55 protein-coding genes and 1 other RNA gene (1 of these 56 running past the window's edge) are annotated in these 57671 nt (G+C 45.8%); 38 read left to right on the top strand and 18 right to left on the bottom strand.

Going from position 1 to position 57671, the window contains the following annotated elements:
- Together AC2VDX_RS03995 and AC2VDX_RS03990 are read left to right on the top strand one after the other, a co-directional pair.
- On the top strand, positions 1-563 hold the 3' portion of the coding sequence (locus AC2VDX_RS03995) for a VOC family protein (protein ID WP_378176065.1). 112 nt of this gene lie to the left of the window's left edge; the window shows 563 of its 675 coding nt (coding positions 113-675); its start codon lies beyond the left edge, outside the window; the stop codon is at positions 561-563.
- Between the two features lie 265 nt (positions 564-828).
- Positions 829-1548, top strand: coding sequence for a Uma2 family endonuclease (locus tag AC2VDX_RS03990; protein WP_378176062.1), 720 nt, complete (start codon positions 829-831; stop codon positions 1546-1548).
- A 64-nt stretch (positions 1549-1612) separates the two neighbouring features.
- Here AC2VDX_RS03990 and AC2VDX_RS03985 read toward each other — a convergent pair whose 3' ends face one another.
- The 3 genes from AC2VDX_RS03985 to ahcY form a co-directional block, all read right to left on the bottom strand.
- Positions 1613-2866 (bottom strand): Hpt domain-containing protein, encoded by a 1254-nt coding sequence (locus AC2VDX_RS03985; RefSeq protein WP_378176059.1) that lies wholly within the window; start codon positions 2864-2866, stop codon positions 1613-1615.
- 739 nt (positions 2867-3605) lie between these two features.
- Entirely contained in the window at positions 3606-4229 is a 624-nt protein-coding gene (locus AC2VDX_RS03980) for a DedA family protein (RefSeq protein WP_378176056.1), read from the bottom strand.
- 476 nt (positions 4230-4705) lie between these two features.
- A complete protein-coding gene (gene ahcY, locus AC2VDX_RS03975; RefSeq protein ID WP_378176053.1) occupies positions 4706-5983 on the bottom strand; it encodes an adenosylhomocysteinase in 1278 nt (425 codons plus the stop codon).
- Positions 5984-6400: 417 nt separating this feature from the next.
- Between ahcY and AC2VDX_RS03970 the strand changes: the two genes are divergently transcribed.
- The 3 genes from AC2VDX_RS03970 (at position 6401) to AC2VDX_RS03960 (ending at position 7846) form a co-directional block, all read left to right on the top strand.
- A complete protein-coding gene (locus AC2VDX_RS03970) occupies positions 6401-6658 on the top strand; it encodes a hypothetical protein (RefSeq protein WP_378176351.1) in 258 nt (85 codons plus the stop codon).
- 269 nt (positions 6659-6927) lie between these two features.
- The gene (locus tag AC2VDX_RS03965; RefSeq protein WP_190814945.1) at positions 6928-7296 is read left to right on the top strand and encodes a hypothetical protein; all 369 of its coding nucleotides are present in this window, start codon (positions 6928-6930) and stop codon (positions 7294-7296) included.
- A 172-nt stretch (positions 7297-7468) separates the two neighbouring features.
- On the top strand, positions 7469-7846 hold the full coding sequence (locus AC2VDX_RS03960; RefSeq protein ID WP_378176050.1) for a hypothetical protein: 378 nt from the start codon (positions 7469-7471) through the stop codon (positions 7844-7846).
- A gap of 121 nt (positions 7847-7967) precedes the next feature.
- On the opposite strand, the gene panB is transcribed toward AC2VDX_RS03960, so the two are convergent.
- The 4 genes from panB to AC2VDX_RS03940 form a co-directional block, all read right to left on the bottom strand.
- Positions 7968-8756: a 3-methyl-2-oxobutanoate hydroxymethyltransferase gene (panB, locus tag AC2VDX_RS03955; protein ID WP_378176047.1), complete on the bottom strand. Its 789-nt coding sequence runs from the start codon at positions 8754-8756 to the stop codon at positions 7968-7970.
- Positions 8757-8840: 84 nt separating this feature from the next.
- The gene (locus AC2VDX_RS03950) at positions 8841-9374 is read right to left on the bottom strand and encodes a hypothetical protein (protein WP_378176045.1); all 534 of its coding nucleotides are present in this window, start codon (positions 9372-9374) and stop codon (positions 8841-8843) included.
- 92 nt (positions 9375-9466) lie between these two features.
- Entirely contained in the window at positions 9467-10579 is a 1113-nt protein-coding gene (locus tag AC2VDX_RS03945; RefSeq protein ID WP_378176042.1) for a ligand-binding sensor domain-containing protein, read from the bottom strand.
- Between the two features lie 163 nt (positions 10580-10742).
- The gene (locus AC2VDX_RS03940; RefSeq protein ID WP_378176039.1) at positions 10743-11468 is read right to left on the bottom strand and encodes a hypothetical protein; all 726 of its coding nucleotides are present in this window, start codon (positions 11466-11468) and stop codon (positions 10743-10745) included.
- A gap of 271 nt (positions 11469-11739) precedes the next feature.
- Between AC2VDX_RS03940 and AC2VDX_RS03935 the strand changes: the two genes are divergently transcribed.
- The 20 genes from AC2VDX_RS03935 to AC2VDX_RS03840 all read left to right on the top strand — a co-directional run bounded on the left by AC2VDX_RS03935 (position 11740) and on the right by AC2VDX_RS03840 (position 35022).
- Positions 11740-13170, top strand: coding sequence for a form I ribulose bisphosphate carboxylase large subunit (locus AC2VDX_RS03935; protein ID WP_378176036.1), 1431 nt, complete (start codon positions 11740-11742; stop codon positions 13168-13170).
- Between the two features lie 99 nt (positions 13171-13269).
- The gene (rcbX, locus tag AC2VDX_RS03930) at positions 13270-13668 is read left to right on the top strand and encodes a RuBisCO chaperone RbcX (protein WP_378176033.1); all 399 of its coding nucleotides are present in this window, start codon (positions 13270-13272) and stop codon (positions 13666-13668) included.
- A gap of 96 nt (positions 13669-13764) precedes the next feature.
- On the top strand, positions 13765-14100 hold the full coding sequence (locus AC2VDX_RS03925) for a ribulose bisphosphate carboxylase small subunit (protein WP_378176030.1): 336 nt from the start codon (positions 13765-13767) through the stop codon (positions 14098-14100).
- A gap of 133 nt (positions 14101-14233) precedes the next feature.
- Complete coding sequence (locus AC2VDX_RS03920; RefSeq protein WP_378176027.1) at positions 14234-15541, top strand: RuBisCO small subunit-like domain-containing protein; 1308 nt, start codon at positions 14234-14236, stop codon at positions 15539-15541.
- Between the two features lie 13 nt (positions 15542-15554).
- Positions 15555-15713: a hypothetical protein gene (locus tag AC2VDX_RS03915; RefSeq protein ID WP_378176024.1), complete on the top strand. Its 159-nt coding sequence runs from the start codon at positions 15555-15557 to the stop codon at positions 15711-15713.
- A gap of 753 nt (positions 15714-16466) precedes the next feature.
- Complete coding sequence (locus tag AC2VDX_RS03910) at positions 16467-17933, top strand: GumC family protein (protein ID WP_378176348.1); 1467 nt, start codon at positions 16467-16469, stop codon at positions 17931-17933.
- Positions 17934-18020: 87 nt separating this feature from the next.
- On the top strand, positions 18021-19328 hold the full coding sequence (locus AC2VDX_RS03905; protein WP_378176021.1) for an O-antigen ligase family protein: 1308 nt from the start codon (positions 18021-18023) through the stop codon (positions 19326-19328).
- A gap of 71 nt (positions 19329-19399) precedes the next feature.
- A complete protein-coding gene (locus AC2VDX_RS03900; protein ID WP_378176019.1) occupies positions 19400-20401 on the top strand; it encodes a glycosyltransferase family 2 protein in 1002 nt (333 codons plus the stop codon).
- A gap of 20 nt (positions 20402-20421) precedes the next feature.
- Positions 20422-20631: a hypothetical protein gene (locus AC2VDX_RS03895; RefSeq protein WP_378176016.1), complete on the top strand. Its 210-nt coding sequence runs from the start codon at positions 20422-20424 to the stop codon at positions 20629-20631.
- 195 nt (positions 20632-20826) lie between these two features.
- Complete coding sequence (locus tag AC2VDX_RS03890; RefSeq protein ID WP_378176013.1) at positions 20827-22041, top strand: glycosyltransferase; 1215 nt, start codon at positions 20827-20829, stop codon at positions 22039-22041.
- A 399-nt stretch (positions 22042-22440) separates the two neighbouring features.
- Positions 22441-24315 (top strand): ABC transporter ATP-binding protein, encoded by a 1875-nt coding sequence (locus tag AC2VDX_RS03885; protein ID WP_378176010.1) that lies wholly within the window; start codon positions 22441-22443, stop codon positions 24313-24315.
- 141 nt (positions 24316-24456) lie between these two features.
- A complete protein-coding gene (locus tag AC2VDX_RS03880) occupies positions 24457-25506 on the top strand; it encodes a glycosyltransferase family 2 protein (RefSeq protein WP_378176007.1) in 1050 nt (349 codons plus the stop codon).
- Positions 25507-25542: 36 nt separating this feature from the next.
- Positions 25543-25758: a hypothetical protein gene (locus tag AC2VDX_RS03875; protein WP_378176004.1), complete on the top strand. Its 216-nt coding sequence runs from the start codon at positions 25543-25545 to the stop codon at positions 25756-25758.
- A 98-nt stretch (positions 25759-25856) separates the two neighbouring features.
- On the top strand, positions 25857-26681 hold the full coding sequence (locus AC2VDX_RS03870; RefSeq protein WP_378176001.1) for a DUF6817 domain-containing protein: 825 nt from the start codon (positions 25857-25859) through the stop codon (positions 26679-26681).
- A gap of 78 nt (positions 26682-26759) precedes the next feature.
- On the top strand, positions 26760-27791 hold the full coding sequence (locus tag AC2VDX_RS03865) for a glycosyltransferase family 2 protein (protein ID WP_378175998.1): 1032 nt from the start codon (positions 26760-26762) through the stop codon (positions 27789-27791).
- 49 nt (positions 27792-27840) lie between these two features.
- Entirely contained in the window at positions 27841-28779 is a 939-nt protein-coding gene (locus AC2VDX_RS03860; protein ID WP_378175995.1) for a beta-1,6-N-acetylglucosaminyltransferase, read from the top strand.
- 16 nt (positions 28780-28795) lie between these two features.
- Entirely contained in the window at positions 28796-29827 is a 1032-nt protein-coding gene (locus AC2VDX_RS03855; protein WP_378175992.1) for a glycosyltransferase family 2 protein, read from the top strand.
- A 112-nt stretch (positions 29828-29939) separates the two neighbouring features.
- The gene (locus tag AC2VDX_RS03850) at positions 29940-30737 is read left to right on the top strand and encodes an FkbM family methyltransferase (protein WP_378175989.1); all 798 of its coding nucleotides are present in this window, start codon (positions 29940-29942) and stop codon (positions 30735-30737) included.
- 918 nt (positions 30738-31655) lie between these two features.
- Positions 31656-32621, top strand: coding sequence for a beta-1,6-N-acetylglucosaminyltransferase (locus AC2VDX_RS03845; protein ID WP_378175987.1), 966 nt, complete (start codon positions 31656-31658; stop codon positions 32619-32621).
- Between the two features lie 79 nt (positions 32622-32700).
- The gene (locus tag AC2VDX_RS03840) at positions 32701-35022 is read left to right on the top strand and encodes a VPS10 domain-containing protein (RefSeq protein WP_378175984.1); all 2322 of its coding nucleotides are present in this window, start codon (positions 32701-32703) and stop codon (positions 35020-35022) included.
- A gap of 469 nt (positions 35023-35491) precedes the next feature.
- On the opposite strand, the gene AC2VDX_RS03835 is transcribed toward AC2VDX_RS03840, so the two are convergent.
- Both AC2VDX_RS03835 and AC2VDX_RS03830 read right to left on the bottom strand, forming a co-directional pair.
- Complete coding sequence (locus AC2VDX_RS03835; RefSeq protein ID WP_378175981.1) at positions 35492-36289, bottom strand: WecB/TagA/CpsF family glycosyltransferase; 798 nt, start codon at positions 36287-36289, stop codon at positions 35492-35494.
- A 258-nt stretch (positions 36290-36547) separates the two neighbouring features.
- Complete coding sequence (locus tag AC2VDX_RS03830) at positions 36548-37111, bottom strand: 2'-5' RNA ligase family protein (protein ID WP_378175978.1); 564 nt, start codon at positions 37109-37111, stop codon at positions 36548-36550.
- A gap of 59 nt (positions 37112-37170) precedes the next feature.
- Here AC2VDX_RS03830 and AC2VDX_RS03825 point away from each other — a divergent pair, with 59 nt between their 5' ends.
- The 6 genes from AC2VDX_RS03825 to AC2VDX_RS03800 all read left to right on the top strand — a co-directional run bounded on the left by AC2VDX_RS03825 (position 37171) and on the right by AC2VDX_RS03800 (position 41166).
- Positions 37171-37437, top strand: a complete 267-nt coding sequence (locus AC2VDX_RS03825) for a YciI family protein (protein ID WP_378175976.1) — start codon at positions 37171-37173, stop codon at positions 37435-37437.
- A 61-nt stretch (positions 37438-37498) separates the two neighbouring features.
- An RNA gene (gene ffs / locus AC2VDX_RS03820) (signal recognition particle sRNA small type) lies at positions 37499-37595 on the top strand.
- Between the two features lie 110 nt (positions 37596-37705).
- A complete protein-coding gene (locus AC2VDX_RS03815; protein ID WP_378176345.1) occupies positions 37706-38080 on the top strand; it encodes a phasin family protein in 375 nt (124 codons plus the stop codon).
- A 232-nt stretch (positions 38081-38312) separates the two neighbouring features.
- Positions 38313-38726 carry a hypothetical protein gene (locus AC2VDX_RS03810; protein WP_378175973.1) on the top strand — a complete coding sequence of 138 codons (414 nt, stop codon included), beginning with the start codon at positions 38313-38315 and terminating at the stop codon, positions 38724-38726.
- A 121-nt stretch (positions 38727-38847) separates the two neighbouring features.
- The gene (queF, locus tag AC2VDX_RS03805) at positions 38848-39279 is read left to right on the top strand and encodes a preQ(1) synthase (protein ID WP_378175970.1); all 432 of its coding nucleotides are present in this window, start codon (positions 38848-38850) and stop codon (positions 39277-39279) included.
- Positions 39280-39504: 225 nt separating this feature from the next.
- Positions 39505-41166, top strand: a complete 1662-nt coding sequence (locus AC2VDX_RS03800) for a glycosyltransferase family 39 protein (RefSeq protein WP_378175967.1) — start codon at positions 39505-39507, stop codon at positions 41164-41166.
- A 77-nt stretch (positions 41167-41243) separates the two neighbouring features.
- On the opposite strand, the gene AC2VDX_RS03795 is transcribed toward AC2VDX_RS03800, so the two are convergent.
- Complete coding sequence (locus AC2VDX_RS03795) at positions 41244-42668, bottom strand: cytochrome c biogenesis protein (protein WP_378175964.1); 1425 nt, start codon at positions 42666-42668, stop codon at positions 41244-41246.
- 46 nt (positions 42669-42714) lie between these two features.
- Positions 42715-43449 carry a cytochrome c biogenesis protein CcdA gene (locus tag AC2VDX_RS03790; protein WP_378175961.1) on the bottom strand — a complete coding sequence of 245 codons (735 nt, stop codon included), beginning with the start codon at positions 43447-43449 and terminating at the stop codon, positions 42715-42717.
- A gap of 671 nt (positions 43450-44120) precedes the next feature.
- On the opposite strand from AC2VDX_RS03790, the gene AC2VDX_RS03785 reads away from it, so the two are divergent.
- Both AC2VDX_RS03785 and AC2VDX_RS03780 read left to right on the top strand, forming a co-directional pair.
- Positions 44121-44312: a hypothetical protein gene (locus tag AC2VDX_RS03785; RefSeq protein WP_378175958.1), complete on the top strand. Its 192-nt coding sequence runs from the start codon at positions 44121-44123 to the stop codon at positions 44310-44312.
- Positions 44313-44323: 11 nt separating this feature from the next.
- Entirely contained in the window at positions 44324-45847 is a 1524-nt protein-coding gene (locus AC2VDX_RS03780; protein ID WP_378175955.1) for a hybrid sensor histidine kinase/response regulator, read from the top strand.
- Between the two features lie 113 nt (positions 45848-45960).
- On the opposite strand, the gene AC2VDX_RS03775 is transcribed toward AC2VDX_RS03780, so the two are convergent.
- Complete coding sequence (locus tag AC2VDX_RS03775) at positions 45961-47172, bottom strand: FtsW/RodA/SpoVE family cell cycle protein (RefSeq protein WP_378175952.1); 1212 nt, start codon at positions 47170-47172, stop codon at positions 45961-45963.
- A gap of 480 nt (positions 47173-47652) precedes the next feature.
- Between AC2VDX_RS03775 and AC2VDX_RS03770 the strand changes: the two genes are divergently transcribed.
- Entirely contained in the window at positions 47653-47889 is a 237-nt protein-coding gene (locus tag AC2VDX_RS03770; protein WP_378175949.1) for a hypothetical protein, read from the top strand.
- A 406-nt stretch (positions 47890-48295) separates the two neighbouring features.
- Here the strand turns inward: AC2VDX_RS03770 and AC2VDX_RS03765 are convergent, their stop codons facing one another.
- The 3 genes from AC2VDX_RS03765 to apcA form a co-directional block, all read right to left on the bottom strand.
- Positions 48296-48499 carry a phycobilisome linker polypeptide gene (locus tag AC2VDX_RS03765; RefSeq protein WP_190411193.1) on the bottom strand — a complete coding sequence of 68 codons (204 nt, stop codon included), beginning with the start codon at positions 48497-48499 and terminating at the stop codon, positions 48296-48298.
- A gap of 232 nt (positions 48500-48731) precedes the next feature.
- On the bottom strand, positions 48732-49217 hold the full coding sequence (gene apcB, locus AC2VDX_RS03760) for an allophycocyanin subunit beta (RefSeq protein ID WP_378175946.1): 486 nt from the start codon (positions 49215-49217) through the stop codon (positions 48732-48734).
- Positions 49218-49279: 62 nt separating this feature from the next.
- Positions 49280-49765, bottom strand: a complete 486-nt coding sequence (gene apcA, locus AC2VDX_RS03755) for an allophycocyanin subunit alpha (protein ID WP_378175943.1) — start codon at positions 49763-49765, stop codon at positions 49280-49282.
- 258 nt (positions 49766-50023) lie between these two features.
- Here apcA and AC2VDX_RS03750 point away from each other — a divergent pair, with 258 nt between their 5' ends.
- The gene (locus AC2VDX_RS03750; RefSeq protein WP_378176342.1) at positions 50024-50221 is read left to right on the top strand and encodes a WG repeat-containing protein; all 198 of its coding nucleotides are present in this window, start codon (positions 50024-50026) and stop codon (positions 50219-50221) included.
- Between the two features lie 210 nt (positions 50222-50431).
- Here the strand turns inward: AC2VDX_RS03750 and AC2VDX_RS03745 are convergent, their stop codons facing one another.
- Positions 50432-53833: a phycobilisome rod-core linker polypeptide gene (locus AC2VDX_RS03745; protein ID WP_378175939.1), complete on the bottom strand. Its 3402-nt coding sequence runs from the start codon at positions 53831-53833 to the stop codon at positions 50432-50434.
- A gap of 442 nt (positions 53834-54275) precedes the next feature.
- Here AC2VDX_RS03745 and AC2VDX_RS03740 point away from each other — a divergent pair, with 442 nt between their 5' ends.
- On the top strand, positions 54276-55472 hold the full coding sequence (locus AC2VDX_RS03740; protein WP_378175936.1) for a class I SAM-dependent methyltransferase: 1197 nt from the start codon (positions 54276-54278) through the stop codon (positions 55470-55472).
- A 113-nt stretch (positions 55473-55585) separates the two neighbouring features.
- On the opposite strand, the gene AC2VDX_RS03735 is transcribed toward AC2VDX_RS03740, so the two are convergent.
- Positions 55586-55984, bottom strand: a complete 399-nt coding sequence (locus tag AC2VDX_RS03735) for a hypothetical protein (RefSeq protein ID WP_378175933.1) — start codon at positions 55982-55984, stop codon at positions 55586-55588.
- 362 nt (positions 55985-56346) lie between these two features.
- On the bottom strand, positions 56347-56676 hold the full coding sequence (locus AC2VDX_RS03730) for a hypothetical protein (protein WP_378175930.1): 330 nt from the start codon (positions 56674-56676) through the stop codon (positions 56347-56349).
- Between the two features lie 356 nt (positions 56677-57032).
- Between AC2VDX_RS03730 and AC2VDX_RS03725 the strand changes: the two genes are divergently transcribed.
- Together AC2VDX_RS03725 and AC2VDX_RS03720 are read left to right on the top strand one after the other, a co-directional pair.
- Positions 57033-57191, top strand: a complete 159-nt coding sequence (locus AC2VDX_RS03725) for a hypothetical protein (RefSeq protein ID WP_378175927.1) — start codon at positions 57033-57035, stop codon at positions 57189-57191.
- Between the two features lie 63 nt (positions 57192-57254).
- Positions 57255-57671: tetratricopeptide repeat protein (locus AC2VDX_RS03720; protein ID WP_486928101.1), on the top strand; the 417-nt coding region annotated here is incomplete at its 3' end.

The following is a 57671-nucleotide window of genomic DNA, read 5'->3' as shown; positions in this document are numbered from 1 at the left end:
CTCCTGAGTTTTTTAAACGCTGGTCATTTGTTACAAATGTGTATGGTGAACGAGTGCAAGTGGATCACTGTGTCCTGACCCTTCCTGATTTTCCACGTCTCGAAAATTATGCTGAAGCTTTGTGTCAATTGGGCGGTCGGATTGTGGAAGGACCAGGACTCTTTCCTCTCGAATTTTGTCCCAAAACCTATGTGCTTACCAACGATTTATGGTTGCATTTGTTGACAATATTGATGCCATCGGGTGGGTTGGTGGTTCTGGCTGCGCCCCACGCACCAGACGATCAACTTGACCGCTTCCTACATGAGCGGGGAAACGCTGGCGTCCACCATGTTGCGATTCGCGTTGACGATGTGCATAGTGCTGGTTTAGTTTGGCAGAAAAAAGGGTTTCATCCATTGTCTAGCGAACCGCTGAAGGGTGATTCCCTATGCCAATGGTTTTGGCAAAACTCGGCAGGACAAATTATCGAGCTGATTGGTCGTAGCCCTGAAAATAACGCAACTTTTTACTGCCAGAATATAGGGGGTCTTCGCCTCTCGGAGGTGACAGGGGTTCACTGAAAATGACTGTGTTTCAATAGACAGAGGAGCCGCTCTTAGAGTATGTTTGAAAAGTAGGGGATTTCGCATTCGGTAAACAAGCTATTGCACAAAATAGAAAATGTCGCCCGTAGGCGTAAGCCTTGCCGAAGGCTATGCTTCGCTCGTAAATAGCGATGGTGTCATAACCGACTTTTCTTCTCAAACATCTTCTTAGCGGCTCTCTTTCTACCTCCCCAAAAGCGATACATTAAGTTTAAATAGTCCCTCACGCTTGATAAGAGTTATGTATCAGGTACAATCTCCTGCTCAGCCAGAGGTCATCTACCCGGACAGCGACGGCAAACCTATGTCAGACAATACCAAGCAGTTTCGCTGGATTGTCGTCATCCAGCAGAATTTAGAATGGCTTTTTGCCAAGGAGCCAAATGTGTTTGTGGCTGGAGACTTACTTTGGTATCCAGTTGAAGGAAATAATAAGATTCGGAATGCTCCTGATGTTATGGTTGCTTTTGGTAGACCTAAAGAAGATCGGGGTTCTTACCAGCAATGGAAAGAGGAAAATATTGCGCCGCAGGTTGTATTTGAAATTCTTTCTCCTGGCAACACTCTGACCGAAATGAACAAAAAACAGGTCTTTTACGACCGCTACGGCGTAGAAGAATATTACCTGTACGACCCCGATAAAAACGATCTAAGTGGCTGGTTACGTTCTGGCGGTAGCGAAACAGTAGCGCCTTGGGCGCATCGCTTGGATGTGATTGACTCAATCGATAATTGGACGAGTCCCAGGCTAGGAATCCGCTTTGATGTGTCTGGAGAAGAGTTGCAGATTTATCGTCCTGATGGAGAGCGATTTGCTACTTATGTAGAGATTTCTCAACGGCTAGAGCAAGAACGGCAAAGGGCAGAACAAGCTGAACAACGTGCGGAACAAGCTGAGCAACGTGCAGCAAGGCTTGCAGAACGGCTAAGAGCGGCGGGGATCGATCCAGAGGCGTTTTAGAATTGATGATGGTGCGATCGCTATCTATATCTGGGAATCTGGGATGAAATCGGAGAAAAGCGACCTAAGCCCATAATTCCCCTATCCAATCATCCCCCGCTTCCCAATCCCGACAAGGTTCTTCTTTGGGGCCAGAAGGATGAACAGCGCAGATAATTTCGCACTGTCCGTAATAGAAACGGCATCTCCGACAGGTTTGGAGAGCTTCTATATGGACGGTTTCAATGACTCCACCCACCGAGGGGATCGTGTCTCGAAGTTCTTGCTGACAGGAAAGGGTTGGTAGCCACACGCCAATCGAGAGTTGGTCGTTGATTCCCTCCGGTTCCCCAAAAAAATTGTCGTTGATAGCACCCGGTACGCATTGGCAAGCCGTGATTCTACCTCCGACTCGACTGATAGCCTGACGAATGACCTTAAGAGTACACTTAGCTTCAACCGTAAAGTAACCGCAGATATCAATACGTTGCGTTCCCGCCGTGGCTACGAGAGTCAGACTGGTGCGAATAAATCCTGCTTGAATAACCAGCAATCTCAAGTGATGGTCGAGTTCTTGAAAAACCGGCTCAACCTCCGACATAATTTTGCTAGTTATTTCCTCAGTTAGACCAAGCGCTCTTTGTAACTGCTGCCAAAGTGCCTGTAGCGTCTTCAAAAGCCGTAATAATAGGGACTCTAGCTTTTGGTCAACCTGAATTGGATACTCTTTTATTACCTGGAATCCATTTTCTAAATGGTGGGCGGTTTCTTGAATAGTTGTTAGTCCCAACATCGCTGCTCCGCTTTTGATGGAATGAGCGGCGAAAAAGAGCTGATTAATTTCTTCTGGGTCTTTGATAGTGCTTGTTCCAGACAGCAAACCTTGCTCAATTGTCTGGATATATTCTTTCGTTCCCTCAATAAACAAGTGATTGAGGTGATTGTTGAGTTCCTCAAAAACTGGCTCAACTTTCGACATAATCTTGTGAGTCAGCTCATCATTCAGCCCAGAAGACCAAGAAAGCTGCTGCATCAGAGCTTTTAGGGTATCAAAAACCTGTTGTAAGAGTGACTCTAGCTTTTGATCGACCCTAATAGGACAAGCGTTGAAGACTTGGAAACATTTTTCTATGCGGTAAGCGGTTTTCTGAATGCTGAGGAATCCCAGCATTGCTGCACCGCCTTTGATACAATGAGCAGCCCGAAAAACCTCATTAATCTTTTCTGGGTCTTCAATGGTGCTTTGTAGATCCAGGAGACCTTGCTCAAGTGTATTGAGGTGGTCAATTGCCTCTTCAATAAAGTAGCCAATGATTCGCTGATGTTGTCCCGACATCATTCTCTTTTCTCCTTGTTTTCGCGTAGGGTATGTTCTACCGCAACGCGCTAGGCTTCGCTCAAGAGTAAACTCCGCACGGGTCGCGTAGCGTATGCGCTCTCTTCGCTGCTCTCCCCGGTTTTAGCACAGCTTGAGGCTGATTGAGGTTTTTTCAAGAATTGTTGCCAGCGATTCCCCGATCAATGTTTCTAAAGTTTCAATAATGCCGACTCCAGTTGTAAGCCACAAGCGATCGCCATTGCATAGCACCGATACGGCAATCTCGGCGCAAAAGTGCGAAAACTTCGTGAAAAATGAGCCAGCACAACTCCTTTATTGCTTATACCATTTCACTTTATGTCTGCAACAGATCGGTCTGCTGCCCCCTTGTTAAAAGGGTTGGGGGGATCGGATGTGTAGCATCAAAAAAGTGAATTGGTATTAGGGGGTTTTTAACATTTTCAGGACTTACGCAAAGCTTATACATATAGCGTTTTTTCGGGTTCAATCCCCCTGTGGTTGCCCTCAGATGTCGCGCAAGTTGCGTAAGTCCTAATTTTTATAAAAAAATGCTGCGTGCAACGAAACCCGCTGAGCAAGTAAAAATGTCCGACGACTCGCATTCGCGGCTAAACAAACAAAGCCTGCTCTCGTCAGGCTTCGTTCTTCTAGCCCCAGGCTTCTAGCCTGTGGGCGTATATTTGCTGGCATCGGGATGCTCCCATCAATCATTCTTTGTAAATAATCAAGCTCTTCCTGTTCACGCTTGCTTGTTGCCTTTGTTTTTTTGCCTTTTTCTGACTAACCAGAAAACAAAGGCGACAATAAGAGCAACAAACACAATTTTAGAAACAGGCCCAAGATACTCATCTACAAGCTCATAGTTTTCGCCCAGTGCGTATCCGGCATAAGTCAGCAAACCCACCCATAAAATAGTGCCAAGGGTTGAGTAGACTAAAAAAGGCACCAAGTGCATACCGCTGATGCCTGCCGGAAGCGAAATTAAAGTGCGAACTCCAGGCACCAAACGGCAGAAAAACACTGCTTTAGGGCCGTGTTTATCAAACCAATTATCTGCTTTTTCGATATCCTTGCCTGATAGCCCAATCCACATACCATACTTGTTAGCTAATCGCTTTAAGTTTTCCTCGCCTACGAGTTTACCCACGTAGTACCACGGCAATGCACCCAGCATCGTGCCGATCACCCCCGCCGCGATCGCTGGAAAAAATTGTATCTTGCTATTTGGTAGCGTTGATGCATACCCTGCCAAGGGCATAATCAGTTCGGAAGGGATGGGGGGAAACAGGTTTTCTAAAAACATCAGCAGTCCAATTCCCAAGTGACCGAGGGAATTCATGGTGTTCGTTATCCATTCCTGCATAAGTTAGTGTTGGGTATTAAGGGGTCAGTTATTTTAATTCAAAATTCCAATACTTCTAGCGATCGCGCTGTCTTAACATCACAATTAAACTGTTAAGTTTAGTTAACGACCTAAGTTTGCTTAACTTTATCAGGTTTTCGAGATTCTGAGAATTGATTTATCTGAATCTTCATCGTAAATTTGCAAATGTCCAATTTTTGCCGTAAAAATTTTATTGGCAATTTGAAGTAGCAATCCTCATTTTTACTTGCCCATTTTCACCAGAGATAGGTTTCAGTTTTCGGCAAGCTCAGTTTGACTGCATTAGGAATATTGTCAGGTATAAAAACTGTTAGGTAAACCTGCCGCTTCTCCTGGTCAATTCCCACAAATTAGGCTTTATTTGCAGAATTTTCGGTAACACAAACAAACCGGATAAGCGGCAATAGTTGTTACCGCATGATGACGAAGGGTGGGCAATGCCCACCCTTGCCGATTTAGGTTCCAGAAGTCCAAGAATTGATGTACTCAATTTGGTCGGGTGTCAAGCTATCAATTTGAACGCCCATTGCTTGCAACTTCAGCCGTGCAATTTCTTTGTCAACCTCGACTGGAATGGAGTGCAAACCGGGTTCCAGCTTGCCTTTGTTCTTAACAAGGTGTTCGCAAGCTAAAGCTTGGTTGGCAAAGCTCATATCCATCACTGCGCTGGGATGTCCTTCCGCAGCCGCCAGGTTAATTAAACGTCCTTCGCCCAGCACAATAACAGATTTACCATTCTGGAGGCGGTATTCTTGGGTGAAGTTCCGCGCTTGCTTAACTTCAGTCGCTTTGGCACCCAATGACTTTAGGTCAATTTCAATATCAAAGTGACCGGAGTTGCAAACCATTGCCCCGTCTTTCATCACATCGAAATGTTCGGCGCGAATGACGTGCTTGTTGCCGGTGACAGTAATAAACAAATCGCCTACAGGGGCGGCTTCTGACATTGGCAGCACTCGGAAGCCATCCATCACCGCTTCAATCGCTTTGGTGGGGTCAATTTCGGTGACAATCACGTTGGCACCCATTCCCCGCGCCCGGAGTGCCGTGCCTTTGCCGCACCAGCCATAACCGGCAACGACAATCGTTTTACCAGCTAGCAAGACGTTGGTGGCGCGAATAATGCCATCCAGGGTTGATTGCCCGGTGCCGTAGCGGTTATCAAAGAAGTGCTTGGTGTCGGCGTCGTTGACATTGATGGCGGGGAAAGTCAAAACACCATCTCTGAACATGGCGCGGAGGCGGACAATGCCCGTTGTGGTTTCTTCGGTGGTGCCAATCAAATCGGCAATCTGGTGTTGACGTTCCTGAATCAGGGTAGCGACCACATCGCTACCATCGTCGATGATGATGTTGGGTTTGTGGTCGAGGGCGATTCGCACGTGGCGGCTGTAAGTCTCGGCGTCTTCACCTTTGATGGCAAATACGGGGATGCCATGATCGGCGACGAGGCTGGCAGCCACGTCATCTTGAGTGGAGAGGGGGTTGCTGGCAATGAGGAGGGCGTCGGCACCCGCAGCTTTGAGGGCGATCGCCAAGTGCGCGGTTTCTGTCGTTACGTGGCAGCAGGCGATTAACCGGATACCGGCGAGGGGTTTTTCTTGGGCAAAGCGATCGCGAATTTGCCGCAACACGGGCATTTCTCGACCAGCCCATTCAATCCGTTGTCTACCTTGGGACGCGAGGGACAGGTCTTTAACTTCGTGTTTGGGCGGTGTAAAAGTTGCAGTCATGAGATTGCTTTCTCAACAAATATTAACTTGCAGGTTTTTACTAGGTTACTCGACCAGACCGCTAAAACGGTAGCCTCATTTTTTAGCCCCACGCCACCAGCTAGACAAAAGTTTGAGGCTGGGAGAAATCCGGAATCGAGTCAGAACCCTTACCCTGCCAAGTTGCTGCTTAACTTCTAGCTTTGGCGTGAAGTTAGTTGAGAAAGGGGTTGTTAGGCTGGGTGCGGGTTATTTGGACAAGCAAATGTACTTTACTCCAGCCGGAGATTTGGTTTAACCGTTCTCTCCCTGCAAAATCTCATCTGGATGGACACGAATCCAACTCGCCAATTCAGTACAAATGTACTATAATAAAAGGGTAGGCAAATTCAGTCCTTGCATTCGCTCTAACCCCAGATGGAGTCAAGTATTCAAGCCATGACCAAGCACTACATTCTCAGCCTGAATCCGACCGCTCAGCATGACTGGGATCGCTGCACTCTCAGAAACCCCATCACTGCTGAACGCCCAGACTTGGCGAGTTTGATTGCCGAAGCTGTGGGAGCGGATGCCGGTTCTTACCTGGTGGCTGTCCATGTTGAAGTCCAAGTTTTGGAAAAAGCACCAAATCTGCAACCAGAGCGCCACCTGGATGTGCCAGTGACGCCGAAACAGCTAAAGGAATTAGTCGCGTAGGGGCGGAATACCGAATTAATTTGGCATCCCAGCCATCGTTGTTGTAAACCCGCCCTCCGGTTTGAAGTTGGTATCCGGTGAGGCTGGGGCTACAAGAACGCCGCCTCCTTTGATCAAGGCTAGTACAGATTTTTCTACAGCTTCTCATCTCCGGACGACTGTAGGGACAAGGCAGCGCCGTGCCCTTACCGACGACAGGAACGAAGTCCGCTTTTGGCGGGCTAGTACAGATTTTTCTACAACGAGTATTCTTCAAGAAGAAGATGCAAATGAAACTGAGTCAATATCCATCTGCGATCGCTCAAGCTGCCCATACTGTAAATGAAGTGGATGCTCAGCTTGCCGCCGCTCATCTGGTGATTAACCGCATGGAAGGCAATGCTGATAAAACGGTGGCATTTGAGCAAGATTTGAAAAATGACAATCAACGCAAGGCGCGTCGCTTTGAATTACTGATGGTGAATTTGGAGTATCAGCAGGCGCTGAATACTATGATGCGCTTAAGTGCTGAAAAAGCGAATGCGGTGGCTCACCTGGAGTATCTCCGCAACCAGTTTAGCGTTGCCAAGCTGGAAACACGTCTGGCGATCGCTCGACAGCTTGCCGGTTCCGAAGCCTTAGAACTGGTGGGTGTCTAAGCGATAAAAGCTTCACCGATTACCAGAAGATGGGATAAATCGGTGTTTCTACAAACAAGCCGGGGTGGGCAATGCCCGCCCTTTTTTTGTCGCTCCACAATGGCAATGCTTTGGCACAATAGTTGTAATTGTCTATCAGAATTCCAAATAGGCTACCTTTAACAACAATCTCATGACTATCGTTACATCGGCAGAAATTGAAAATTTTCGCTCCGAATTGGCAGATTATCCAGACGCGCTGGCAGCTTTGGATGTAATCGAGGATTGTGAAGGAGATTTAGAAGATGCGGCGATGGTGCTGGCAATTCGAGTGGGGCAGCAACCAGAGATAGCTAACGCCGAATGGTTGCCTATTTTAACTAAAAAATGCCGCGCTGTTATCTGCCAAGAAGAATTTCGCGACGAGCTAGTCAAGGGAAAATTTGCCCACATGATGGGACATTTGGCAGCAACAAAACTTTGCCCAAGTCTTCTAGTAACGCCCGTTTTGATGTATGTGGCGCAGCAGGGTGTGGACAATTTTTGCGAACCTTTCGATCCGCTAACTTAGCCACACAAGTCTGTTTTTCAACGCCAAGAACGCCAAGGTACGCACAAGAAGGATTCCCTTAGCGTACCTTGGCGCTATCCTTAGCGTTCTTGGCGTTTAAATAAGAATCTAGCAATGCTGTTTAGGCTTGTGGGGAATCAGGAAATTGACGCGATCGCACTTCGCTACTATAATCCTGCACTGCCTGGGTAATCGTTTCTCGCAGATTGGCGTAAGATTTGGCAAAGGGCGGCTGTTGTTCGGATAGTCCTAGCAAATCGGCAGTGACGAGTACCTGTCCATCGCAATGCACCCCAGCACCAATTCCTATCGTAGGAATCGATAATTTTTGGGTAATCTGCAATCCTAAATCGGACGGGATATGCTCCAAAAGCACGGCAAAAGCACCTGCTTGTTCTAGCGCGATCGCTTCAAGTAAAATTTTCTGTGCCGCTTCTGGTGTTTTTCCCTGCTGTCGGTAGCCTAACTGATGTACCGATTGGGGAGTCAGACCAACATGACCCATCACCGGAATGCCTGCTTGCACGACTCTGGCAATCGTTTCCACCATTGCCGGATATCCTCCCTCCATTTTCACCGCCTGAGCGCCGGTTTCTTTTAATACTCTCCCGGCTGAGTGCATCGCTTGCTGGGGACTTTCTTGATAACTCAAGAATGGTAAATCGCACACGACTAACGCCTGTTTGACACCGCGACGCACCGATGAGGCATGGTGTAGGATTTCATCTAGCGTCACTGGCAGGGTTGTCTGATAACCGAGTGCTACCATCCCCAGAGAATCCCCCACCAGAATCACATCCACACCGGCGGCGTCTAAAAGTTGCGCGATCGCATAATCCCAAGCCGTCAACACTACAATGGGACGCCCCTGTTGTTTCCACTGGATTAATTGCTGGGTGGTGACTGCCATTTTTAGATGCGATGATAGAGAAGGTTGTTAGCGATTGGTAGGGATAGGCAGCGCCCACCCTACTTGTAAAAATTAACAACTATTTCAGCGCTCCGGTTTAATCGTTTGCACAAATCTTAGAAAATCGTCAGTTTCCCAGCCATCTTCAATATCTAGGGTCTGCACGTTAAAAACCCCTACAGAATTGTCAGTAAGTTCCACTTCCATTGGCACTGTTCTACCAAGACCATAGGCGCTCACTACCTGTTCTACCAGAGTACAAGGCATATTAAACGTACCCATATCGATTCTGCCGTTGTTAGCTCGGTAATCCCAAACGACTACCTTTTCAATTCCAGCAGAATAGGGTTGCTGACAGTAAAATCGATGACTCAAGGCAATCATCCGCGCCATGTGGACATCGTAGCGGCGCATCTCACCCCCGAAAGCAGAAACAGTTGTGTTTCGATCGGGTACTTCAAAGTAACCCAGTCGCACTTTAGCACTGGCATCGAGGGTATTTTCTAGGCGGATGGTATTGATCGGAATGTCTGCTGGACTAGCAGCTTGAGCGATCGCACACAAAGCAGTAGCAGCGATCGCTGTACTCGCAACGGTTTTGGCAATTTTTTTCAGCATGGAAGCGTCAATCTGTTAATGACTCAAACAACCTGTAACAGACTTCAACTTCCGGCTGACTTATTCCGTCAAACTAGAGCTTGACAAATTGTTCACTCTTCTGCCCGAACGAAAGCTAAGTGCGGTGTCACGCGCCCCGTGGTCAAGCTGATCCAAGCGAGTCCTTCACTGGTTCCCACCCACAACTTATCGGCGACATCCGTGGATAAAGAGAGAATCCGACTGGAAGGGAGGTCAGCAACTCGATCCAGCACCGCACCCGTCTGCGGATTCAATCTCAATAAACCATTCTCCGTCCCCACCCAAACGCTCCGATCTTGTGCAAAGCGCACAGCGGTAACATTGCGCCCCCGGAGTGGCGTCACCGACCGCAGCACGTCCCCGGTTTTAGGGTCAATCACTAGCAAACTGCTGGGCGTTCCCGCCCAAATCCTCCCCTGTGGATCTAGGGTCAGGGCTTGCACTGTGGTGCCGGGGACATTCTTCAGCCGCTTCATCACAAAGGCATTGGTGGTATTAATTCGCACTAACCCTTCTAGCGTTCCCACCCATAGCTGACCTTCTCGGTCGAGGGTGAGGGCATTCGCTGAGACTCCGGGAAGCTTTTGCACCGTTGTCATCAATAATCCCTGGTCGGGGCTGATCATGGCAAGACCGCGATCGCTCCCTACCCACAGATAACCCCGCTCGTCAATCAATAGCGACAACACCCGGTTAGACGGTAAGGTAAAGTTTTGCGCCGTCACTTCATTACTGCGGGGATCTACTCGCAGCAATCCTTCGTAGGTTCCCACCCAAACTCGTCCCACCCGGTCTTGCGCTAACGCGCCGATGGTGTAGTTGGGTAGAGCAATCCGAGCTAAAACGTTGCCTGTCTTCGGGTTGATCCGCGCTAAACTCTGCCAGGAACCGACCCAGAGACTGCCGGTATAACCCGGTTGCAAGGCGGTGACGCGATAATCTGCGGGTAGGGGGATGGCTTCTTGCCGTCGGCGTTCGGGGGGCAAGGGACGACCTCCAGGCGGCGGCGACGAGGGTGGATAGGTGCGGAGGTCATCTCCTCGGTCTATCTCCGTGGATTGTTGAGCCAGTACGCCACTACCACTGGTCTGCGGAGCTGATTGGATGATTCCCCAGACTGGTACGCTTAAAGAAAGCAGGGTAGCACTAATAAACAAACCGATACGCGCACTCAAGAATGCCATCGCTAATCTCCTTAGAAGAGGCTTTGCTAACGCGCCTCTGTTCATTTAGCTGAAATATAAGATTTTCCTACTACATTTAAGCCTGTGTTAGCGACAGATTGAAAAAGTAGAACTGAAGTAGCGATCGCGGATTCGCCTAACTTGAGTATATGTACTTAAAAAATTAATCACAAACGCCAAATGTTTTCAGTTTGCCATCGACAAAGTAGAAGGCATTGGAACAGTATGCAAGGGTGCCGATTTCTAAATATTGAGGCACACCCGCTGAATCAGTTGGCAGTGCTTTCCATAGTTCAATTGCTGCTTTTGCTTTAAAGATTTGCTGTTCAGATGTTCCATATTTCAAAGGAGAATATTCACGGGCGGCTGATCCTAGCTCTCCGGATGGTTTGAAGCTGATAGCTGTGTAAATAATGCCTTCTGAGGACTCCGGGAGATGGATGAAATCCTTGACCACGGCTGGGTCGAACTGTCCGCTAGTCTGGTTAATGGCGATCAAAAATCGGAAATTATTATTTTTAGGGTTGACTAACAACAGAGCGTAATCTTTCTGCCTGTCTTCGTTGAAGTCAGCGCTGAAAATGCTACAGGTGGTTCGCTGTCCGGGATTTTCCCGCTCGTAGGCACGAATTGAAGCCACAAAGTCAGATGCTTTCGCCAACCGATACTCACCCAAGCTGGCTTTGAGCGCTGCGGGTATTTCTCCTTGGCACTGAGGTTCTGGTAGCGCTGCCACGGGTGAGAAGGTTTTAGTACCGCTGGAAGCGGAGTTAGGGCGAGAGGGCGTCAAATCGGTCAACGTACTCACCGGCAGATGGTTGGATACAGCAATCGTACTACAAGCTGCCAGGATCAAGGATGCGGCTAGGAGAGAAACTCTTTTAAGCATTGCCAAGGAAAAACAACGACCCTATAACATTCGGCGGGCGATCGCTATTTTCAGGGTATTTTTATCCACTTACTAATTGCTTACAAAAGTCAAGTCTTCCTTTGTAACAAAATATTTAGATTTATATGCAATAAGTAAAGCTTATGTTTACAAATAGAAGATTGTAATTTCAACTTATTGGCTTGCTGGTATAGTTAAAAATTAATAAAGAAAAAAGTACGGGATCGCTTAAACCCGGAACAACATTCAGGATTTCCTCAGGAAGGAAGAAATGTCTTACTCTCAAACCAAAACTCAGACAAAATCTGGCTATCAAGCCGGAGTTAAAGATTACAAACTGACCTACTACACCCCGGATTACACCCCCAAAGATACCGATATTTTGGCGGCTTTCCGGGTCACGCCTCAGCCTGGAGTTCCTCCTGAAGAAGCGGGTGCTGCTGTAGCTGCGGAATCTTCCACAGGTACCTGGACAACCGTGTGGACAGACCTATTGACCGACCTAGACCGTTACAAGGGTCGTTGCTACAACATCGAGCCAGTCGCCGGAGAAGACAACCAGTATATTTGCTATGTTGCCTATCCCATAGATTTGTTTGAAGAAGGCTCTGTCACCAATATGCTCACCTCCATCGTGGGGAACGTGTTTGGTTTCAAAGCTTTGCGTGCCCTGCGTCTGGAAGACTTGCGGGTTCCGGTTGCTTACCTGAAGACTTTCCAAGGTCCTCCCCACGGAATTACCGTTGAGCGCGACAAACTCAACAAGTACGGTCGTCCTCTATTGGGTTGCACGATTAAGCCCAAGCTGGGTTTGTCTGCTAAGAACTACGGTCGTGCCGTTTACGAGTGTCTGCGCGGCGGTCTAGACTTCACCAAAGACGACGAAAACATCAACTCCCAGCCATTCATGCGCTGGCGCGATCGCTTCCTGTTCGTTCAAGAAGCTATCGAGAAAGCTCAAGCTGAAACAGGTGAAATCAAGGGACACTACCTCAACGTCACCGCCCCCACCTGCGAAGAAATGATGGAACGTGCTGAGTTCGCAAAGGAACTGGGTACACCCATCGTCATGCACGACTACCTGACTGGTGGCTTCACCGCTAACACCACCCTCGCTAAATGGTGCCGTCGCAACGGTTTGCTGCTGCACATCCACCGCGCTATGCACGCCGTGATTGACCGTCAAAAGAACCACGGTATTCACTTCCGCGTTCTCGCCAAGTGTCTGCGGATGTCTGGTGGCGATCACCTGCACTCCGGTACCGTCGTTGGTAAACTGGAAGGCGAAAAAGGCATCACGATGGGCTTTGTTGACCTGATGCGCGAAGACCACATTGAAGAAGACCGCTCTCGCGGTATCTTCTTCACCCAAGACTGGGCTTCTATGCCTGGTGTGATGCCCGTGGCTTCCGGTGGTATCCATATTTGGCACATGCCAGCTCTGGTGGAAATCTTTGGTGATGACTCCTGCTTGCAGTTCGGTGGTGGAACCCTCGGTCACCCCTGGGGTAACGCACCTGGTGCAACCGCCAACCGTGTCGCCCTTGAAGCTTGTGTCCAAGCTCGTAACGAAGGTCGCAACCTGATGCGCGAAGGCGGCGACGTGATCCGCGAAGCTTGTAAGTGGAGTCCTGAGTTGGCTGTTGCCTGCGAACTTTGGAAGGAAATCAAGTTTGAGTTTGAGGCGATGGATACTCTGTAATTAGATTGCGGAGTAGTGAATGTTGAGTGCTGAGTTAAACTTAAACAAACTCAACACTCAACACTCAAAATTCAGAACTCTTTAGGTCTGGGGTCAAAAATGGATCTCAAGCAAATTGCCAAAGACACTGCTAAGACACTGATCAGCTACCTGACTTATCAGGCAGTGAAAAATATCGTGGCTCAGTTGAGCGAGACAAATCCTCCTTTGGCAATTTGGCTGAGTAACTTTTCCAAAACGGGCATCATCCAAGATGGAGAAGCTTACGTCAAGGAATTACTCAAAGAAAATCCAGAGTTAGCGCTTCGGATTATGACTGTGCGCCAGCATCTTGCAGACGAAGTAGCAGACTTTTTACCTGAGATGACTCGCACTGGCATTGAGCAAGCCAATATCACATATCGGCGTCAACATCTGGAGCGAATTACGCAACTTACTTTACCTGACCCCAGCCTCCAGCCGGAACAACAAACTGAATCACCAGGCGAGTCTGGATAACCTCGACCGTCACCTGACAGAACTCTTCAACTTTGGACGTTAGACCGCATCAAGCGTCCGCTTAGCAGACATACTTACAAGGAAGACCACACAACTATGAAAACTCTACCTAAAGAGATTCGTTTCGAGACCCTATCCTATTTGCCACCGCTCACCGACGCGCAAATAAACAAGCAAATCCAATACATCCTCGACCAAGGCTATATTGCAGGGGTTGAATTCAGCGAGAGTTCTGCACCGGAACAGCACTACTGGACACTGTGGAAACTGCCTCTGTTCAATGCTACGACAACGCAAGAAGTTCTCAATGAAATCAAAGCTTGCCGTTCTGAGAACCCCAGCGCCTATGTCCGAGTCATGGGCTTTGATAACATCAAGCAGTGCCAAGTTCTCAGCTTCATCGTTGGGAAGCCAAACCAAAGAGGTTACTAAACCTTAATCAGTTAGGTGGGCACTGCCTAACCGACTCATCGATAACTCGTGCAAAATTGGAGAGGCAGAGCAATCTACCTCTCCAATTTGTTTGTTTGATGCCTAGCAATCGGAGCATTCACTTTAACAGACTATGACCTACTACATTTCTCCCCGTTTTTTAGACAAGCTGGCGGTTCATATCACCAAAAATTTTCTTGACCTCCCTGGAGTACGAGTTCCTCTGATTCTGGGAATTCACGGACGGAAGGGAGAGGGAAAATCTTTTCAATGTGAATTAGTATTTGAGCGGATGGGCATTGAACCCATCCATATGTCGGCAGGGGAACTGGAAAGTCCAGATGCAGGAGATCCAGGGCGTTTGATCCGCTTGCGCTATCGGGAAGCCGCAGACTTGATCAAGGTGCGCGGCAAGATGTGTGTGCTGATGATCAATGATTTGGATGCTGGGGCAGGGCGCTTCGATCAAGGCACCCAATACACGGTGAATACTCAGCTGGTGAATGGGACGCTGATGAATATTGCCGATAAACCAACAGATGTGCAACTTCCTGGCAGTTATGATTCAACGCCCCTACCCAGAGTGCCGATTATTGTCACTGGAAATGACTTCGCCACGCTGTATGCGCCGTTGATTCGGGATGGTCGGATGGAGAAGTTCCACTGGCAACCCGATAGAGATGACAAGATTGGCATCGTCGAAGGCATTTTTGAGACAGATGGACTGTCTCGCAGCCAGATTGAACAGTTAGTCGATTGCTTTCCCGATCAAGCGATTGATTTCTTTGGTGCAGTGCGATCGCGCATTTATGATGAACAAATCCGCTTTTTCATCCACGAAATCGGGATTAACCGAGTTTCTACTAGGGTGGTCAACAGTGTTGAAGGACCACCAGTGTTTAAAAAGCCTGATTTCACCTTTTCTCGCTTGATCGAGTTTGGCAACCTGATGGTCCAAGAACAGCAGCGAGTTCAGAATTCACGGTTGGTACAAGAGTACAATACAGGGCGACGCTCCGTGACTCAAGAAGCTGGGGACGTGGCTCGGATGCCATCTATGCCCAAGGAAAATCGGAAGACAGTTGTCCGAAATGAGCTGGCGAATGAGCCATCCCACTCTGATGAGTCTCTTCAAGGCAATGGTCACAGCAGCAACGCTCAGGTAAATAGTGCCCGAATTAGTCCAGAGGTGCAGCAACAGATCCGCGATCTCCTCGCCAAAGGATATCGCATTGGTATGGAACACGCAAATGCACGTCGGTTCCGTAGCCAATCCTGGCAAAGCGGCGATCCCATTCAGACAACAGATGCATCGGAAGCGATCGCTGCTTTGGAAGCCTGCTTGAGCGAGCATAATGGGGAGTACGTGCGCCTAATTGGCATTGACCCCAAAGCCAAGCGGCGCGTTGCAGAAACGATTATCCAACGACCGAATAGTTAAGCGCTAATCGTAGATGATTGACTGCAAGCGATCGCCCCAAAAGAGCGATCGCTTTTTGTTTATCCTGGCGAATCGACGATTCAATAAGAGCGAAATGGGAACAAAAGTCTGTTTATTTCGTCGCTCTTGGCGGCTATGGATTTACAACAACGAAGTGAGCGATCGCGATTAAAATATAGAGGCTCATCTAAATCACAAAATCAATCCAATTTCTGTAAAGTTTAGGTAAAGTTGCACAATTTTTGGGCAATTTTTTTATGAAGTTTTCATGGCTGAGATAGCGATCGCTTTATTACTTTAGTTGTTACCGTTGGTTAGCGATCGCTATCTCATAATCAATCGCTCAAACAAGCTGCCTGTGCATCTTTCGACACGTCTTTGGTTCGCTATATTTGCACTTTGGATAAAAAAATCATGCAGTCCATAATCATCCTCTGGACTGATGTGTAGCTATGTGAAGCCTCTTACGATGAGATGACACTAAAAGTCTATTTACCGATACCTTGAACCGAATAATTTTATCGAAATCAGGCTGTTCTTCAATACGAGCAACTAAGCTTTTTCAGGGTGTTTCTAATTGCAAAGAGCGAATGGGTGGCGAAAAACAAATTTTTGATTGAACAGAAAAACCTGCTATGTTGCGATCGCTATTGCCAACTAAAGAGCTTTTTAGAAAGCTCAAACCAGCTCTTAAAATTGCATTGTGTTTGTTGTATAGAAACTGAAAACGTCAAAGCGTTTAATCCCGATTCCTTCACGAGAGGGATGATAACCAACTCCTGAAAAGTAGCGAAGTGAAGGCTGTGTATGCTCTACTAAGCGAAGGTTATACAAAATTTAGTCAAGATTGCCGTTTAGTCCTTGAGGCAGCTATTCAAAAAGACTACGATCGCAATAACCCTAGTGTAAGCCTAATTCTTTGACTATGAAACGCCCGATTACCTCTCCTAATGAAGATTTGGCTATTACTGATGCAAGCATTTCTAAATCTTCCTCAAAGTCAGCACGGTCTCAAGGAAATTGGATGCGTTACTTAGTCCTAGGACTATTAACTAATGCAGCTATTTGGGGAGCCGCTTTATATTATATAAAAGTTACAAAACCGAATTACAGCAGCGAGTTGGCTCTTACTTTACCCTCAACAGGTTCAGCCAGTAACATTAACCTGCCAGGAATTGGACAAGCCTCCTCTAAAAGCGACTCTCCGTACATGAGTACGAATCAAGATCCCAGAGAAAACTATAAATTTCTGGCTCTCAGTAAGCCAGTATTGGAAACTGCTGCTAATAAGCTCAATATGCCCTTGCAAGATTTTGGTAAACCCAGGGCTAAAGTATTAGACAACACCACGCTAATGACCTTTGAGTTTGAAGGAACGACTCCCGAAGAAGCTTATAAAAAATCTTTAGCTCTCTACGAAGCATTGCAAGCAAAAATCAATGAACTGAGAATTAAAGAAACCGCTCAGCAGGATAAAACGCTACAATCCACGCTTGGGGAATCCCAAAAAAAATTGAAAGCAGCGCAAACACGGCTGTCTGAGTACAAAGCCCGTTCGGGTTTAACTTCTACGGATCAACTTACTAACCTTTCACAAAATATTGAACAGCTACGCCGACAGCGGGCTGAAGTATTAGCTAAACAGCAAGATGCGAATGCCCGTTTTCAAGGGCTATCTAGTAACTTAGATTTATCGCCTAAACAAGCTTCAGATGCTTTTGTTCTTCAAGCTGACTCGCTATTTCAACAATACTTACAAGACTACAGTGAAGCGAATAGCCTCTTCGTTGCTTTGCAGTCCAAGTTTTTACCGGATCATCCTGCTTTAATTCAGCAGCAGGCCAAACTAGATGCCGCTCAAGCTGCTTTACTGAGGCAGGGTCAATCTCTTTTAAAGCGACCCGTGACGATAGCAAGCCTAGAGGAACTCAACCTGAGCAAAAGTGGTGGATCTGGAACCTCGCGGGATGCTCTTTTCTTAGAGTTAGTGACAGTGCAGACAGAAGCACAAGGACTCCAAGCAGAAGCGCGATCGCTAAACCAACAACTCGATCTACTTGAGGGTAGGCTGAAGTCACTGGCACAGCAAGAGGTTTCGTTAGCAGACCTGATGCGGGATGTGCAAATTGCCGAAGCAGTTTTTTCTTCTACTTTAGCTAGATTGGATTTGAGCAAGTCAAATGTATCTTCCTCTTATCCTCAAATTCAAATCTTCACAGAGCCTACGATTCCGACTGCTGCTAGTGCCCCAAATAAGAAATTGGTTCTGCTAGGTGCAGCCTTAGGTTCCTTGTTTTGTACCAATGGACTGCTGTTACTGTGGCTACGCGATCGCAAAATTTCCAGGTCTTCTGCCCTAGTTAAACATACTTACTTGGAAACCAGCCCGTAATTGGCAGAAATCGATTCAGTTTTCCGGAGATAAACCGCAGCAACAATATTGTTTTGATTAGACCCAAGATGCATGAGCCAGATATCAATGAAACCTCAAAATCTTGAAGAAAAGTTGATTTGGTATTACATGATCTGGATTTATGTAATTCATATTCTTGGGCTACAAATGACCTTAGTGCCTGCACTGGCTTGGTTTTTCTTATGGCGTGTAGGGAAGAAACTTTGGAACCAAACGGAGAATACGCCAGCAGAGGAGAAAATAACCATTCCCACAACAATCTGGGTGTGGATTGTTTGTATTTTAGTCATGGAGGTGGCTTTAATTGCTGCTCACATGAACTTTAATCTAGGATTAGGTAAAATTCTTAACTCATCAATCAATTGGGTTGTAAGATATGCTCCCTTAGCGTTGTTTCCTCTTGCAGGTTGTTTAAAAATTAGACCTCAGATAATTTATAGAGCAGCTTGCATACTTTGTCTGCAAAGCTTATTTGCTGTCATCATTTGCTATACAGCGGCTAGATTAAACCTACCTTCTCATATCTATACTTCCCCTTTGCGAATCATAGAACGTAGCGGTCTCGCTTACTACAGTATTAACCTCTACGGTCTCGATCCTGAAGGAGGTGGAGTTCGTCTTGAATTGTTTACGCCTTGGGCACCCGCCTTGGGGATGGTAGGAAACATCTATTTCTTTCTGGCAGCGCAAGAATCAAACAAAAAATGGCGATTCATGGGCATGATTGGTGCGGTTGCTATGATTTTGGGTTCGGTTTCGCGCCTAGGTATCATCTGTCTTCCTTTTATCATATTTTCTACTTGGGCTTTATCAAATTTTACGAAACCTTATATACAGCTAATAGCAGGAATTGCAAGTTTTATTATGGGAGTGTTTTCTTCCTGGCTAATTAATTCATTTAGAGCTTTTTCAGATATGTTTTACCAGGCTAGAGCAGGCTCTTCCAGAGTTAGAGATATATTAGCTCGTCTAGCAGTAGAGCGTTGGCAAGAAGCTCCTATTTGGGGACATGGACTTGGTGAATTTAAAGGGCCTGCCGTTGCAACATTCAAACCAATCGGCTCTCACCACACTTGGTTTGGTCTTCTGGTAACAAAAGGAGTCGTAGGTTGTATTGCACTTGCCATTCCCTTGGCTTGGAGCTTCATAGATTTAGTAATTAAGTCGCAAAGTAGTCGAACTGCGCGAGTAGGATTGAGTATACTTTTAGTCATGTTTATGTTTACATTTGGGGAAAACATAGAAGCTCTTGCCTATGTTTATTGGCCTGGATTAGTCATGCTAGGAATTGGAATCAAAGAAAAATTTCCCGAATTTGTATTAGCTGAAACAAATATTTCTGAAAACGGGTATAAAGCCAGAACAGAAGTTTAAAACTATACTGACGATCGAGCGGAGTTCAGGTCATATTTGTTGGGATTAAATTCACGCGAAGGTTAAACTAAATGCCAGTAATATCAGTAATAATTCCGGTTTACAATGCTGAACAAACAATTCTGGAAACTATTAAATCTGTTCAGCAACAAACATTTTCAGATTGGGAAATAATTTTAATTGATGACGGATCGAGCGACAAAAGCTTAGAACTTATTAAAGAAATTGTAGGTGAGCGGATAAAAGTATTTTCCTATGAAAATGCCGGAGCCGCAGTCGCTCGCAATCGCGGTTTGATTCACGCTAAGGGTGAATTTATTGCCTTTATTGATGCAGATGATTTATGGACACCAGACAAACTAGAACTACAACTTACAGCATTGCAAAAGCATCCAGAAGCAGGGGTAGCTTATAGCTGGACTTCTTTCATAGATGAAAAAGGAAAACTTTTATATGTACAGCAACCCGTGTATTTTGAAGGAAATGTCTATCCGCAATTATTAGTAAGTAATTTTCTAGTTTGTGGTTCGATTCCGCTGATTCGTAGGCAAGCAATTGAGTCAGTTGGGGAACTCGACCCGGAACTGAAATCTACTCATGATTGGGATTACTGGCTAAGGTTAGCAGCTAAGTGGTCTTACGTTCTGGTTCCTAAACATCAGATTTTTTATCGTCAAGTACCCGGCTCAATTTCTTCCAAAATAGAGGTTAGGGAAAAATATAATCTGATGGCACTTGAGAAGGCTTTTCAGACAGCGCCAGCAGAGTTGCAATCTCTCAAGAATCAGAGTTTAGCAAATGTTTATCAGCACCTTGCAGATTTGTATTTAACTCGTAAGGCAGATCCTGATGCAGTAAAGCAAGCAGGTTATAAACTAAAAATGGCAGTTCGCTTGTATCCAAAAATGTTACTAAATAGCAGCGGTCAGCGCTTGCTGCTGAAATGGCTGGTGATGCGATCGCTTTCCCCTAAATTTGCTAACTATTTTCGGCAGATATCTACTAAGTTTCGGGATTTTCGATATCAACGGTGGAGTAAAAATTTGGCAAATATGGGCAAGGAGACACCATAAATATCGATTTATTAGTAGCCATGAAGCATCCTTTCCTGGCATCTCTAATCGCAGGAGCGATCGCACCAACTTTAACAGTTTGGGCTACAGTAATTGTCAGTTTCACGGCAATGGCTTTGACCTATTTGATCTTGATGTTCTATGTATTCAATACCAAGGAGCTTTACCTATCCCTACTAAAACAGTTCAAACGACCCCAAAGGCTCTTGATGCTTAACCGTGCAGCATGATGACAGCAGAGTATCGGATGTTAGGTGAAAGTTACGATGAGAATCGCCTTTATTGTTGGTAAACTTCCTATTCTATCAGAGACGTTCATTTTAAAACAGCTAAACGACCGTTTAGTTGAAATATACGAGAAACTGCTAATTACCTGATAGGGTATGCAGTAAATATAGAAGTCAATTTACAGGGGTAAAGTTGCTGTGAAAGTTGCAATGATTGTTGGTCGATTTCCGGTTTTGTCAGAAACATTTATCTTAAATCAAATCGCTGGTTTAATCGATCGGGGTCACGAAGTGGATATCTATTCTGACCAACCAGGAGATACTTCCAAGGTGCATCCAGCAGTAAATAAATACCAACTGCTGAATCGCACCTACTACATCAAAATGCCATCTAATATCGCCATTCGCGGGCTGAAAGGCTTGGGGTTGCTATTCGCGAACAGCTACAAAAACCCAGCGCTCTTACTGCGATCGCTCAATGTTTTTAAGTATGGCAAAGAAGCTGCTTCATTGAGGTTGCTATATGCAGCAGTCTCATTATTGGGCAAAAAAGAATACGACATCATCCATTGCCAATTTGGTCCCTTAGGATTCATTGGGATGTCCTTTCGGCTGATTGGTGCCCCCCACGGAAAATTAATTACCTCATTTCGCGGTTTCGATATTAGCCAGCATATTCAGGAATTCGGTGAAGACGTTTATAATCCCCTATTCGCCACAGGAGACCTCTTTCTTTCCAACTGCGACTATTTCAAACGCCGCCTGATCAAGCTAGGTTGCGATGAGAAGAAAATCATCGTCCTCCGTTCGGGGATCGATTGTAGCAAGTTTGTATTTACCACACGTCATCTGCCCGCTGATGGTCGCATTGGGATTGTCACCACAGGTCGCCTTGTCGAAAAAAAAGGGATTGAGTATGGAATTCGTGCCATTGCCAAGTTGGCTAAGGCATACCCAAACATTGAGTACAACATCGTTGGCGATGGGCCATTAAAGGAAGACTTGCAACAACTCATTGATGAGCTAGACGTTAGTGACAAAGTAAAATTGCTCGGTCACAAACAGCAGCAGGAACTCATTGAAATTCTCGACAACTCCCATATCTTTATCGCCCCCTGCGTGACAGCTAAGAACGGCGATCAAGATGCCCCCGTGAACGTATTAAAAGAAGCAATGGCAATGGGTTTACCAGTCATAGGGACTCAACACGGCGGCATTCCAGAACTGATTGAAGATGGGATTTCGGGCTTTTTGGTTCCAGAACGGGATGCCGATACCCTGGCTGAAAAGTTGGGTTATTTATTTGAGCATCCGGAGGTTTGGCCTGAAATGGGTCGATCCGGTCGCGCCTACGTAGAAGCGCATTACGACATTAACAAGTTGAACGAGCGGTTGGTAGAAATCTACCATTAGATAGAGATTGTTCATTAAAATCGCGTTTGGCAGGTGAAAATCTGCCATTAGAAGTATCTTAATCAAAAAATATTATGATATAAAATGTATAATTTTCTAATTGAATAATTCCAAAAATCAAGATTTAAAGCAGGGCTTTTCTAATAATTACAACTTCACCAAAACTTCACATTAAAAACAGGGGAAATCGTGTTTTTTTGGTGCTTGTATAGCAAAAATTCTGGTAACATTTACTAGAGAAAGCGAACAAAGCTAACACTGTGTTGCCTGCTATCAAAATAATTTCAAAGCAAGCGTCGGCACAGTGAAATATCATGAAAAAGCGCTCCGGCAAAAAAGTTTAGCCCGGAATAAGCAATCAACGATTGGCTGTTCAAAGGTTCAGTAGCGGTAGACACTATGAGTCGAAGTCAGACATTCGGACGGGAAACAAGGTTGCGTGGGGCTAAGGCAAAGTTAAAATTGATCTTGATGAAGCGAATCGGGAAATTCGATAAACTGACATCTCTGATTTTGGAGGTGCAGAAGAAAACTCTCTATCTAGGTTTAGTGACAATGATTTTGTCTTCTATTCTAGATAGTGTAGGAATCGGGTTGATGATCCCTTTTCTTAAAGTAATTTTGAATGAAGGAGGGGGAACTCTTCTTCCTCAAATGGCTTTAACGGAAGGGTTGAACAATTGGCTAGCGCAGCAAGGTAAAGGAACTCTCATTAGCTTGTTTGCCCTAGTTCTCATGGGATCTTTAATTCTAAAAGGGTATTTTTACTACATTTCACAAGTATTAACTTCCATTTATCGGGAAGCAGTCATCAAACGCTTGAGGAAACGACTTTATCAAACCTATTTATATTCGCCAATTGAATTTTTTGATAACGTGCAGATGGGTAAAGTAACCAGCACCTTACATACAGAGGTGATGGAAACGAACAAGCTGTTGACTAACTTCTTTTATGGCTTGACCAACCTGCTGATTTTAATCGCGTATCTGGGAACGCTGGTGATCGTGTCCTGGAAAATGACGGTTCTGACGACCTTTTTGATTACAGGCGTTGCCTTATGGCTAAGTTATTTCTTGAAAAAGATCAAAACATCGGGGGGTTTGGTTGTATCTGCTAAACGCACTCTGAACGCGATGGCTTTAGATACGTTAGGCGGTGTTCGGATCGTTAAATCTTATGGTGCGGAAGATTTTGAACTCAACCGCTTCAATAAGATCAGTAACAATTATATGGAGGCAAACATCGGGCTAGCTAAGAAGCTAAACATCATCGACCCGCTGACAGAGTTAGCGACTTTGGCTGCGGCGATGGTGGTTCTTGTCGGTAGCTACACTTTGTTTATCTCCAAGGGTCTGCTGACGACCGCAGAGCTGCTAATATTCATGCTGGTTCTGATTAGAATTGTTCCGGTACTGAAAAAGGTGAATGCGGCGAGGGGTTCTGTCCAAGAGTCTCTGCCAGCGTTAACGAAAGTCACCGAGGCGCTTTCGTTACCAGAGAGATATCCGCTTCCCGGTGGAAACCAGCGATTTACAGGGTTGCGCGATCGCATGGTTTTCCAGAATGTAAAATTTGCCTACAGCGGAAGGTCTTACGTCCTCAACGGTTTGGATCTAGAAATTCCTCGTGGCAAAACTGTGGCGCTGGTTGGCGCTTCTGGAGCCGGGAAATCCACTGTGGCAGCTCTCGTTACCCGTTTCTACGAAGTGACCGAGGGTGTTATCGAGATCGATGGTCAAGATATCCGGAACTACGATGTTGTCTCGCTACGCCAGCACATCGGAGTCGTTAGCCAGGATACCTACATCTTTAACGCCTCACTTCTGGATAACATTGCCTACGGTTTAGAGGGAATGGACAGAGAAAAGGTGATTGAGGCAGCTCGCCTTGCCAATGCCCACGAATTTATCTGTCAGTTGCCCAACCAATACGACACAGTGGTCGGAGATAGAGGCGTTAGGCTTTCCGGAGGTCAACGACAACGCATCTCAATTGCTAGGGCAATGCTGCGCGACCCGGAAATCATGATTCTCGATGAGGCCACCAGTGCCTTAGATTCGCAGTCAGAACAGTTAGTGCAAGAAGCACTGGAACGTCTGCGAACCAACCGGACTGTAATTGTGATTGCCCACCGTTTGGCTACCGTCCGGAATGCCGACAAAATTGTGGTGATGGAGAAAGGTCGAATTATCGAGCAGGGAGGGCATGACGAGTTGCTTGCCCAGCGGGGAGCTTACTGGTCTTACCACAATCTCCAGTCTTTGCCTGTGTAAAACCAGAGCTGCCCAAGCCACACAGGGCAACTACACAGTACAGACTTTAAACACAAACAAGTTTCTTTCCTGTCTAGCTGAGTTGACGCAGAGCAAACAAAACAGTCGATAAACCGTTTAGTCTTTAGCGAGGAGTTTCTGATGTTAGATCCCCAAGTTACGATTGTTGTCTCACCGCGCGAACGTTTCAGCTGCGCCCGCGAGTCGCTGGAAAGCATCTACGAACATACATCAGTACCATTCAAGTTGGTTTATGTAGACGGGGGTTCGCCCGCTCACATTCAGCGTTATTTGCAACAGCAAGCGAGTGAAAAAGGATTTCAAATCATTCGCACCAATCACTACCTCACTCCAAATCGTGCCAGAAACCTTGGTGTGAGTCAGGTTACAACCAAGTATCTCGTCTTTATCGATAACGATGTGATTGTCAGCCCAGGCTGGTTGGAAAGCTTGGTTCAGTGCGCTGAAGAGACAAACGCCACCGTTGTTGGCCCCCTGACCTGCCAAGGTACTCCAGTACACGAAATCGTCCACTTTGCAGGTGGAGAAGCCCACATTTGGCTGGAAAAAGTTGGCGAAAACCCCAGACGGCGTCTCCGCGAGAAAATGTACAAGCAAGGTCAGCGAGTAGCGGATGTGCGACCCAAGCTCGAACGTCAAGAAACCGAACTGGCAGAATTCCATTGCGTGCTGGTTCGCACTGAAATCTTTGAGAAAGTCGGCTTGCTCGATGAACAAATGTTCAATACTAAAGAACACCTCGATTTCTGCATGACAGTCGTGGAGGCGGGTGGTAGCGTTTATTTTGAGCCTGCGTGTCTCGTCACTTATGTTCCAGGCCCGCCACTGAAGTTGTCAGATATGCTCTTCTATATGCTGCGTTGGAGCGACGCTTGGGAACTCAATAGCTTGCACCGCTTGCGCGATAAGTGGAATCTGGACGAGGACGGGTACTTCAAATATCGCTACAAGCGCTTGGGATGGCGGCGATATGTGACAATCCTTAACCCGATTGCTAGGCGTCTGACTCTAGGTCTTGCAGGGGGCAGGTTGGCAAATCGCCTGGTTCCTCTAGATAAGGCGTTTAACCGTTATCTCACGGATCGTCAGGCTCGCCTGCAAGCTCAGGGGATACAGCCTCAGATGCCCGCAATACCGGAGAAGTCGGCAGTAACAGCATCCTCCCGTTAGGTTGGCGGGGTTTGCGTGTAGAACAAAGAAACGAAAGTGCGAAACGAAGGTGCGAAACGAAAGTGCGATCGCTTCGACGAAAAATCCCCTTACACAGCCTTAACCCACTCTCCATCCAGAGAGCAAGCGGGGAACTGGACAGCAAGCCGCCTTCATTATCGAGCAATTCCCCGCTTTTTCACTAAGGCTTGTGTGGAAATTGAAGATGTTGTTTTTGGCTTTTTATTCCTCAAGCGGCAAATGAACGCTTGATGTCAGAAAGCAAATTGCACTCTTTTGCAGCCAAAATCAATAAAATTCGCCTAATTCGAGTGCAACAAAAATGAAGCATCCCAATCAAAAGCAACACTATGCACTCTTTTGCCCAAACCAACATCCAACTCTTCAACCAGCTACGCGCAGAAGGCTACTCAAGCAACGATCTTAGCCGCATCCGCGATGCTTATCAGCTGACAATGCATCTGTTCGCAGGTGCCTTTCGAGCCTCTGGTAAGACCTTTATCGCCCATCTAGTCAGCACTGCTAGTATCCTGGCTTCTCTTGGTGTACCTGCGGAGGTAGTAGCGACAGGTCTGCTTCATGCTACCTATACTCATGGCGACTTTGGAGACGGGAAAAAAGGCATTTCTGATGCCAAACGCGAACAGGTAAAACGTGCTGTTGGCAAAGAGATCGAGGAGTATCTTGCTAGATATGCAACGCTATCCTGGAACAAAAAGACAATTCCTGCTATTTTTCACCGCTTTGATACGCTCAATCCGCTTGACCGCGACATTCTTTTGGTGCGTTTGGCAAATGAGCTAGAGGAATACTTAGATTTTGGTATCGTTTATTGCGGAGATTTCAAACATCAACAATACATTAATTATGACGGTCATTTCATCGTAGAAATGGCAGAAAAGCTAGGTTTTCCTAATTTAGCTATTCAACTAGCAGCAGCGTTTAAAGAAAGCGCATCCGCTGAAATCTCTAGCGAACTCTGCAACACAAATGACCAGGATGTTTCGTTTCGTCTTGCACCAAAGTCCTACCAAAAGAGCCTGTCACTTACCTTTCGGAATTGGTTGATTTATAAACCTCGCCGTTTAGTTTCTGCCATCGTCCGTAAGTTTAGTGGTTTGCGTCCCACCACCTCCCTGAAAAAGAAGGTTCCTGCTGAGAGCCAGTCGGGGTAAGGCAGAGATTCGTACAGACTCAATATCTAGTTATAAAATGCTGGCTGTAGCAGATATAAAATCAAACCAATTTTTAAAATGAAAAAGGTTTCTGTCATCATTCCATTGTATGGAGTCGAAAAATATATAGCTGCTACAGTGCAATCGGTTCTAGAGCAAACCTATAAAGATTTTGAACTTCTGATTGTCGATGATGGTTCTCCTGACCGAAGTGTAGAAATTTGTCAGCAATTCCCAGATCCTCGAATTAAAATAATTCGCCAGCAAAATTCTGGCGTCTGCGCCGCTCGGAATACAGGGATTCGCCATGCCATAGGAAAATATCTGGCTTTTTTAGATGGAGACGATCTGTGGTTGCCAGAAAAGCTAGAAAAACATATTGATCATCTAGAAAATTCGCCAACTGTAGGGCTTAGTTTTAGCCGCTCTGCTTTTATTGACGAAGCGGGACAACCCTTGGGTATCTATCAAATGCCTAAACTCAAGGAGATTGCCCCACCCTTGATCCTCTGCCGTAACCCCATTGGAAATGGCTCAGTTCCGGTAATTCGACGAGAAGTTTTTGAAGCCATTAAATTTCAAGATGCTCCTCAGGGTACTGCAAAAGATTGTTATTTCGATGAACGATTGCGACATTTTGAGGATGTCGAATGCTGGCTTCGCATTTCCTTGAAGACTGATTGGCAAATCGAAGGCATTCCTGAAGCTTTGACGCTGTACCGAGTGAATTCTGGGGGCGCTTCAGCCAACCTACTCAAGCAGTTAGAGGACTTGGAAAAAGTGCTGGAAAAAACTCGCTCCTACGCTCCAGATTTGATTGCTCAGTATGGAAACCCAGCCAAAGCCTACGAGTTGCGGAAATTAGCCCGGTGGGCAGTCCGGCTGAAAGCAGCCCCAACCGCTGTAGACATGGCTCACCGAGCCTTATCTACCCACTGGCGCATGATTCTTGACGAACCCAGGCGGACACTTTTGACTTTGGGAGCTGCCTATTCGCTCTGGTTACTGCCACGTCCTCTCTACCGCCAGATAGAAAGTTTTGCCTTAAAAATGACAGGAGCTGCCCAAAAACGGCGCATTCTTCGAGATCGATCCCGACAGATGGCATAATTAGTTACAAATTCAATTTTTTTATAAACAGCGGAATAGGTTGTAAATTATGAGGGTTGTCTACCTGATCCAAACCCATACTAATCTAGAACAAATTTATCGACTGGTTAAAGTTATTAAAAAGTCAAGTTGTGACGCTTATATAGTGATAAGTCATAACTTCAATGCTAGTCAATTAGATGTAGAACTCTTCGAGAGTTTACCTAATGTTAAGGTGCTGAGGGCTAAGAAAGTTGGAAGAGGCGACTTTTCCATTACCAAAGCTTATTTAGATGTTGTTGACTGGATTTTAAACCATAATATTCAATTTGATTGGCTAACTAATCTCACAGGTCAAGATTATCCTACTCAACCGCTCTCAAAACTTGAAAATTTTCTGGCTGCAACTGAGTACGATGGATTTTTTGATTATTTTAATGTGCTTTCTGACAAGTGTACTTGGGGAGCTAAGGATGGGCGCGATCGCTACTTCTATCAATACTGGTGGTCAGGTATAGAATTAGCCAAATGGCAACGAGGCTTATTCAAACCTTTCCGAGTGTTTATTAATAATGTTCAGCCCTTTGTTCGGATTGATTCTTCCTATGGACTCATCATCGGACAGCAGGCCACTTCAGCTCCATTTAATGAAAAATTTGTTTGCTACGGAGGCTCTTACTTTAAAACAATTTCTAGAAAGTGCGTTCAATACCTTCATGATTTTTGTTCTGCCAATCCTGATTTGGTGAACTACTACAAGAAAGTTCGCCTTCCCGATGAATCTTTTATGCAAACAATCTTAGTGAATAGTGGATTATTTAATTTCCATCCCCGCAATATGCGCTATATTGATTGGGAGAACAGCCGCCACGGTCATCCCCGCATCCTTACATCTGAAGATTTTCCAAATCTAATTAAAGACAAATATTACTTTGCTAGAAAATTTGACATAAACCGGGACAGCAAAATCTTAGATATGCTTGATGAAAGAATTTTCCAAGCGGCTTAAAAAAATGGTATTATCCATGAAAAAGTTTTCGGTTATTATTCCAGCCTACCGAGTAGAAAAGTATATAGTTGCTGCACTTGAATCAGTTCTAGCTCAAACATACAAAAATTTTGAAATTATTGTGGTTGATGACGGCTCCCCCGATGGAACCGTAGAAATTTGCCAGCAGTTTATAGACCCTAGAATTAAAATTGTTAGCCAGAAGAACAGAGGACTTGCTGGAGCAAGAAACACCGGAATCCGCCATGCTCGTGGCGACTATTTAGCTTTTTTAGATGGCGATGACCTTTGGCTACCGGAAAAATTAGAAAAACATCTCGAACATCTAGAAAATTTCTCTAACGTAGGGATTAGTTTTAGTCGCTCTGCTTTTATCGATGAAACGGGAAATTCCTTGGGTACATATCTGATGCCCAAGTTTAAGGACATTACACCGCCCGATTTACTTCGTGACAATCCAGTCGGAAATGGTTCGGCTGCCGTAGTTCGGCGAGAGGTGTTTGAAGCGATTAAATTTCAAGATAATCTTTACGGGACTGTTGAAGATTTTTATTTTGATGATAACTTTCGTCAGGCAGAGGATATAGAATGCTGGCTTCGCATCCTCCTTCAAACCAACTGGCAAATTGAGGGCATTCCTGAAGCGCTGACACTGTATCGGGTAAACGCAGGAGGTCTTTCAGCTAGTTTGCTGAAACAATTAGAAGCCCTCGAAAAGGTAATTGAAAAAACACGCTCCTACGCTCCAGAATTAATCGCTGAGTGGGAAAATCCCACTAAAGCATATCAACTGCGATATTTAGCCAGAAGTGCAATACGTTTAAAAACAGGCTCAATGGCTGTGCAGCTAATGCACCGAGCCTTGGCTGCTCACTGGCGCATCCTTTTGGAGCAGCCCCGCCGCACGCTGATGACCTTAGCAGCTGCCTACTTGCTCTATTTCTTACCCCATCCTGTTTATTACCAAATAGAGGCTCTTGCTGCCAAATTAACCGGGCTTATTCAAAGACGCCGCATTCTTCAAGACCAGTCTAGCCAATCTTTATAATCAACGACTGTTTTTACTTCTATAAAATTAATCTAACTGCTCAAATAAAGTCTTGCTGCTGCATAAATTGATGTTAGTATAGTAGCGTTTTAGCAACTGGAGCAGCCAGACAATGAAAATATTTTTAGAAATAAAAAACTTTTTCAAAGAAACAATCAAAGGTTCATTTCTCGATCCGGTTGTCAGACCACTTTTAGATATAGTAACGCCTCCGAAACGCAGCGATATTCTTAACAGGCAAGACAATGCTTTCACGATTGAAATTATGTCTCGTGTTTTAACAAAAAACTCAAACTGTATTGATGTTGGTTGTAACACGGGCGATTTACTTAGTCAAATTTTACACTATTCACCTCTAGGAGTTCACTATGCATTTGAGCCAATACCAAGGTTAGCGAATAGGCTTAGAAAAAAATTTCCCAATGTAGAGGTCAGACAAACAGCTTTGAGTGATTCAGAGACAGAAACAACTTTTTGGTATGTGGTTAATGCTCCTGCTGTAAGTAGCCTGGATAAAGAATGCTGTGAAAGCCATATTCCTGATGCACTAATGGAACCAATTACTGTTAAAACTCAGAGACTTGATGATCTACTAGCCCCAGACCTTAAAATTCATTTTATCAAGGTAGATGTAGAAGGGGTAGAATTGCAGGTTTTTAGAGGTGCTATCAGAATATTAAAAGCTTATAAACCTTACTTAGTCTTCGAGAGTGGCTTAATTAATTCTCAAGAATGGGTTGATGGCACATTGAAAGATGGTAAATGGCACGATAGCAGAATTTATGACCTGCTTGTAAATGAGTGTGGTCTACAAATTTTTAAGCTAAAGAATTGGGTAGATGATTTAGCCCCGCTGAGTCGGGATGAATTTCTTAAGTGTTCTGCCTGGAATTTTTTAGCTGCGCCTTAGTAACAAAAAAATTTGTCTGAGTACTTGTTGATCTATATAAAAAGTAGCGATTGGCTAATTTTCTATTACTTTTTAGTATGCAAGTTTTATGCAGACACAATTGGTGTTGCTTGTTACCATTATTTTAATTTTAAAAGAAATATATTACCCTTTGACTTAAGGTGGAACAATCGTATAAGTAAAGTCTATCTTAAGGGGGACGCCTGCAAGATAGGCGCTGTAACAAGATGTAAAGCGTAAACATTGCGACCAGGATTGCAAGCGTGGCTTCAGTCCCTTAAAGATTTCTTTTGACTGGGATTTGAATTATGACCATAGCTGTAAATGTAAAAAATTGGGTGCAACAAAAACGTCATTACCAGTGGCGAACAACCTACTTTTGTACACCATTACCAAATTTCGATATGTGTCAAAAGATAGAGAGCGTTTTCCTGGGTTGCAAGAGTTTTCCATCAATGTGGGATAAATAACAAAATAATGTTCGGTTGAAAAACTGAAACAAAATAAACCCACAGTTCGTCTACATATAACAGGTTTGCTATTTACCATTCTGAACTTACTACTCTAGAGTGCTTGGTTGGCAGTGAAAGTACCTATCGATCGCTGTTTTACCTTCGTGGATGCTATTGCAGTTAAACAGTTTTAGTTGAGTTTCTGAACACAAGTTTCTCTATCAACTTATAGCTTTGCTTGCAAAAACTTACTAATACTTCTTATGCAGGCAATGCTAGTTTGGCAATCGTTGCAAATTTTGTTGTGACCATATAGAGGGCAGAGCATCAGTTTTTTCTAGTGACTTGCACCTAGTGGACTCTATCTATCTCTACTTGTGGCACATCCAAGTGTTGTTTATCGCACTTGGATAAATAACCGCTGCCCTTACCTTTTCGTGCATTTTTTTTCTGGAGGTCAAAAATCGTGAAAGTTCTATATCTGATTCAAAGTCATAAGAATCCGGAACAAATTTGTAGACTGGTACAAACTATAAAAAAATCAAGTTCCAAGTCTCAAATATTGGTTAGTCATGATTTCAATGGCTGTCAGTTAGACGTAAAAAGTCTAGAAATGCAGCCAGGAGTTTATGTAATTAAAAAGAATACCAAGGGAGTACGGGGAGATTTTTCTTTAGTGCAAGCATACTTGGATGCTCTTGAATGGTTGTTTACTCACAAGATTGACTTTGATTGGCTGATCAATCTCTCTGGTCAAGATTATCCAACTCAACCACTTTATAGATTTGAGCAGTTTCTTGAAGAAACTAACTATGATGGTTTTTTACAATACTCCGATCTATTCTCCAAAGATAGCTATTACGGTCTAAAAGAGAGCCGCGATCGCTACTTATATCAATACTGGCATTCTGGCGTACAATTTTCCAAGTGGCAACGGGGACTAATTAAGCCTTTCCGGGTCTTGGTGAATAATATTCAGCCTTTTGTAAAGATTGATTCTTCTTATCAATTATCTTTGGGAGTTCAGGCTTTTTCAACTCCATTTAGCAAAGATTTTATTTGCTATGGGGGATCTTATTTTAAGATTTTGTCTAAAAAGTGCATTAGTTATATCTACGACTTTTTGAAGAATGACGAAACTCTGATTAATTATTACAAAAAGACGCGAAATCCAGATGAATCTTTTGGACAGACTATATTAATAAATAGTGGTTTATTCAATTTATGTAAGGATTATAAATTCTACATTGATTGGACTGGCAGCCGCCACGGTCATCCTCGAACACTCACTGTTGAAGATTACCCAACCATCCTTAAAAAGGATGTTTACTTTGCCCGAAAGTTTGATATGGCGCGGGACAGCATAGTTTTAGATATGCTAGATTCCAGAGTATTACCAGAGACTAGCCAAGTAACTTTAGGCATAACTTGAGAATCAACCCCTCAAATCTATCTAGTCAGCTATAATTCCTTAGTTGGAAGTAGCTGACTTTGGGAGTTGAGGCTCAACAATGTTTACTGCTGCTACTAATCATTGGTCAACCATTGAAGCGATCGCTAATGTTACATTTGTAGGGCTGGCAAGCGTCCAACCAGTTCTGACAGGCTTATTAGTCTTCGCCATCGGGATTTGCTTCGCCCATATAGCCTTCAAGCTGATTACTAAATTTAACGCTCAACAAAGCCTTTCGTTAGCTCGAACGGTTCGCCTTGCTGTCATTGCTCTGTTTGCCACAGTAGCACTTCAACACATCTGGATTGCCAGCGACATTCTCAACGGTGCATCAGGGCAGGCAGAAGTCGTCACCTCCCGAAATTACCAAACCAATGTGTCTCTGGGGGAGACTAATGTTGCAGTAGGGGGAGGGGGTTATGTTACGGGGATTTTCCTGCATCCGCTACAACAGGATCTCGTTTACATCAAAACTGATGTTGGTGGCTTCTATCGTTGGAATTCAGTAGATAAAAGTTGGATACCACTAACTGACCACTTTCCACTAGATAAGAGCAACTACTACGGCGGAGAAGCCCTAGCCCTCGATCCAAAAGACTCAAATATTGTTTATATTGCCGCAGGCAAATACGTCTGGGATGAGCCTGGAACTATCTTTAAGTCTACCGATCGAGGTGCAACCTGGAAAAAGCTGGATTTGGACTTGCCGATGGGCGGCAACCAAGATAGACGGGAGGTAGGCGAGAGACTCGCTATCAATCCGTTTAATTCCAAGATGATTTTATTTGGTTCGCGGCGCGATGGACTTTGGAAATCTTTGGATGCTGGCGCGAACTGGACTAAAGTTACTTCTTTTGCTGGAAAGCTGGAAAAAGATATTGGCATCACAGCAATTGTATTTGACAAAGATAAGTCCGGCTTAGTCTACGCCAATGCCTACGGCGATGGAATTTATAAGTCTACTGACACAGGTGTTACCTGGAGCAAGATTGACGGAAGCCCAGAAAAAACGATGCGACTAGCGACAAGTCGCAACAACACTCTCTACGTAACAATTAATGGAAGTCCTGGAGTCAAAAAGTATGCAGATGGAGATTGGAAAAACATTACTCCACATGACTCCGAAGAGGATTTTAATGGGTTGAGCATTAACCCTACTAATCCTAACGATATTCTTGTTTCTACAAAAGCGAAAAAAAATACTAAAATTTACCGCTCGTTCGATGGCGGAACTACATGGAAAGAGCAGAAACGCTCGATCAATAATAGCGTTCCTTGGTGGTCTAGCTATATGCTCTCCAATCCCTCTGTATCTGCGATTGAGTTTGATCCCCAAGTTTCTGGAAGAGTTTGGTTCACCGATTGGTACGGGATATGGCGGACAGACAATATTAACAAACAGCCCTCTGTCTGGACGAACTATCAAAAAGGACATGAAGAGATTGTCACCTTCACCTTGGTTGCGCCTCCGAGTGGCGCTTTGTTGTTGAGCGGGATGGCAGATGTAGACGGGTTTTACCACAACAATGGACTAGACACTTATCCATCTAAAACCTTCGGTGGCAACGGTCCCGCATTCCAGGACACCTACAGCATTGCTTACTATGAAAAAGATCCGTTGCAAATGGTGCGCGTTGGCGGTAATCGCTGGAACAATACTTATTCGGGAGCAACTTCGACAGACGGCGGCTTAACTTGGAAAGAATTTGCTTCATTTCCAAAAGACACGATGCCGATGCGTGTAGCGATGTCAGCGACTAATCCAAAGTTATTTGTTGTCACTGTTAGTGGAGATAAAGCTCTCCGCACAGATGATGGCGGCGCTTCGTGGCAAGAAGTTGCTGGTTTACCCAAAGGTTCCAAGGGACCTTGGAATTGGTCTGTGCCGCTGGCAGCAGACAAAGTGGATGGTGACACGTTTTATTACTATAAGAACGGCAAATTCTATCAAAGTACCAATGGGGGTTTGTCTTTTGAAGTAGTGAATTCGTCACTTCCCGATGAAAGTTGGCACTCGCTTAGAACCGTATCTGGAGTTAAAGGTGAAGTTTGGTTGAGTCTCGATAAGAAACAACTTTACCGTTCGACAGACGGTGGCAAGAGGTTCTCCAAGATGGATGCAGTCAAGAGATCCTATTTGTTTGCTTTAGGAAAGCCACAGCCGGGAAGCACGATTCCAGCGCTGTATTTGTACGGAGAAATTGATGATATGGGCAAAGGAATCTTCCGTTCTCTAGACAGAGGAAAGACATGGAAAAGGATTGGTAATCCAGAAAATCCGATTGGAAATGGTCCGAATGTGATGGAGGCAAGTTTGCAGCAGTTCGGGTTAGTTTTTATTGGTACGAATGGCAGAGGAATTTACTATGGGAATCTGTAATCTAGTAGGAACATCCTCCTAAGGCTGCAAGCAAATACATCTGTGAGGCAGTTGTGACGCAGGGATTCGGAATGCGATAGACACTTGCAATATATTTGGAACCCCACCCCAACCTTCCCTGTTTACCGGAAAGAGCTTGAGGAAAGTTCAAACAACTTTTTCAAGCAGTTTAATCGCCTGCCAAGATATCTCATCACCAAAATAGACGTTCCAACGAAACGTCTATCCTGCAACAATAAATTTTAACAGAAAGCCAACAGCTTCTATGAGGATGTTTTAAAAGTCGAAAAGGGTACAATTTGTCAATCTGAGCTGAACAAAGTAGAGCATTCGCTCTAGCAGCGCGGATGCGCTGAGAATCTAGGGTTTCACGCAAATACTGAGATGCTTCGCTGCTTACCCTACGGGAGCTTGCTACTGCATGACAACAATAGGTACTTTACAAACATCCTCTAAAACAAAAGTTTCTTTATTCCCACTTAACCCGTTCCAATTTCACAGGTTTCTTGCCCCCCTGAAAGGGCTTTTTATAAAGATTAAGCTTTTGTTTCAAAATTAACCATAAGAAAGGCATATCGTCTACTAAATACCTTTTCCATAGCCTTTGTGGCTCGGATAAAAGCCTATGTAACCACTCTATCCCCACTTCACTCATCCACTGTGGAGACCTTGGTTTATGACCTGCCTCAAAGTCAATAGATGCGCCGACAGACAAGAAAACTTTGATATTGGGTAATTTATTTTTATACTTCAATATCCACTTTTCCTGTTTGGGGGCACCTACGCCTACTGCTAATACTGTAGCGCCTGACTTGTTAATCATGTCAATAATTTCTAGGCATTCTTTTTCGCTCTTTTCAAATCCAAAAGACGGAGAATGGGAAGCGACTATAATATTTCTGCCTACTTGGTTATTGATTCGCTCTTGAGCTTTACTAGCCACTCCTTGAGCGGCACCTAGCAAGAAAATCTTAACGCTTTCATTGTCCTTGTGGTGCATATAGAAAGCGGGAAACAAATCGGAACCCGAAAGCTTTTCTTTAAGCGGCGTACCCAAGAATTTAGTAGCGTACAATACTATTTGACTGTCACACACTTTATAAGTAGCGATATTGTAAGCTTTGTAGAAATCCCGATCGGTTTGTAACTTCATCAGGTGGTCTACATTTGGTGTAAATACAATACCGCCTTCCCGATCGAGTTTTGTTAATAGCTCGGCTTTTGATAAGTTGTCAATGGATACATTAAGTACATTAATTTTTTTCATTGACTCCTCTCAGACTCCTCTCACTTTAGCAATCTACTCGTGTGGTCGCAGTAATAACGACACAATAATGAGAGTCGGGCTATCACTACCTCTACCGTGGGAGAGGACAAATCTTTATGAAGGTTTATGACCCTAGATAGATTTAAAGATTGAGGAAACAAGCTTTGCTATTATTGTGAAGTTTTTTCCGATGGAAAGAATAAAGGTAGCGATCGCGCCACGACCAGACGCAACCCCTTGGTGAAAAGATTGCCCTGTTTACCTCCGACGCGCTAAGCAAGGAAATTCGCTGCTCGCTTCCCATCTTTCGCCTGTATGAATCAGTAGCGTTAGCTGAGCAGCCGTAAACTCAAACTGTAACGGTCGCTGCTGAAATTCAGTCCAAGCTAGCTGAAAGTTCTGCCGTGTCAAATCTCTAAAAGCAACAGTCATGTGAGGAGCAAACGGACGCTGCTGGGAAACCGAATCGACAATTCCCAAGTTTGTCTCCAAATCGGTCATGAAATCGGCTTGTAACGTTAGTAGTTGCGGCGTCTTGAGGACATTGATGTAGATAACACGGGGTGGAAAAGCTCCAAATCCTTGCAGGGTAATGGAGACGGGTGAACGATGCGAAGCAAACGTCCTCAAGCATTCTTCCAGCACTGGCACTGCCTCTACCTGCCATTCAAACGGCGGTTGCAGCGTAATATGGGGGGGAGATTTCTGGGCACCTTTGCTAGCATAGGTTTGAGCAAAGTGCTGCTGAATCCCTTTGGCGTAGTCCTGAATCTCTTGCGGCGGCAAGAGAGCGATAAAGAAGCGGCGTTTTGTATTGTCCAAGAAATTCCAGCGGTAGTTTACTTGTTAAATAGATATAGCCAGATAAGGGAAGAAAGTGAATGCCCTGGTTTGTAAAGATTGAAGAAGGCATCGTTGATAAACCTATCTTTGATAAATCTATACCGGCGCATAAAGCTTATGTCCAGGATTTGATTGCCAAAGGATACCAGGCGCGTAGCGGTTACTGGCGGTCGCGGCGAGGTGGCATGATGCTATTTGAGGCGTCTTCAATGGAGGAGGCGCAGGCAATTGTCTCTCAAGATCCGCTGGTGCAAAACGGCTGTGTCAAGTATGAACTCTATGAGTGGCGAGTCGTTGCCGAATAAAAGCTAACGCTGATTGCCGCTAGAGTTTTCAGTTATTACTGAATGATGTTATGCTTTAGATGATCCGGACCCATGCGATCGCAACGCCTAAACCTTGTCAGAACCGGAAGGTAGCAGCAACACGGGATGCTTGTGATAGGCGTGGCATCCGGATCACTCGAATCGCCGCATCGCCCTCGTTTGCCTTGTAATTGGTGGGCAGTTTCTGGATTTCACGCTTATGCTGGAATCAGCAGATACTTGCAGATTCAAGGAGCGAATCATTGCGATGGCTGGTTTTGGAGATATTGTTCAAAAAGCGTTTTACTTAGGAGTAGGCTTAGCTGCTTCTGCGGGTGAGAGAGCTGGGGGAAAATTATCGGAGTTGCGATCGCAAGCTCAAAAGCTAGCCGATGAAATGGTGGCAAAAGGCGAGATGACGACAGACGAAGCCCGCCGGTTTGTCGATGATATGATGAAACAAGCCCAGCAGGCACCCGTTGAGCCATCCAGCAGCACCCAACCCGGTGAGCCGCGCCGGATTGAAATTCTCTCAGAGGATGAAGATCCAAAGTCGGCAGCGGTTCCGGATAACGATGTGGACGCGATGCGCCAACAGGTGCAAGCACTACAGGACGAACTGCGTCGGCTAAAGCGCGATTAGCTTTCCAGTCATGAACGACAAACCGCGAACAGCCGAATCAATGCTGCATAGGCAAGAGCGAGTCGCTGCGAGTAGCATCATACGCCTTGCGCGATCGCAAGGCAACGGGTGCTAATCTACGCATTGCGATCGCATCATTGATTCGCGCTATTTAGAATAGGATTGCAGATTGAATTGATTGGCGTCATCGCGTCGCCGTTAAAAACTAAGCCTTTTGTGCTGAGTATCCAAAATGGAAGAGTGGCAAAAAGATTTTTTCGAGATGCTGGAAGCAGTCGCTGATGAAGTAGAGCAATTCTTCATTGGCATCACAGAAGTAGTAGACGCTGTTGCCGAAAGCGTGCAAACTACAATTGCAACCGATATCAATCAGTGTTTGCAGGAATTATTTGAACCAATTGCTGAAATTTATTTAGAATTTGAAGAGGTTGTAGGCGAAGGTGAGCAGCCTTTTAGCTATATGGTGGATACAGTTGAACCCACTCCACAAAAAAATCCTGCGTGTATGGGTTGCCACCATTACCACGGACAAGCTTATGGGGGAAACTTGTTAGTCTGCGCCATGCATCCCTATGGCTGGGACGATAAAAATTGTCCGGATTGGGAGGGTAGTACAGACTCGTTCAACTCCAGAGATATTTTCTGATCGAAGCAGGTAAAAAAGAAGGCTGAAAAGGTTCGACCTGCATCCTTACTCAAAAGTTCTTAGTCCTTTGTTTGTTATAAATGACTAATGACTAATGCCCAACGTTCGCTAACAACTACTGATGAGTCAGTCTCCAACACAGCAACAATTATCACCTGAAATGCCGCTCTCGGAAATGAAATACGGTGAGCGCAATATTGCTGAAGGACAATTAATTACCTTCCCCAATCCGCGAGTCGGACGCCGCTACGATATTCACATTACTTTACCAGAGTTTACCTGTAAGTGTCCGTTTTCTGGCTATCCTGACTTTGCGACTATCCACATTACCTATGTTCCCGATCAAAGGGTGGTGGAACTGAAGGCGATAAAGCTTTATATCAACAGTTACCGCGATCGCTACATCTCCCACGAAGAATCCATCAATCAAATTCTGGATGACTTTGTGGTAGCTTGCGATCCTTTAGAAGCCACTATCAAAGGGGATTTCACGCCGCGCGGTAATGTCCACACAGTAATTGAAGTGCGTCATCAGAAGTCGCCTGACGCCTAGGTAGCAGCACAAATATTCACTTGCTGCTGGATACTCCACCCAGTTTCAAAATTATCTTTTTCAGAAAGCCCGTCCAACGGGCTTTTTGCTTTGTGTCATCAAAAGCCTATCTATAGGTTCAAAATATAGACACCAAATCAGCCTAAAGGTGAAGGATAAATTCTCTTGCCTCACTTAGAATTTCGCAGAGCTTCGCGGCTTTTTAGATTGCGAAATGGAGGTTTCATGGCAGTTGCACAAACTTTTAACCATGTTAAGAATAGGTTAACTCAAACAAAGTTACTTCCTCCAACTTGGTTACAATTTTTTATCATTGTCTTGCTGGTACTGGGAGTATTCTTTCGAGTCGTCAACCTAGACCGAAAAGTTTACTGGGGCGATGAGACTCTGACTTCATTACGGATTGCTGGTTACACCAAGGCAGAATTAGTCCAAGAACTCTTTGATGGACATCAGATTGGGATCGAAGATTTGCAGAAGTTTCAACAACCCAATCCGGAAAAAGGTGTAAGCGGAACCATCAACTCGATAGTAGTAGATACTCCCCAGCATCCGCCACTATATTTTTTGATGGCAAGATTTTGGGCGCAATGGTTTGGTTATTCACCAGGGATAATCAGAAGCTTGTCTGCATTAATTAGCTTGCTAGTATTTCCTTGCATCAATTGGCTATGCCGAGAATTATTTGGATTTTCCTTAGTAGGATGGGTAGCGATGGCACTCATCGCCGTCTCCCCATTTCAAGTTCTCTACGCCCAGGAAGCACGACCTTATAGTTTATGGAGTGTGGCAATCTTACTATCCAGCGCGGTGCTGCTGCGAGCCATACGACTGGGAAATAGAGACACCAAAACCCTTATTTCTACTTGGGGAATGTATGCAGCAACGCTAGCACTGGGAATTTATACCCAGTTATTTTTTGCGCTGGTTGCCATTGGACATGGAATTTATTTATTGATAATTGAAAAATTCCGATTTACCAAGACAGTCTTTGCCTATTTGCTGGCATCTTTGGCTGGGTTCCTTACTTTTGTGCCTTGGCTTTTAGTTATTATTAGCAACTTGTCTACCGTTGAAGATACAACAGGTTGGTCTCGCCAGAAAGAAACCCTGTTTTCTTGGGTGAAAGCTTGGACTCGCAATATCACTCGGACAATGCTTGATGCAGACCCAGAAGGAGGAGCGATCGCGTTTGGATTTGACAATCAATGGACAGAATTAATTCGGCTGACTTTGGTAGGAATGGTTGTATTTCTGACAGGATATGCAATTTATTTTCTGTGCCGCTATACTCCCAAACGAGTTTGGTTATTTGTCTTAACATTGATTGGAGTTAGCTGCTTACCCTTCATCTTAAAAGATTTAATTTCAGGAGGAGGATTGTCAGGTTCAACTCGGCATCTCGTACCGATTTATTTAGGGATTGACTTAGCAGTTGCTTACTTGCTGGCTAGTAAAATTAGCTTGGTTTCTAGGAGTGCTAGAACACAAAAGCTATGGCAACTTGTGCTGATTGCGGTGGTTTCAAGTGGTGTCATCTCCTGCGCCATCAGTTCTCAACAAGAAATTTGGTGGAACAAAACCCTCTCTCAAACCAAATACAATCCCCAAGTAGCCAGCATTATCAACCAAGCGACTCATCCGCTTTTGGTCAGCGATGAGTTGCTAACCTTGATTCTGCCTTTGAGTCATGCACTTGACCCGAAAGTGCGGCTTCAATTAGTAGTTAAACCAGATGTGCCTCAGATTCCGGATGGGTTCAGCGATGTGTTTTTATATAGGAGTTCCCAAAAATTGAAAAAGGCACTGAAAAAGCAGAACTACAAAATAGAGCCTGCATACGAGACGGGTGAAGTCTGGCTTTGGAAACTAGAAAAAAAGGTGTGAGTGGAAAAAATTATTGATTTGCGTAGAGACGCGATCGCTCGCATCTCTACAATCCAAAATCAAAAATCAAAAATGGTTTAGGACTGGGTAGCGATCGCTTCTATCTCAACAACTGGCACTTCATCCTGGGACGGATTGCTAACTCGATCCAAAATTTCCATCAGTTCCCGTTCAAAAACAACTTGTGCGCGGTTAGTTCTGCCGCCAACATAGAAGCGAATCTCCTGCTGAGAGGCGGCGCTAACGCCTTCTTGCAGCGCCCAAATTTGCGAATGAGAAAAATAACTCATAACCACACCCAGCATCAGCAAACCAAAGCCAGCATAAACAAACGGGATACCGGGATCGGCTTTTATTTGCAAGCCAGTGCTGCCGATAACTTCATCAATGCTAAGCCTGACTCCATTCACTGGTGCCGACATCCCAGCGCGAATGGTATTTATTAGCTGACCCTTCGGATCGTAAAGCAGCAGCGTTCCCTGCAAATCCTTCGCAATTAGGGCAACTCCCTCACTCAAATCCGGTTTAGTGGGAATCCAAGTTCCCCAGATTCGACCCTTGCCGCCAGTATTTAATGACGCCATCGGCAACTGTAAAACTGGGCTATTATTCAGCCGCACCCGGATACCTGCAATTCCCCAATCGGTTTGATAAAACGTCACGCCTCGGTAACGCAGCGGCTGATTGACGTGAATAGTTTGACGATCAACTTCTTGTTCTTGTTTATCCAAAACTGACAAATCCGAATAAAACTGGTCGATTCTGCCTTCAGGTGTATAGTCAATCCAAAAACGATTTACCCGCACCGACCAATCTTTGGGAACTTGCGGCAGCGCCCAAGAACCGGCTTCGATGATATTTTTCACCTGAAACGTATCGCCGCTGGGAACCATTTCCTGGGCGACAAAACCTGTTATGCTACCCCAAATTGCGCCCCCCAGAATAATTAACATACTGGCATGAACGACAATCGGGCCAATCCGTCCCACCAGTCCTTTACGGGCGTAAAGTTTATCTCCTTCTTGAAAAACTTTATAGCGCCGCTGCCGCAACAATTCGGTAAGTTTATTCAGCGAACCATTGTCTAGTTCCGCACTCAGGGCGAGTTTCTGAAATTGACGGGGTTGGTCGTAAAACTTCCACTGCTGTGCTGCTTTTAAAGCTGGAAACTGGCGGGTGAAGGTACAGGCAGTTAAGCTGCTGCCAAATAAAATCAGGATTGCTAAAAACCACCAGGTGCGATAAACACGATCCAATCCGATTACCTGGATTACTTTCCAAGTCAGGAAACCAAACAAAGCGGGATGCTCTGGATAGTTAGCTTGGTAGAAAGCGGGCGACTGACCCTGCTCAATGACCGTGCCAGAGATGCTAAAAAGCGCGATCGCTAATAGCAACGCGATCGCTAACCGCAAATCTGCCAGCAATGGCAACAACTCCCGCCGCCAAAACCGATAGGAAGTTGACCCCAAGTTTGAGAAAAAAGAATTTTTTGCAGTCATTTTTTGATAATTGATAATTGGTAATAGCTAATTCTTTTGATTACCATTAGCCAATCGGAATCCGAGACAGCAGCGAAAATACCCCAAATCCAACCAAAAGCACACCACTAACTGGTGTAATCCAACTCGACCACTGGCGCAACTCCAGCAACTTCTTAATAGAGGCTGTAAAAGTCCCTGCCAAAATCAACGGTGCCACATAACCTGCTGTGTACGATAGCAGCAAGACTGCACCTAATACCACGTCTTGCGTCGTGGCTATCCAACCCAGTAACGTTCCCAACACGGGAGTACTACACGGAGAAGCAACCACCCCAAAAGTTAGACCAATCAGATAGGAACGCACTCCCTCTGGTAATTCTTTGGAAATCCACTCCATCCCACCCCAAGCAGGCAACGGAAGGGGCAAAGCTTCTAGTAAATTTAGCCCCATTGCGATCGCCAGAATGCTCACAAGAATCGGCAAACCAAATCCCACTTGACCGTAGACGTTTCCCAGCAACGCCGCTAAGATGCCAAGACCTGCCAGCGTCGTTGCCAATCCCAAGGAAAACCAGGTAGCCTGGGCAGCTGCTTGGAGGCGGCTTTTGGTTTCATAGCCCCCGATGTAGCCAAGGGTGATGGGCAACATGGAAAGCATACAGGGCGTCAGACTGGTGAGCAATCCGGCTGCAAAGATAATGCCAATACTGATAACGCTGAGATGTTGCAGCTGGATGAAAACGAGAGTGTTGGCAAATTCACTGAGTTCGTAAAGCTGGGTTTGCAGACTTTCAATCATGAGGAGGTTAGTTCGTGGAATGCTGACTCTGCTTGAATTTTAGCTTACTTGGAAGGGCAGAACCGGCGGGAATGGCGGCGTCCGCACAGTCTGCTTGACAATAACACCGATCGGTATTTTTTTTATCAACGCAGGTTTCTCAAGAAATTCTTAAGGATGTTTTCAGCGATTGCCCCATTAAGCTTGCAGCGAGTCTTTTATTCAAATGTTGTTAATTATTGTCAAGTCTAAAAGCGAAAACTTTTATTCTTTTTATAAAGCAACACTAAAAAATTTGTATTTCTTAACATTAAATAGCATTTAACATTAGAGTTTTTTTCCAAATTTAGGGAACCCTAAATACAGACACATCAGGACTTACGCAACTTGCGCGACATCTGAGGGCAATCCCCCTGGGGATTGAACCGACAAGAACGCTATATGTATAAGCTTTGCGTAAGTCCTGACATATTCAGGAGCCTATATTGTCCCTCCTTCCACGAGCAGACCGATGACCTAGCCAACGAACAGCTGAGAGCCTCATTGACTATTTATGGAAAACTCCAAGAACGTCGAGGAGAGTGCTACGTCCGTGTTGAATGTTGAATTTGAGCAACTTAACTTAGTTTCGATATATCTGAACCAAAGAGGAAATTAAAAATGAAGAATTCCTTAAGCCTTCCGCAAAAGCGATGGTGCTTCCGCCTGTAGAGGAAATCGCTGCTCTGTTCGAGCTAGCAATAATGGGCGACCTCAGAGGTATTGCCAAGCGAGCCGCTCAACTGGAACAGATGAATCAGGACTGGATACCGTTTGCCAGCCATTTACGTCAATTAGCCAAGGGCTTTAAAGAAAAACAAATCTTGGAATTTATTAAACAATAGAGAGAAAGTAAATGAACGTTGAAATTCCCCATAAAGGCATAATCTTAATCGTTGATGATACTCCCACAAATTTAGGGATTTTGTTCGATTTTTTAGCGGATTCCGGCTTCAAAATTTTGGTAGCGCGGGATGGCGAAAGTGCTATTCAGAAGGTGGAATATGCACCGCCGGATCTCATCTTATTAGATGTGCTGATGCCTGGGATGGATGGGTTTGAAACTTGCCGTCTCCTGAAAGCCAATCAAGCAACAAAAGATATTCCCGTGATTTTTATGACGGCGCTCACTGAGACGGCGGATAAGGTTAGAGGTTTGAATTTGGGAGCGGTCGATTATATTACTAAACCACTTCAGCATGAAGAAGTTTTAGCTCGCGTTACTATCCACCTAAGCATCCAGAATCTAACTAAGAAACTAAAAGAACAAAATGTGCGTTTGGAACAAGAAATCCAAGAACGTACAAGGGTAGAGGAAGCGCTGTTGCAGCTCAAAGAAGAACAAGAAGAACGGGTAGAGGAACGAACTGTTGAACTTTCCCAATCTAATGCTCTGCTGAAACAAGAGATTCAAGAGCGGATTTCTACAGAGGCAGTATTACAACAATCGGAAGCACGCTATCGAGAACAAGCGCATCAGCTAGAACTTGCGTTTCGCCAACTCCAACAGACTCAAAGCCAACTGATTCAAAGCGAACAACTGGCTAGTTTGGGACAGTTAGTCGCCGGTGTCGCTCATGAAATGAATAACCCGGTTAACTTTATCTACGGCAATGTTACGCACGCAGATCACTATACCCAAGACCTGATGCACCTGCTGAACCTCTATGCTAAGGAATTTCCCAATCCGGGGCCAACTATCACTGAGGAGGCTCAGGCGATTGACCTAGAGTTTCTCGTTGAAGACCTGCCGAAACTGCTGGGTTCGATGAAGATCGGGGTTGAACGCATCCGCGAAATCGTCCAGTCATTGCGGAACTTCTCTCGCGTGGATGAGGCTCAGATGAAGCCAGTGAACATTCACGATGGGCTAGACAGCACTCTGCTGATTTTGAACAACCGGCTGAAATCCAAGCCTGATTATCCGGGCATTCAAATCATCAAAGAGTATGGCAAGTTGCCTCCTGTAGAGTGTTATGCAGGTCAGCTGAACCAGGTGTTCATGAATCTGCTTTCGAGTGTGATTGATACTTTGGAGGAGTATGACCGTAAGCGATCGCCTGAAGAAATACACTTCTCCCGCAGTACCATTCGGATTTGTACCGAAATAACCGACCGTGGCTTTGTGACCATTCAGATTACAGATAATGGCCCCAGTATGACGGAGGAAGTCCGCACTCACCTGTTTGATCCCTTCTATACGCCGAAAACGAATGGCAAAGGCACGAAGATTGGGTTGTCCCTTAGCTATCAAATTGTCGTGGACAAACATGGTGGGCAGATGCAGTGTATTTCAGCGCCCGGACAAGGTACGGAATTCATCATGGCGATTCCGATTCGACAGGATCTTCAGAAAACGCCTTCGTTCCAGTCAATTTGATCTCAAAGTCATCAGCTAAAAGACATTTAACTTGCACGGTAAATTCTGGTAGTAGGTGATGGAAATTACCTAAAACCTCTGTTTCAATTTGTGCAATTTAGATGTACGGCAGCTTATGGCTCTCGGCGTCGCCGCCTAGCCGCAGACCGACGCCCTTGTAGAGACACGATTTCGGCTTCGCTACTCTCCCGCGCCACGCGAATCAGCAGCCCCCCAGCAATCAAACTGGCAATCATGGAATTGCCACCATAGCTAAACAGTGGCAAGGGCAAACCCGTAGTAGGTAGGACGCCAGTCGCAACGCCAATATTTAGCAGTGACTGCCCCACCATCAAAATCATGGCTCCAATCGCCACCAGCCGGTGAATGGGATTTTGCGCCTTTATCGCCACAATCAGCGCCAGCGTCGCATAAGCCATCAGCAGTAGCAGCAGCAGCAAACTGCCTGCAAAGCCAAATTCTTCTGCATACACCGCAAAGATAAAATCGGTGTACTGAATCGGCAAATAAAACAGCTTCTGTTGCGATAGCCCAAAACCCGACCCCCAGATGCCGCCAGAACCAACTGCCAGTAAACTTTGAATCAGCTGGTATCCGTCTTGCATGGGGTCAGCCCAAGGATTCAAAAAAGACATTATCCGACGGCGCTGATATTCTTTCACGCTGATACTGATTGTCGCCAAGAGCAACCCACCCAGTGCCGTTCCTCCCAAGTAGGAATAAGGCAACCCAGCAGCAAGTGCGATTAGCCACAAAGTCATTCCGCAAAGCGCGGTTGTACTTAAGTTGGGCTGTAGCAAAATTCCCAAAAGCACGCAGCAAAAAATTAACAGCCAGGTCAAGCGGACTTTCCACGTTAGCCTGTCCCAATGCCCAAAGATCCGAGCGCCTTGCAACACCAGGAATGGCTTGATCAATTCAGAGGGTTGAATTGGAAATGGTCCCAAGGCTATCCAGCGGGTTGCACCATTGGTGGTGGTTCCGACTCCCGGAATCAGGGTGACGAAAATCAATGCCAACAGTAGTATCACAAACCAATCGGCGATCTCTAGGACAGAACGCAGCGGGAAGTTCACCACCAGGTTAAATGCTACTAGCCCAAGGATGACTGAGACGATTTGTCGCTTGAAGTAGTACAGTCCATCCCCAAACTCAGCATCGGCACTGGGATAGGATGCAGAAAACAGCACTACTAACCCGATAAACAGCCAGAGGAAGGTTAGCCACCGCAACAATCTGGCATCTATTGCCCAATCCTGGGCAGAGGAATTAAAAACAGGAACTAGCTGGCGTAAATTCACAGCGACTTGGCGTATAGGTGACATTCAGTGGCAGGGAATTACTCGCGCGATCGCTCTAGCGTATGCATGGAGTGCTGCTCTCTCCCCAACATTAGCAGCGGTACCGACCAAAATGATAAGGCGCTTTGCCCTATATCAGTTCATCCGATCCCGATTTTCTTGGCTTTTCTATGAATTTTTCTGACATCTAACGGCATCAGGCGATCGCCCTCTAAATCAAAAATTTATTAATTACCTCTAAAAATTAAAGCTTTAAAGAAGATTGCTTTACTGACGATCTTTGTATTGGAGTTAACCGTATGATTACTGAAATCAAAATTCTAAATTTCAGTGATTTAAGTAAAAATGCGACCTTATTACTTCGTAATATCTATAGCCGCAATTATGTATAATCACGCAGACCACTTAGAGTTTTGGATTGAGCAAGCTGAAAAAGCTCAATTAGCTCCCAGGGCTACAGAGACTATTCCCGATTCCCTATAAGTTGAGCGAGATTACTTAGAAATGCAGGTCAAAACCCATCCCATCAATGTAACGGTACTGACTGTCCTGGTGCTAGCAGGATTTCTCGGCATCGCTTACATACTATTAGCCCTCAGCTCATCTTCACTATACTCATCTACACATCCAGCGGTCGTACCTTGGATAGGCGAACAGCATCAATGTGAGACAAGCGGCAGAACTTGGAGAGAAGAGAGCGAGGAAGAATGCCTGGATTACGAACGCAGCGCTGACTTCTAAAAGAGTTTGGCTTAACATAAATTTCCGAAAAATTCTTGAAAAGAAGTCAACAAATGCTTATCCAGCAAGCTTTAGTTGCTCTTTTTTCTAATCTAGTTCTCATACCATTTCACAAATTGCCTGCAACAAAATCCTCCCAACCGTCCCCTTAAAAAGGGAGCTTCGAGAATCGAAGTGTAGCGCCAATAAAGCGAATTGCTCCAGACTTACGCAACATCACCACATCTGCCACCGCAATCCCCAGGGGGATTGCCCCTACAAAACGCTATATGTATAAGCTTTGCGTAAGTCCTGTTGCTATCAGAAAGAGGATATTTAGCCACAAAAAAAGAGGTCGTAAAGACCTCTTTGCAATTAAATCTTATCAAAATGTTGAAAATTCCGTAAACAAGCCTATTTCAGCAAATTAAAGTAGACCAGTATTTACTCCTGGCTTACCAGTAGCCAGCTCAACCTTAACGATTTTTCCACCCATTTTCATAATCCGCTGCTGTTCGCGAAACCAATTTTCGTAGGGAACGAGTTTCGTGAAATAAGTGTTTTGCAATTCCCGCTGAGTCCGAATACGGGTCTGGCTGGGAACACAGGCAGTAATTTTAAACATCCGCATGGTTGATTTCTCCTAGTCAGGTGGTGAGGAAATTTTTGATCTCAATCAATCTTTGGATTGGCGTATCTATAAGACACCGAAGGCTGGGAGTCAAGAGTCAATACTAGACCGCTAAAACTTATCAACTCAATTCGACAAGCCTTTGACGAGCTAGCATTCACTCCAGACTTCCCAGACTTCACCAGACAAAACGCAGTCGCTTAGAACTTAAGCGATGAACGAGCGCTTACGCTTAGCTCAAGCCAGAGCAGATGTAGTCTAAATAAACGCCCATTTCCTTACCGGCATCGGCACCGACCAAGCTGGCAGTAACTTCTTTCATCGCTTGGATAGCTTGCACAGTGGCGGAAACAGGAACACCCAGGGAGTTGTAGGTTTCCTTCAAGCCATTCAGCACGCGCTCATCCAAGATGGAGGGATCGCCAGCCAGCATGGCATAGGTGGAATAGCGGAGGTAGTAGTCCAAGTCGCGGATGCAAGCAGCATAGCGACGGGTGGTGTACATATTGCCACCGGGACGGGTGATGTCAGAGTACAGCAGGGACTTAGCAACCGCTTCTTTAACGATGGTGGCGGCATTGGCGCTAATGGTGGTTGCTGCACGAACGCGCAGTTCGCCAGTGTTGAAATAGCCCTTGAGCTTTTCCAAAGCACCAGTGTCAAGGTATTTACCTTGAACGTCGGAAGAATTGATAACAGCAGTAATTGCGTCTTGCATTTTTCTTGTTTCCTTATCTTACGTAGTCAGGTTCAAATCCTCAGCAGGGAAAGGGAAACACCCTACTGCATGGCACCAATCACGTAGTCGAAGTAAGCGCCTGCTTCAGAAGCATCTTCGCCAGACATCATGGAGGAAGCAGCATTCTTCATAGCGCGAACGCCTTCGGAAACTGCGTCAACCGGGGTACCTAGAGACTTATACATTTCGCGGACGCCCACCAAACCGATTTCTTCAATCGGGGTGACATCACCAGCAACAACTCCGTAGGTGATCAGACGCAGGTAGTAGTCCAGATCCCGCAGGCAGGTAGCGGTCATTTCTTCACCGTAAGCGTTGCCACCGGGAGAAACAACATCAGGACGCTTTTGGAACAGCTGGTCGCCTGCTTGCTTGACGATGCGCTCGCGGGAGTCGGTCAACGTTTGGGCAATCCGGAGGCGACGCTCACCAGAGGTCACGAAGTTCTTGATCCGGTCTAGTTCGCCTGGGCTAAGATAACGAGCCTCGGCATCGGCATTCACGATAGATTTCGTGACGATACTCATTTGTGGATTCCTCCAATCAAAAGAAAAATTTTACCAGATGGTTTGAAACATGGCATTCGCCAAGGAATGTGTGAGCCTGTCACTGCTAAAGAATACTTTTTCGGTATCTTCAGCATTTTTCAGTGTAACCATCCGTACACACTGCCTTGGACTCAGCTACCTTCCGCAAATAATTTTGCGGCATTAGGTTCACATTCCAGGTCTGTTCTTAACAGTTTTTAACATTGCTCCTCATTTTGGGGCTTTGAGGGCGATCGCCTGTCAGGTTTACTGAACTGCTCCAGGACGCAGCAGGAGCTGAGGAGTCCCATCCTCTCGCTTGGGCCAGAATCAGGGTCAGTTGAAAGTTTTTCCAACGAGCTGGCAAAAGTTACAGTTGGCAGTAAGTATGGCTATATTGACCACAAGGGACGGATGGTCAGCCAGTCCCAGTTTGATGAAGCCCTAATTGAGTAAGATTGATTACTGACATCATTGCATTAGCCGTTCGCCTGCTTTATTTCTCTCTTGCTGGAGAGGAACAGAAAAATGCGATCGCCTCCTCTCCTCTTTTCCCTGGAGCGTCCTCTGTGGTTCGATAAAAAAGCCCTCTGACCTTTCTAACAGATCAAAGGGCAGATTATTTTGTAAGGTGGGCATTACCCACCCTACAAAAACTTACAGAATTTATCGGCTAAAGCGATTACCGATGAAAGAAGGCGACATATCTGACCAGGACTGTTTCACCAAGTCAGCTGCTGCTTTCACACTGCCCAGATAATTACCCGCTGGCAGGGACGGGAAGCGGTTGTAAGGCACCACATCCTCGCCGAAGTAACGGGCATACTCAGGACTATCCACCATTGCCTCTACAGCCGCCTTCAAGCCGCTATCCGCCAGCAGTTTGTTGTACTGCCGGATTTCACCTTGGGTAGCGGGTGCGCGTCCCAGCAGGTGCCGGAACAGGAACTCAATCACCTTGGTGTTGGGATAGGGGGTATAGAAGCGACGGCGATAGATATCGGAACTCGCCAGACTCTTGACAAACTCTCGTACCGAGATTTCACCGTTGCGGAGTTTGCTATCCAGATCCGAACGGCGCAGTTCACCAGGAACTTGACCGCTGAAGATATCCATCACCTGACAGTAGATGGCATTAATCACCTGTGCAGATTCACCCTGGTTCATGCCTGGGTTCATCCGGTGAATCCGTGCAGGCTTACGCCGCGATGTCCCAACTCCAATTTCAACGGATTGCCCGTCACCGTTGCTAAAGGAACGACCCAACTCGATAAACAGCGGCTTACTCATGTCGCGCTGACGAGCTTTGGCAGCGATATCTGCGATCGCTTTACCCATCATCGGCATCTTCGCCACATCCATGCGCGACTGCACCGGCTTAAAGCTGGGAACCACCAAGTCATCATTCTGCTTGGTCAGTTGGTTATACAGCTTCTCGGTATTCGGGAAGTTTGCCGCTGGCAGCGTCGGGAAGCGGTTGTAAGGCACCGTATCTTCTCCGAACGCCTGACCATACTCTGCGCTATTCACCATTGCGCCCACAAAGCCCCGAAGCCCCTGAGAGGCAAGGATCTGGTTATACTTGCGAATTTCTACTTGGTCTAGGGGTGCCCGTCCCAAGAAGTGCTTCGTACCCAGCTCGATCACCTTGGTGTTCGGGTAGGGGGTGTAGAACTCTTTGATGTAGAGGTCTGAACCTCCCAACGCCTCAATAAATTCCTTGAGGTTGATTTCACCATTGCCCAGCTTGCTTTCCAGGTCGCTGAATTGGTTCTTCACGATATAGGGTTCAATATCGCGCTCGAAAATCTGCCGATATGTCGCCCGGATCGTGTTTTGCACCAAATTCTTGTCGCCGGTTTCCGTCAGCTTGAAGACCTTGGTTTGTTCGCGCTTCTTGCTAACACCTTGGTTGATGCGGAATTGAATGTCCGGTTCCGTCCGCAGTTGCGTGACTTGACCGAGTTCCACAAAACGAGGGGTTTCTTGCTTCTCAACGTTGGTACCTGTGTCAGCAATGCTACCAAGCCGGAGACTACGCAAGCTGACGCCCGCTGGTGTCAGATACCGCTCGTAAGGAACCGTATCTTCCCCAAACGACTCGTTGTATTCGGGGCTATCGATAATCGCGTCAACCAAGGCGTAGAAGCCTTTTTTGGCGCAAATATCAAAATACTTGTTGGTTTCCTGACGTCCGTAGGTGGGACGACCCAACAGACGACGGTGGATGTATTCAATCGACTTGGTGACGTACAGCGAAGTCCAGTACAACTTGCGGAACAAGTCGGACTTAGCCAGAACGCGGATGAACTCCCGCACTGTGGTTTCGCCGTTTTCCAGCTTGATTTCCGCCACCTTGAGGCGTTGACCTTCATAGACATCCCGCCCAAACACTTGCAGGTAGGCTGCCTTCAGCACCGCTTGGGTGGAACTTTCCGAGTATTTGACGCTGGAATTCTTTACATACCGTCTGAAGGACGTACCGCCGTTCGCTCCTGGACCAGGGAGTTGATCCAGCTTGAACACTTTCGGACCTAGGGAACCCGGAGCTTTGGGACGAGCTGCTGGGTTGCTCAGTTGGTTGTCAATTCCTGGGCCTTGGCGGATCAGGATGCGACGAGTATCCTTACCAAACGGAGCAGGTCGGGTGTTGGGATTCTTCGTTTCTTTCGGGAAGATTGCCCCAAACTGAATTTCCAGGGGGTCGTTGCCGGAACCATACGGGTGTTGGTCGGGCAGCGGTCGCTCGTAAGCGGCAAATGTGGTAATGAACTGCGGCACCTTGCGGAAAGGGGCACTGTAGTTCAACAAATCTTGCTGCGGTCCCCAGTTGCGACACTCCTGCGCTTCTTGACCTAGACCCCGGATGTAGGGCACGGTTTCTTCGCCGAAGTAGTCGGAATATTCCTTAGAGTCCACCAGGGCATCCACGAGACCGGGTAGACCTTTGTTGGAAACGATGGAGAAGTATTCTTGTACTTCTTCACGGCTGGATGGGCCGCGACCCAGGAAGTGACGGAATGCCAGTTCCAGAGCGCGACTGTTGATATATGGCTCGTAGAAGTTTTTGCGGTAAAGAAAAGATTTACCCAAGCGGCGGATAAATTCTTTCATCGAGATGTCACCATTTCTGACTTTGGATTCCAGGTCAGAGATGCCAAGGCTGTAAGCGCGAGTAATGTCGCGCTCAAAGACTTGCCGATAGGCGGCTTTGATGATTCCTTCCTTTTCCGAAGATGACAAACCGGGCTTCATGGCGTATTTAGGACGCCGCTCGGCTGAATTAAAGTAGATTTGGGGCAGTTGCAGACCTTGCTGATCGCCAGAAGGACGCTGCCGCACTTTGTCGGAGGGGGTGGGGGCGCGGAATTCGCTAATCAGCACTTCAAAGTACTGGTTGACAATCGTTGTCCCCTCATCGTCGCGCCGGAAATAACCTAAGGCGGCTGCCCGCATTTCCTGCAACGCCACAATTGTCGCTTCGCCGGAGCAAGCATTTTCGATGATTTCCCGCAAACCCCGCGTGTTGACCGCGATGATATTGGGGTCTCCGGCAACGATTGCGTATGTCAGGTAGCGCAAGAACCAGGATAAGTCCCGCAACGACTTCTGCATATTGCCCGGACCGTAACGGGCGACGTTGATCGGTCGGAAACCGGCTGGGGTAGGGCCGCCGCCGCCTGCGCTGAAGAGCGATCGCAACCCCTGCAAAAAGCCACCGCTGCTCTCCACATAGGTGACATTTCCCAGCGTCATCCCTTGTTTGACATCCGGAACGCTAGCCATCGCCAATTCGGGTTCGCGAGGCTTTTCTAAGAAAGCCATCGGGGAACCCCCGACGAAAATGCGGTTGGCTGCGCGGGACACAATCAAGTCTGCATTTTGGGTGAGCGTTTGAGCAATCTCAAGACGCTTGCTGCCAGAACTGAAATAGCTCTTCAGTTCATCCAGCTCACCTCTCCCTAAGAAGCGGTCTTGTTGTTCCGCTTGCGAAATAGTTGCAACTGGTACTGTTTGATATAGTTGCGGACGCGCAACTGAGCTTCCACCACTTGCCTTAACACTCATTGGATCTCAAAAGCTCCCTATTCTAAATCGTCACTGCGTTAAACATGACCAGAGTGCCACTGATGAATGATGAATTGTGAAGGTTGAAGGATTAAAGTTAACCGACCGCCACGGGGGCGACTTACCCTGCGAAAGTGGCTCTTTCCCTACGGCTTATGGCTTATCAACTTCATTCTTGCGCCTTCAACATCTCAGCGTTCATTTTTGAGCCTTTATCCTTCAACTGCCTGGGGTTAATCAGCTCAGCTTTTAGATTAAAACTTTTCGGGCTTCTCAGGCGGGTTTGTTAAAAAGTGTGTAGAACCCTATCTAGGTGTTCACAAGGTCATAATACTAAATGGCGGCAGATTCCCTGAGAAGATCGATAAGTTTTGTTACCTAAACAGCCGTCTACCTACAGATGACCTGCCCGGACATCTCTAACTTTACCCTTTAACGTGATATGGAAATCAGGCAGGATATCAGTTCCGCCGTCCAACGACTCTACGATACTTACCCTTTTCCACCAGAACCTCTGCTGGATAGTCCGCCTCCCGGCTACAACTGGCGCTGGAATTGGCTAGCCGCTTATCACTTTTGCACCAATCAAACACCCCAAAAACTGGATGTCCGCATTTTAGATGCCGGATGTGGCACGGGTGTGGGGACAGAGTACTTGGTTCACCTCAATCCGGCGGCTCAAGTGGTGGGAATTGATTTGAGTTCGGGTGCTTTGGAGGTGGCACGAGAGCGTTGTCGCCGTTCCGGGGCAAATCGCGTCGAGTTTCATCACAAGAGCTTGTATGACGCGCAGCAACTACCGGGTGAGTTTGATTTAATCAACTGTGTTGGGGTTTTGCATCATTTGCCCGATCCGATTCGGGGAATTCAATCCCTGGCGGCAAAGTTAGCGCCGGGAGGCTTGATGCATATTTTCGTTTATGCTGAGCTGGGGCGCTGGGAAATTCAGTTGATGCAAAAAGCGATCGCCCTCCTCCAAGGCGAACGGCGAGGCGACTACCGCGATGGCGTTCAGGTGGGGCGTCAGATATTTGCCGCTCTACCTGAAAATAATCGACTTGTCAAGCGAGAAAAAGAGCGCTGGTCTTTAGAAAATCAGCGGGATGAGTGCTTTGCCGATATGTACGTTCATCCCCAAGAAATCGACTACAATATCGAAACTCTTTTTGAACTAATTGATGCTTCGGGTTTGGATTTTGTCGGTTTTTCCAATCCCAAAAACTGGGAATTAGAGCGACTGTTGGGGAAAAATCCAGACTTGCTGGAACAGGCTAAAAATTTGAGCGATCGCGAACATTATCGTTTAATCGAATTATTAGAGCCAGAAGCTGTCACTCACTACGAATTTTTCCTGGCACGTCCTCCCCTATCCAAAGCAGATTGGTCATTGGATGAGGCGCTGTTAGCAGCCATTCCAACGCGAAATCCGTGCATGGATGGATGGCCTAGCCGCTGTCTGTTTAACTACGATTATCAGATTGTCAATTTGTCAGAAGGAGAGTTTGAATTTTTGCAAGCGTGTGATGTTAACTCAGAAAAACGTCGAAGCGTAAAAGAAATTTTGGCTGGCGTTCAGATTGACTTGGATAAAGTGCGATCGCTCTTGAAACAACAGCTAATTATGCTGACACCGAGTTAACAAATAGGTAATTGGTAATGGGTAATAGTAAATTCGAGACGACTCATTACCGATTACCCATTCCCGTTGCCAATATTTCCTACATCAATTCAGATTACTAGACATTAGTTATTTTACTTTGATTCTGGATTCGTTGGTTCTGCCTCGTAGATGATCTCGCGTTTTGGCTCTTGGTTGCTGTCATCTGGAGTTTCAGCAGGGGTTTGATTTTGTGGTTCGGCAGGAGTTTCAGCAGGGGTTTGATTTTGTGGTTCAGCAGGAGTTTCAGCAGGCGTTTTATCTGGGGCTTCGTCTTCCGCTTCAAACTCAATCGTGATAATTGGTTTAGCCTCCCGATAGATAAAGGCTTCCATATCTCCTATGGGGTTTCGGGCACTGTTAAGGCTGTCACCATCATAAGGGGGAGTGCCATTAAAGAATTTTTCAAGTCGATAGGTTTGAGCCACGGCTGGGGAACCGATAAAGGCACTTAATCCAATGATGCAGATTAACCATTGAGTTTGAGGTTTCATTTGACCAATACCTCCTCAACTACAGCTACCTGTAGTGTATATAACCACCAAAGTTAAACGAAGTTTCCAGTTTATAACCTTTAGTGACTTATGTAAAACTTGAGAGGTCAAATAAAACCGGCAACGGGAGCGATCGCTACTGTACTCTTATGATTATTTTTTCAGCATCAAAGAATATTTCGATGTCGTCAAGAGCAAGTTCTGCTGGCATCGGCAATGGAAGCAATCGCTCTTAAAACAATAGCTGATTTTGCTGACGAGTTAACAAAACTAAGCTGCGTAAAGATGCAAATATAAATAATAAGCCCTCAGCCTTTACCTAGAGGAGATAAAAACTGAGGGCATTGTTAAAACTTGCATTACTACCTTATTGAACCTGGCTGGTTGGGCTTTTGGTTCATCGGTACTGCGTTCCTTTGTAACTGGCTTTCTGACTGATTAGGGTTGTTGTTTTGCTCTGTTAAGTTGCGATTGGTGGCTGGTGTCCCATCCTCGGTTGATTCACGAACATTTGTGTCGTTAGAGGTTTCCCTATTTCCACTGGGGTTGAGGGGTTGGGTAATATCGTCGCCCGTATATGGGGGGAGACCATTGAAAAAGTCTTGTAACGGTGTGTTTTGAGCTACGGCTGGGGAACTGATGAGGGCAGTTAATCCCAGGATGCCGATCAGCCACTGGGTTTTAAGTTTCATTTGACCAATACTTCCTTTACTATGTGTAGTCTGCTACTACTCAAGTTAAACAAGTTTGCTTTTTGTAACCTCTAGCTGCCGACGTACCACCTGAGATTAAAAATCAGTCGGGTAGAACCAGCAAAGGAAGCGATCGCTACCGTACCCATTTAATGATTCTTTTGGCGTCAAAAACCGATGGCGAGGCGATCGCTGCTTTACAGATGTTTGTCACACCTCCCCTTTTTACAAACTAAACCCCTGCACCTTCCGAGAAATATTACTGTCGGTAAGACTAAAAGTTATACTAATTTCAGTTGATACAAGGTATAACATAATGGCAAGTATCAAAACCGCCATCTCGCTGCCAGAATCTATTGTTTGAGCAAGCAGAAGCGATCGCCCGCGAGATGAAAATTTCGCGGAGTGCCGTAGTTGCGATCGCACTGGAAGAATTCATTCGCCGTCGAATAGGAATTGTCCCCTTAGGAGAAAAAAGCAACGGGAAGATCGTTGTTGCATCAACCGATAACTAGACGCGCCCAATTGCCGTAAGTTAAAACAGCGATCGCATCCTTGCACTTTCCCCCCTAATAACTGTGCGCCTCCAAATCAGACTACTCAGCGCGATCGCTCTTTTGACATCTGCTGCAACGCCTTTCGCGCCTAATTTTCCAGCGCCATTCACCACAACACAGGCGTTAGCGCAAACCCTAGATGCTCGGAAAGCCGAAGCAGACCGACTTCTACAGCAAGGGATTCAGCAGTATGATACAAGTCAATTTGAGGCAGCATTACAGTCTTGGCAGCAGGCACTAAGTCTCTATCGGGAAATTAAAGACCGTTTGGGGGAGGGAGCAGCCCTGGGCAATCTGGGAAATGCTTACAATTCCCTGGGAGACTACGCCAAGGCGATTGAGTACCACCAGCAGAGTTTGGTAATAGCGCGGGAAATTAAAAACCGTTCGGGGGAGGGAGCAGCCCTGGGCAATCTGGGAAATGCTTACGATTCCCTG

The sequence above is a fragment of the Coleofasciculus sp. H7-1 genome, from assembly GCF_057473865.1.
Note: the sequence above shows the minus strand (reverse complement) of the source record. Positions and strands in the feature narration are given on the sequence as shown.

What these genes read in the sequence shown, in the direction of transcription:
- AC2VDX_RS03945 (WP_378176042.1), bottom strand. Translation starts at nt 10,579, where the DNA reads ATGGCATTCTTGAGTGCGCGTATCGGTTTGTTTATTAGTGCTACCCTG.
- AC2VDX_RS03810 (WP_378175973.1), top strand. Translation starts at nt 38,313, where the DNA reads ATGGAAGAGTGGCAAAAAGATTTTTTCGAGATGCTGGAAGCAGTCGCT.
- AC2VDX_RS03900 (WP_378176019.1), top strand. Translation starts at nt 19,400, where the DNA reads ATGCCAGTAATATCAGTAATAATTCCGGTTTACAATGCTGAACAAACA.
- AC2VDX_RS03985 (WP_378176059.1), bottom strand. Translation starts at nt 2,866, where the DNA reads ATGATGTCGGGACAACATCAGCGAATCATTGGCTACTTTATTGAAGAG.
- AC2VDX_RS03775 (WP_378175952.1), bottom strand. Translation starts at nt 47,172, where the DNA reads ATGTCACCTATACGCCAAGTCGCTGTGAATTTACGCCAGCTAGTTCCT.
- panB (WP_378176047.1), bottom strand. Translation starts at nt 8,756, where the DNA reads ATGGCAGTCACCACCCAGCAATTAATCCAGTGGAAACAACAGGGGCGT.
- AC2VDX_RS03765 (WP_190411193.1), bottom strand. Translation starts at nt 48,499, where the DNA reads ATGCGGATGTTTAAAATTACTGCCTGTGTTCCCAGCCAGACCCGTATT.
- AC2VDX_RS03925 (WP_378176030.1), top strand. Translation starts at nt 13,765, where the DNA reads ATGAAAACTCTACCTAAAGAGATTCGTTTCGAGACCCTATCCTATTTG.
- ahcY (WP_378176053.1), bottom strand. Translation starts at nt 5,983, where the DNA reads ATGACTGCAACTTTTACACCGCCCAAACACGAAGTTAAAGACCTGTCC.
- AC2VDX_RS03785 (WP_378175958.1), top strand. Translation starts at nt 44,121, where the DNA reads ATGGTGCTTCCGCCTGTAGAGGAAATCGCTGCTCTGTTCGAGCTAGCA.
- AC2VDX_RS03960 (WP_378176050.1), top strand. Translation starts at nt 7,469, where the DNA reads ATGACTATCGTTACATCGGCAGAAATTGAAAATTTTCGCTCCGAATTG.
- AC2VDX_RS03895 (WP_378176016.1), top strand. Translation starts at nt 20,422, where the DNA reads ATGAAGCATCCTTTCCTGGCATCTCTAATCGCAGGAGCGATCGCACCA.
- AC2VDX_RS03990 (WP_378176062.1), top strand. Translation starts at nt 829, where the DNA reads ATGTATCAGGTACAATCTCCTGCTCAGCCAGAGGTCATCTACCCGGAC.
- AC2VDX_RS03850 (WP_378175989.1), top strand. Translation starts at nt 29,940, where the DNA reads ATGAAAATATTTTTAGAAATAAAAAACTTTTTCAAAGAAACAATCAAA.
- AC2VDX_RS03905 (WP_378176021.1), top strand. Translation starts at nt 18,021, where the DNA reads ATGAAACCTCAAAATCTTGAAGAAAAGTTGATTTGGTATTACATGATC.
- AC2VDX_RS03790 (WP_378175961.1), bottom strand. Translation starts at nt 43,449, where the DNA reads ATGATTGAAAGTCTGCAAACCCAGCTTTACGAACTCAGTGAATTTGCC.
- AC2VDX_RS03935 (WP_378176036.1), top strand. Translation starts at nt 11,740, where the DNA reads ATGTCTTACTCTCAAACCAAAACTCAGACAAAATCTGGCTATCAAGCC.
- rcbX (WP_378176033.1), top strand. Translation starts at nt 13,270, where the DNA reads ATGGATCTCAAGCAAATTGCCAAAGACACTGCTAAGACACTGATCAGC.
- AC2VDX_RS03920 (WP_378176027.1), top strand. Translation starts at nt 14,234, where the DNA reads ATGACCTACTACATTTCTCCCCGTTTTTTAGACAAGCTGGCGGTTCAT.
- AC2VDX_RS03970 (WP_378176351.1), top strand. Translation starts at nt 6,401, where the DNA reads ATGACCAAGCACTACATTCTCAGCCTGAATCCGACCGCTCAGCATGAC.
- apcB (WP_378175946.1), bottom strand. Translation starts at nt 49,217, where the DNA reads ATGCAAGACGCAATTACTGCTGTTATCAATTCTTCCGACGTTCAAGGT.
- AC2VDX_RS03800 (WP_378175967.1), top strand. Translation starts at nt 39,505, where the DNA reads ATGGCAGTTGCACAAACTTTTAACCATGTTAAGAATAGGTTAACTCAA.
- AC2VDX_RS03910 (WP_378176348.1), top strand. Translation starts at nt 16,467, where the DNA reads ATGAAACGCCCGATTACCTCTCCTAATGAAGATTTGGCTATTACTGAT.
- AC2VDX_RS03885 (WP_378176010.1), top strand. Translation starts at nt 22,441, where the DNA reads ATGAGTCGAAGTCAGACATTCGGACGGGAAACAAGGTTGCGTGGGGCT.
- AC2VDX_RS03840 (WP_378175984.1), top strand. Translation starts at nt 32,701, where the DNA reads ATGTTTACTGCTGCTACTAATCATTGGTCAACCATTGAAGCGATCGCT.
- AC2VDX_RS03780 (WP_378175955.1), top strand. Translation starts at nt 44,324, where the DNA reads ATGAACGTTGAAATTCCCCATAAAGGCATAATCTTAATCGTTGATGAT.
- AC2VDX_RS03855 (WP_378175992.1), top strand. Translation starts at nt 28,796, where the DNA reads ATGAAAAAGTTTTCGGTTATTATTCCAGCCTACCGAGTAGAAAAGTAT.
- AC2VDX_RS03745 (WP_378175939.1), bottom strand. Translation starts at nt 53,833, where the DNA reads ATGAGTGTTAAGGCAAGTGGTGGAAGCTCAGTTGCGCGTCCGCAACTA.
- AC2VDX_RS03915 (WP_378176024.1), top strand. Translation starts at nt 15,555, where the DNA reads ATGATTGACTGCAAGCGATCGCCCCAAAAGAGCGATCGCTTTTTGTTT.
- AC2VDX_RS03795 (WP_378175964.1), bottom strand. Translation starts at nt 42,668, where the DNA reads ATGACTGCAAAAAATTCTTTTTTCTCAAACTTGGGGTCAACTTCCTAT.
- AC2VDX_RS03740 (WP_378175936.1), top strand. Translation starts at nt 54,276, where the DNA reads ATGGAAATCAGGCAGGATATCAGTTCCGCCGTCCAACGACTCTACGAT.
- AC2VDX_RS03735 (WP_378175933.1), bottom strand. Translation starts at nt 55,984, where the DNA reads ATGAAACCTCAAACTCAATGGTTAATCTGCATCATTGGATTAAGTGCC.
- AC2VDX_RS03865 (WP_378175998.1), top strand. Translation starts at nt 26,760, where the DNA reads ATGAAAAAGGTTTCTGTCATCATTCCATTGTATGGAGTCGAAAAATAT.
- apcA (WP_378175943.1), bottom strand. Translation starts at nt 49,765, where the DNA reads ATGAGTATCGTCACGAAATCTATCGTGAATGCCGATGCCGAGGCTCGT.
- AC2VDX_RS03730 (WP_378175930.1), bottom strand. Translation starts at nt 56,676, where the DNA reads ATGAAACTTAAAACCCAGTGGCTGATCGGCATCCTGGGATTAACTGCC.
- AC2VDX_RS03825 (WP_378175976.1), top strand. Translation starts at nt 37,171, where the DNA reads ATGCCCTGGTTTGTAAAGATTGAAGAAGGCATCGTTGATAAACCTATC.
- AC2VDX_RS03965 (WP_190814945.1), top strand. Translation starts at nt 6,928, where the DNA reads ATGAAACTGAGTCAATATCCATCTGCGATCGCTCAAGCTGCCCATACT.
- AC2VDX_RS03940 (WP_378176039.1), bottom strand. Translation starts at nt 11,468, where the DNA reads ATGCTTAAAAGAGTTTCTCTCCTAGCCGCATCCTTGATCCTGGCAGCT.
- AC2VDX_RS03980 (WP_378176056.1), bottom strand. Translation starts at nt 4,229, where the DNA reads ATGCAGGAATGGATAACGAACACCATGAATTCCCTCGGTCACTTGGGA.
- AC2VDX_RS03815 (WP_378176345.1), top strand. Translation starts at nt 37,706, where the DNA reads ATGGCTGGTTTTGGAGATATTGTTCAAAAAGCGTTTTACTTAGGAGTA.
- AC2VDX_RS03880 (WP_378176007.1), top strand. Translation starts at nt 24,457, where the DNA reads ATGTTAGATCCCCAAGTTACGATTGTTGTCTCACCGCGCGAACGTTTC.
- AC2VDX_RS03770 (WP_378175949.1), top strand. Translation starts at nt 47,653, where the DNA reads ATGCAGGTCAAAACCCATCCCATCAATGTAACGGTACTGACTGTCCTG.
- queF (WP_378175970.1), top strand. Translation starts at nt 38,848, where the DNA reads ATGAGTCAGTCTCCAACACAGCAACAATTATCACCTGAAATGCCGCTC.
- AC2VDX_RS03870 (WP_378176001.1), top strand. Translation starts at nt 25,857, where the DNA reads ATGCACTCTTTTGCCCAAACCAACATCCAACTCTTCAACCAGCTACGC.
- AC2VDX_RS03835 (WP_378175981.1), bottom strand. Translation starts at nt 36,289, where the DNA reads ATGAAAAAAATTAATGTACTTAATGTATCCATTGACAACTTATCAAAA.
- AC2VDX_RS03950 (WP_378176045.1), bottom strand. Translation starts at nt 9,374, where the DNA reads ATGCTGAAAAAAATTGCCAAAACCGTTGCGAGTACAGCGATCGCTGCT.
- AC2VDX_RS03860 (WP_378175995.1), top strand. Translation starts at nt 27,841, where the DNA reads ATGAGGGTTGTCTACCTGATCCAAACCCATACTAATCTAGAACAAATT.